The 57,671-nt window shown below is 50.9% G+C and carries 61 protein-coding genes (2 of these 61 running past the window's edge); 52 read left to right on the plus strand and 9 right to left on the minus strand.

Features of this window, described 5'->3' with window-relative positions; all coding sequences use genetic code 11:
- On the minus strand, positions 1-514 hold the 5' portion of the coding sequence (locus NSU14_RS10275; protein ID WP_042138394.1) for a TetR/AcrR family transcriptional regulator. Its footprint begins 71 nt before the window's first position; the window shows 514 of its 585 coding nt (coding positions 1-514); its start codon is at positions 512-514; the stop codon falls past the left edge of the window.
- A 160-nt stretch (positions 515-674) separates the two neighbouring features.
- Between NSU14_RS10275 and NSU14_RS10280 the strand changes: the two genes are divergently transcribed.
- Both NSU14_RS10280 and NSU14_RS10285 read left to right on the plus strand, forming a co-directional pair.
- Positions 675-1,415: an SDR family oxidoreductase gene (locus tag NSU14_RS10280; RefSeq protein WP_076243262.1), complete on the plus strand. Its 741-nt coding sequence runs from the start codon at positions 675-677 to the stop codon at positions 1,413-1,415.
- 164 nt (positions 1,416-1,579) lie between these two features.
- Positions 1,580-2,047 (plus strand): DUF1801 domain-containing protein, encoded by a 468-nt coding sequence (locus NSU14_RS10285; protein WP_340944587.1) that lies wholly within the window; start codon positions 1,580-1,582, stop codon positions 2,045-2,047.
- Positions 2,048-2,087: 40 nt separating this feature from the next.
- Here NSU14_RS10285 and NSU14_RS10290 read toward each other — a convergent pair whose 3' ends face one another.
- A complete protein-coding gene (locus tag NSU14_RS10290) occupies positions 2,088-2,606 on the minus strand; it encodes a hypothetical protein (RefSeq protein ID WP_340944588.1) in 519 nt (172 codons plus the stop codon).
- A 185-nt stretch (positions 2,607-2,791) separates the two neighbouring features.
- Here NSU14_RS10290 and NSU14_RS10295 point away from each other — a divergent pair, with 185 nt between their 5' ends.
- Positions 2,792-3,751, plus strand: coding sequence for a LacI family DNA-binding transcriptional regulator (locus NSU14_RS10295; RefSeq protein WP_076243261.1), 960 nt, complete (start codon positions 2,792-2,794; stop codon positions 3,749-3,751).
- A 17-nt stretch (positions 3,752-3,768) separates the two neighbouring features.
- On the opposite strand, the gene NSU14_RS10300 is transcribed toward NSU14_RS10295, so the two are convergent.
- Positions 3,769-4,200: a flavodoxin domain-containing protein gene (locus NSU14_RS10300; RefSeq protein ID WP_042138384.1), complete on the minus strand. Its 432-nt coding sequence runs from the start codon at positions 4,198-4,200 to the stop codon at positions 3,769-3,771.
- A 156-nt stretch (positions 4,201-4,356) separates the two neighbouring features.
- Between NSU14_RS10300 and NSU14_RS10305 the strand changes: the two genes are divergently transcribed.
- The 17 genes from NSU14_RS10305 to NSU14_RS10385 all read left to right on the plus strand — a co-directional run bounded on the left by NSU14_RS10305 (position 4,357) and on the right by NSU14_RS10385 (position 25,877).
- Entirely contained in the window at positions 4,357-5,046 is a 690-nt protein-coding gene (locus NSU14_RS10305; RefSeq protein WP_340944589.1) for a hypothetical protein, read from the plus strand.
- A 28-nt stretch (positions 5,047-5,074) separates the two neighbouring features.
- Positions 5,075-5,764 carry a response regulator transcription factor gene (locus NSU14_RS10310; RefSeq protein WP_076243259.1) on the plus strand — a complete coding sequence of 230 codons (690 nt, stop codon included), beginning with the start codon at positions 5,075-5,077 and terminating at the stop codon, positions 5,762-5,764.
- Positions 5,761-6,765 (plus strand): sensor histidine kinase, encoded by a 1,005-nt coding sequence (locus tag NSU14_RS10315; RefSeq protein ID WP_340944591.1) that lies wholly within the window; start codon positions 5,761-5,763, stop codon positions 6,763-6,765. The genes NSU14_RS10310 and NSU14_RS10315 overlap by 4 nt, the downstream gene beginning before the upstream one ends.
- A 98-nt stretch (positions 6,766-6,863) precedes the next feature.
- Entirely contained in the window at positions 6,864-7,619 is a 756-nt protein-coding gene (locus NSU14_RS10320) for an ABC transporter ATP-binding protein (protein WP_042138379.1), read from the plus strand.
- Positions 7,616-9,553, plus strand: coding sequence for an ABC transporter permease (locus tag NSU14_RS10325; RefSeq protein ID WP_340944593.1), 1,938 nt, complete (start codon positions 7,616-7,618; stop codon positions 9,551-9,553). Before NSU14_RS10320 ends, NSU14_RS10325 begins: the two co-directional genes overlap by 4 nt.
- A 133-nt stretch (positions 9,554-9,686) precedes the next feature.
- Complete coding sequence (locus tag NSU14_RS10330) at positions 9,687-10,322, plus strand: hypothetical protein (protein ID WP_340944594.1); 636 nt, start codon at positions 9,687-9,689, stop codon at positions 10,320-10,322.
- A complete protein-coding gene (locus NSU14_RS10335) occupies positions 10,304-11,083 on the plus strand; it encodes an MOSC domain-containing protein (protein ID WP_340944595.1) in 780 nt (259 codons plus the stop codon). Before NSU14_RS10330 ends, NSU14_RS10335 begins: the two co-directional genes overlap by 19 nt.
- 178 nt (positions 11,084-11,261) lie before the next feature.
- A complete protein-coding gene (locus NSU14_RS10340; RefSeq protein ID WP_340942393.1) occupies positions 11,262-12,353 on the plus strand; it encodes an IS4 family transposase in 1,092 nt (363 codons plus the stop codon).
- A 246-nt stretch (positions 12,354-12,599) separates the two neighbouring features.
- Positions 12,600-13,517 (plus strand): ArsR/SmtB family transcription factor, encoded by a 918-nt coding sequence (locus tag NSU14_RS10345; RefSeq protein ID WP_331281674.1) that lies wholly within the window; start codon positions 12,600-12,602, stop codon positions 13,515-13,517.
- 212 nt (positions 13,518-13,729) lie between these two features.
- Positions 13,730-15,499, plus strand: a complete 1,770-nt coding sequence (locus NSU14_RS10350; protein WP_340944596.1) for a glycoside hydrolase family 2 protein — start codon at positions 13,730-13,732, stop codon at positions 15,497-15,499.
- Positions 15,500-15,637: 138 nt separating this feature from the next.
- The gene (locus NSU14_RS10355; RefSeq protein ID WP_340944599.1) at positions 15,638-17,281 is read left to right on the plus strand and encodes a family 16 glycoside hydrolase; all 1,644 of its coding nucleotides are present in this window, start codon (positions 15,638-15,640) and stop codon (positions 17,279-17,281) included.
- 588 nt (positions 17,282-17,869) lie between these two features.
- Positions 17,870-19,183 carry an ABC transporter substrate-binding protein gene (locus NSU14_RS10360; RefSeq protein ID WP_340944601.1) on the plus strand — a complete coding sequence of 438 codons (1,314 nt, stop codon included), beginning with the start codon at positions 17,870-17,872 and terminating at the stop codon, positions 19,181-19,183.
- 99 nt (positions 19,184-19,282) lie between these two features.
- Positions 19,283-20,206: a carbohydrate ABC transporter permease gene (locus NSU14_RS10365; RefSeq protein WP_340944604.1), complete on the plus strand. Its 924-nt coding sequence runs from the start codon at positions 19,283-19,285 to the stop codon at positions 20,204-20,206.
- Between the two features lie 13 nt (positions 20,207-20,219).
- Complete coding sequence (locus NSU14_RS10370; RefSeq protein ID WP_042138366.1) at positions 20,220-21,032, plus strand: carbohydrate ABC transporter permease; 813 nt, start codon at positions 20,220-20,222, stop codon at positions 21,030-21,032.
- A 92-nt stretch (positions 21,033-21,124) separates the two neighbouring features.
- Positions 21,125-22,924 carry a cache domain-containing sensor histidine kinase gene (locus tag NSU14_RS10375; protein WP_340944607.1) on the plus strand — a complete coding sequence of 600 codons (1,800 nt, stop codon included), beginning with the start codon at positions 21,125-21,127 and terminating at the stop codon, positions 22,922-22,924.
- Position 22,925: 1 nt separating this feature from the next.
- Positions 22,926-24,527, plus strand: a complete 1,602-nt coding sequence (locus tag NSU14_RS10380) for a response regulator (RefSeq protein ID WP_340944610.1) — start codon at positions 22,926-22,928, stop codon at positions 24,525-24,527.
- Positions 24,528-24,605: 78 nt separating this feature from the next.
- Entirely contained in the window at positions 24,606-25,877 is a 1,272-nt protein-coding gene (locus NSU14_RS10385; RefSeq protein WP_340944613.1) for an ABC transporter substrate-binding protein, read from the plus strand.
- A 29-nt stretch (positions 25,878-25,906) separates the two neighbouring features.
- Here NSU14_RS10385 and NSU14_RS10390 read toward each other — a convergent pair whose 3' ends face one another.
- Together NSU14_RS10390 and NSU14_RS10395 are read right to left on the minus strand one after the other, a co-directional pair.
- A complete protein-coding gene (locus NSU14_RS10390) occupies positions 25,907-26,704 on the minus strand; it encodes a lipase family protein (RefSeq protein ID WP_042138359.1) in 798 nt (265 codons plus the stop codon).
- A gap of 65 nt (positions 26,705-26,769) precedes the next feature.
- Positions 26,770-27,711, minus strand: a complete 942-nt coding sequence (locus NSU14_RS10395) for an SDR family oxidoreductase (protein ID WP_076243249.1) — start codon at positions 27,709-27,711, stop codon at positions 26,770-26,772.
- A 172-nt stretch (positions 27,712-27,883) separates the two neighbouring features.
- Here NSU14_RS10395 and NSU14_RS10400 point away from each other — a divergent pair, with 172 nt between their 5' ends.
- Together NSU14_RS10400 and NSU14_RS10405 are read left to right on the plus strand one after the other, a co-directional pair.
- The gene (locus tag NSU14_RS10400) at positions 27,884-28,258 is read left to right on the plus strand and encodes a MerR family transcriptional regulator (protein WP_042138356.1); all 375 of its coding nucleotides are present in this window, start codon (positions 27,884-27,886) and stop codon (positions 28,256-28,258) included.
- Between the two features lie 161 nt (positions 28,259-28,419).
- Complete coding sequence (locus NSU14_RS10405) at positions 28,420-29,253, plus strand: alpha/beta fold hydrolase (RefSeq protein WP_340944620.1); 834 nt, start codon at positions 28,420-28,422, stop codon at positions 29,251-29,253.
- Between the two features lie 75 nt (positions 29,254-29,328).
- Here NSU14_RS10405 and NSU14_RS10410 read toward each other — a convergent pair whose 3' ends face one another.
- On the minus strand, positions 29,329-31,200 hold the full coding sequence (locus tag NSU14_RS10410) for an LTA synthase family protein (RefSeq protein WP_042138355.1): 1,872 nt from the start codon (positions 31,198-31,200) through the stop codon (positions 29,329-29,331).
- Positions 31,201-31,381: 181 nt separating this feature from the next.
- On the opposite strand from NSU14_RS10410, the gene NSU14_RS10415 reads away from it, so the two are divergent.
- From NSU14_RS10415 to NSU14_RS10445, 7 genes are all read left to right on the plus strand, one after another.
- Positions 31,382-31,636 (plus strand): hypothetical protein, encoded by a 255-nt coding sequence (locus tag NSU14_RS10415; protein ID WP_076243247.1) that lies wholly within the window; start codon positions 31,382-31,384, stop codon positions 31,634-31,636.
- Complete coding sequence (locus NSU14_RS10420; protein ID WP_340944622.1) at positions 31,633-32,763, plus strand: SGNH/GDSL hydrolase family protein; 1,131 nt, start codon at positions 31,633-31,635, stop codon at positions 32,761-32,763. The genes NSU14_RS10415 and NSU14_RS10420 overlap by 4 nt, the downstream gene beginning before the upstream one ends.
- A gap of 786 nt (positions 32,764-33,549) precedes the next feature.
- Positions 33,550-34,083: a TetR/AcrR family transcriptional regulator gene (locus NSU14_RS10425; protein WP_042138350.1), complete on the plus strand. Its 534-nt coding sequence runs from the start codon at positions 33,550-33,552 to the stop codon at positions 34,081-34,083.
- A gap of 12 nt (positions 34,084-34,095) precedes the next feature.
- Positions 34,096-34,419, plus strand: coding sequence for a DMT family transporter (locus NSU14_RS10430; protein ID WP_042138348.1), 324 nt, complete (start codon positions 34,096-34,098; stop codon positions 34,417-34,419).
- 3 nt (positions 34,420-34,422) lie between these two features.
- Entirely contained in the window at positions 34,423-34,776 is a 354-nt protein-coding gene (locus NSU14_RS10435) for a DMT family transporter (protein WP_042138345.1), read from the plus strand.
- 178 nt (positions 34,777-34,954) lie between these two features.
- Positions 34,955-35,698 (plus strand): N-acetylmuramoyl-L-alanine amidase family protein, encoded by a 744-nt coding sequence (locus NSU14_RS10440; protein WP_042138343.1) that lies wholly within the window; start codon positions 34,955-34,957, stop codon positions 35,696-35,698.
- Between the two features lie 38 nt (positions 35,699-35,736).
- Entirely contained in the window at positions 35,737-36,261 is a 525-nt protein-coding gene (locus NSU14_RS10445; protein WP_042138342.1) for a DNA topology modulation protein, read from the plus strand.
- Between the two features lie 91 nt (positions 36,262-36,352).
- On the opposite strand, the gene NSU14_RS10450 is transcribed toward NSU14_RS10445, so the two are convergent.
- Complete coding sequence (locus tag NSU14_RS10450; protein WP_042138340.1) at positions 36,353-36,886, minus strand: CDP-alcohol phosphatidyltransferase family protein; 534 nt, start codon at positions 36,884-36,886, stop codon at positions 36,353-36,355.
- Between the two features lie 217 nt (positions 36,887-37,103).
- On the opposite strand from NSU14_RS10450, the gene NSU14_RS10455 reads away from it, so the two are divergent.
- From NSU14_RS10455 to NSU14_RS10490, 8 genes are all read left to right on the plus strand, one after another.
- Complete coding sequence (locus NSU14_RS10455; protein ID WP_042138339.1) at positions 37,104-37,985, plus strand: AraC family transcriptional regulator; 882 nt, start codon at positions 37,104-37,106, stop codon at positions 37,983-37,985.
- 109 nt (positions 37,986-38,094) lie between these two features.
- The gene (locus tag NSU14_RS10460) at positions 38,095-38,715 is read left to right on the plus strand and encodes an immunity protein Imm33 domain-containing protein (RefSeq protein WP_340944629.1); all 621 of its coding nucleotides are present in this window, start codon (positions 38,095-38,097) and stop codon (positions 38,713-38,715) included.
- A 167-nt stretch (positions 38,716-38,882) separates the two neighbouring features.
- Positions 38,883-39,755 carry a hypothetical protein gene (locus NSU14_RS10465; RefSeq protein ID WP_340944631.1) on the plus strand — a complete coding sequence of 291 codons (873 nt, stop codon included), beginning with the start codon at positions 38,883-38,885 and terminating at the stop codon, positions 39,753-39,755.
- Between the two features lie 42 nt (positions 39,756-39,797).
- Positions 39,798-40,325, plus strand: a complete 528-nt coding sequence (locus NSU14_RS10470; RefSeq protein WP_340944634.1) for a hypothetical protein — start codon at positions 39,798-39,800, stop codon at positions 40,323-40,325.
- A gap of 22 nt (positions 40,326-40,347) precedes the next feature.
- Positions 40,348-40,872, plus strand: a complete 525-nt coding sequence (locus NSU14_RS10475; RefSeq protein WP_256703793.1) for a hypothetical protein — start codon at positions 40,348-40,350, stop codon at positions 40,870-40,872.
- Between the two features lie 181 nt (positions 40,873-41,053).
- Positions 41,054-42,085 (plus strand): ATP-binding cassette domain-containing protein, encoded by a 1,032-nt coding sequence (locus NSU14_RS10480; RefSeq protein ID WP_336101839.1) that lies wholly within the window; start codon positions 41,054-41,056, stop codon positions 42,083-42,085.
- Positions 42,082-42,894, plus strand: a complete 813-nt coding sequence (locus NSU14_RS10485; RefSeq protein ID WP_042138329.1) for an ABC transporter permease — start codon at positions 42,082-42,084, stop codon at positions 42,892-42,894. Before NSU14_RS10480 ends, NSU14_RS10485 begins: the two co-directional genes overlap by 4 nt.
- Positions 42,895-43,628: 734 nt before the next feature.
- On the plus strand, positions 43,629-44,153 hold the full coding sequence (locus NSU14_RS10490; RefSeq protein ID WP_340944644.1) for a hypothetical protein: 525 nt from the start codon (positions 43,629-43,631) through the stop codon (positions 44,151-44,153).
- A gap of 12 nt (positions 44,154-44,165) precedes the next feature.
- On the opposite strand, the gene NSU14_RS10495 is transcribed toward NSU14_RS10490, so the two are convergent.
- Positions 44,166-45,143 (minus strand): biotin--[acetyl-CoA-carboxylase] ligase, encoded by a 978-nt coding sequence (locus NSU14_RS10495; protein WP_340944646.1) that lies wholly within the window; start codon positions 45,141-45,143, stop codon positions 44,166-44,168.
- Between the two features lie 221 nt (positions 45,144-45,364).
- Here NSU14_RS10495 and NSU14_RS10500 point away from each other — a divergent pair, with 221 nt between their 5' ends.
- The 15 genes from NSU14_RS10500 to NSU14_RS10565 all read left to right on the plus strand — a co-directional run bounded on the left by NSU14_RS10500 (position 45,365) and on the right by NSU14_RS10565 (position 57,550).
- Positions 45,365-45,916, plus strand: coding sequence for a biotin transporter BioY (locus NSU14_RS10500; RefSeq protein WP_076243234.1), 552 nt, complete (start codon positions 45,365-45,367; stop codon positions 45,914-45,916).
- Between the two features lie 8 nt (positions 45,917-45,924).
- Complete coding sequence (locus NSU14_RS10505) at positions 45,925-47,415, plus strand: class I adenylate-forming enzyme family protein (RefSeq protein WP_340944652.1); 1,491 nt, start codon at positions 45,925-45,927, stop codon at positions 47,413-47,415.
- A gap of 5 nt (positions 47,416-47,420) precedes the next feature.
- Positions 47,421-48,572, plus strand: a complete 1,152-nt coding sequence (locus NSU14_RS10510; RefSeq protein WP_340948918.1) for a thiolase family protein — start codon at positions 47,421-47,423, stop codon at positions 48,570-48,572.
- Positions 48,569-48,943: an FAS1-like dehydratase domain-containing protein gene (locus NSU14_RS10515; RefSeq protein WP_042138311.1), complete on the plus strand. Its 375-nt coding sequence runs from the start codon at positions 48,569-48,571 to the stop codon at positions 48,941-48,943. Before NSU14_RS10510 ends, NSU14_RS10515 begins: the two co-directional genes overlap by 4 nt.
- 1 nt (position 48,944) lies before the next feature.
- Positions 48,945-49,298, plus strand: coding sequence for a MaoC/PaaZ C-terminal domain-containing protein (locus NSU14_RS10520; protein WP_076243231.1), 354 nt, complete (start codon positions 48,945-48,947; stop codon positions 49,296-49,298).
- Positions 49,295-50,131 carry an SDR family NAD(P)-dependent oxidoreductase gene (locus NSU14_RS10525; protein ID WP_340944656.1) on the plus strand — a complete coding sequence of 279 codons (837 nt, stop codon included), beginning with the start codon at positions 49,295-49,297 and terminating at the stop codon, positions 50,129-50,131. Before NSU14_RS10520 ends, NSU14_RS10525 begins: the two co-directional genes overlap by 4 nt.
- Entirely contained in the window at positions 50,118-50,918 is an 801-nt protein-coding gene (locus tag NSU14_RS10530; protein WP_340944658.1) for an ATP-binding cassette domain-containing protein, read from the plus strand. The genes NSU14_RS10525 and NSU14_RS10530 overlap by 14 nt, the downstream gene beginning before the upstream one ends.
- Positions 50,903-51,763, plus strand: a complete 861-nt coding sequence (locus NSU14_RS10535) for an ATP-binding cassette domain-containing protein (RefSeq protein WP_340944660.1) — start codon at positions 50,903-50,905, stop codon at positions 51,761-51,763. Before NSU14_RS10530 ends, NSU14_RS10535 begins: the two co-directional genes overlap by 16 nt.
- The gene (locus NSU14_RS10540; RefSeq protein ID WP_076243227.1) at positions 51,753-52,541 is read left to right on the plus strand and encodes an energy-coupling factor transporter transmembrane component T family protein; all 789 of its coding nucleotides are present in this window, start codon (positions 51,753-51,755) and stop codon (positions 52,539-52,541) included. Before NSU14_RS10535 ends, NSU14_RS10540 begins: the two co-directional genes overlap by 11 nt.
- A 143-nt stretch (positions 52,542-52,684) precedes the next feature.
- Complete coding sequence (locus NSU14_RS10545) at positions 52,685-52,927, plus strand: hypothetical protein (protein ID WP_218639439.1); 243 nt, start codon at positions 52,685-52,687, stop codon at positions 52,925-52,927.
- Positions 52,890-53,081, plus strand: a complete 192-nt coding sequence (locus tag NSU14_RS35965) for a GNAT family N-acetyltransferase (RefSeq protein ID WP_218639438.1) — start codon at positions 52,890-52,892, stop codon at positions 53,079-53,081. The genes NSU14_RS10545 and NSU14_RS35965 overlap by 38 nt, the downstream gene beginning before the upstream one ends.
- A 39-nt stretch (positions 53,082-53,120) precedes the next feature.
- Complete coding sequence (locus tag NSU14_RS10550) at positions 53,121-53,999, plus strand: aminoglycoside phosphotransferase family protein (protein ID WP_340944666.1); 879 nt, start codon at positions 53,121-53,123, stop codon at positions 53,997-53,999.
- Positions 54,000-54,160: 161 nt separating this feature from the next.
- Positions 54,161-55,717, plus strand: coding sequence for an ABC-F family ATP-binding cassette domain-containing protein (locus NSU14_RS10555; protein ID WP_042138297.1), 1,557 nt, complete (start codon positions 54,161-54,163; stop codon positions 55,715-55,717).
- 115 nt (positions 55,718-55,832) lie between these two features.
- Positions 55,833-56,954, plus strand: coding sequence for a PTS transporter subunit EIIC (locus NSU14_RS10560; protein WP_042138295.1), 1,122 nt, complete (start codon positions 55,833-55,835; stop codon positions 56,952-56,954).
- Positions 56,955-57,052: 98 nt separating this feature from the next.
- The gene (locus tag NSU14_RS10565) at positions 57,053-57,550 is read left to right on the plus strand and encodes a YcxB family protein (protein ID WP_076243225.1); all 498 of its coding nucleotides are present in this window, start codon (positions 57,053-57,055) and stop codon (positions 57,548-57,550) included.
- 80 nt (positions 57,551-57,630) lie between these two features.
- Here NSU14_RS10565 and NSU14_RS10570 read toward each other — a convergent pair whose 3' ends face one another.
- Positions 57,631-57,671: the 3' end of an iron chaperone gene (locus NSU14_RS10570; RefSeq protein WP_336101833.1), read on the minus strand. Its footprint extends 331 nt past the window's final position; 41 of the gene's 372 nt are visible here — the last part of the coding sequence; its start codon lies off the right edge, out of view; it ends in the stop codon at positions 57,631-57,633.

Raw genomic sequence — 57,671 nt, forward strand, 5'->3', positions numbered from 1 at the left:
CATGCGGCATCCGGTTCTGAATCCACCACTCGACAGTGCCCACGAAGGCCGAGGCCATGAAATGGGCAATGAGCTGTTTATCCATTCCTTCAGGAACAGACTTCTCCATCTCCAGCTTATGAATTACATTCGCCGAGACAATCTCCAGCAGGCGTTCACGGAAGATTGTGGTTCTCTGGTTGGCAAGCATAGCCGAGAAGAACAGGAAGTTCTGTTCGAAATAGAGAAATACCGGCTTCATTTCGCTGATGAGACCAACATCTCCGTCCGGAGTGCGGGTCATATTGCAGGATAGGAACATTCTGCCCAGATGGTCCTCAATGCATCTGTTGAGCAGGTCATATTTGTCGGTGTAGTGCAGATAGACGGTTCCCCGGTTTACATTCGCCCGTTCCGCGATATCGTTGATCGTGATTTGTTCCAGCTCCTTCTCCCCAAAAAGCTCCAGAAAAGCTCTGTTAATCGCTTCTCTTGTTCTCAGAATCCGTCTGTCTGTCTTGATTCCGGTACCCATGATGATGAACCTCCTTCAGTTAATGAACACATAGCCTGCACTTGTTGTATATAGGACATTTCCGCTTACATTAGCGATTGAATTACCATCTCTTCTCTATATAATAATAATCAACACCAGTCAGATAATCAACACAAGTTGAATAAAGGAGAGGTCACAAGTGGAAAATAAACAATCCAAAGTCATTATCATTACGGGAGCTTCAAGCGGTATAGGCGAAGCTGCAGCCCGGCTGCTGGCTCAAACAGGCGCAAAGCTCGTCTTGGCAGCCAGAAGAACAGAGCACCTGCAGACCATTGTCAGTGAAATTGTGCAGGAAGGCGGTGATGCCGTGTATCTGCAGACCGATGTAACTTCTGCGGAGGAGATGGAGAAGCTGGCAAGATTCGCCCTGCAGCAATTCGGACGTATTGATGTACTGGTGAATAACGCCGGGGTAATGCCCGCATCCATGCTGCAGGAGCTGAAGGTACATGAATGGGATCAGATGATCGATGTCAATATCAAAGGCGTGCTGTATGGCATCGCTGCCGTTCTGCCAGTTATGAGGGAGCAGCAGTCGGGGCATATCATCAACCTGTCCTCGGTAGCAGGTTATAGCGTGAGTCCTTCATCTGCAGTCTACAGCGCGACCAAATATGCTGTCCGGGCCATCTCTGAAGGGCTGCGCCAGGAAGAATCAGCCGCCTCCCATATCCGTTCGACCATTATCTCGCCGGGGATGACGGACACAGAGCTGACCCACACGATCAGCAGTCCGGAGATCCGGGCGATGGCAGGCCAGATGAACAGCATGGCAATATCTCCTTACAGTATTGCCAGAGCGATCGTATATGCGATTAATGAACCTGAGGATACCAGTGTGAATGAGATTGTGATTAGACCGACGATCCTGCCATAAGGCTGTGCTGAACCATCAGTAGAAGCCGGCCAGCGAAGGAATGAGACAAGCAGCGCAGCTCCTGTTAGGGGGAGGCGCTGCTTTTTGCTATATTTGCAGGGTGAGTTCTATAAAGGAATTATAGGGTGTGAAGCGAATGGTTTCAGGATAACCATAATGAAAGGGTGAGCCTAACCATGGCCTCAAGCTCTAAAGAACCCGCAGCTGGTCGCAGCAAGACTGTGAAACTGACCGGACCGGAACAGGTAGCCCTATTTCTGAAGGAACTGGAGCATCCGCTTAAAGATGAGATTGAAGAAGTACGGAAGATAATCCTGAGTGCAGCTGATGACATCACGGAGCAGATAAAGTGGAATGCGCCGAGTTTTTGCTACAACCGACAAGACCGTGTAACCATGAACTTGCAGGGGAAAGGCTGCTTCCGGCTGATCTTCCATACCGGTGTGAAAGTGAAGGAAGCAGCTGCCACGGAACCCTTGTTCACGGATACTTCCGGACTGCTGGAGTGGATCACGGGGGATAGGGCCGTTGTGAAGATTACGGATAATACGGATAATACGGATTTGGAGCTCAAGCGGGCGAAATTGGCCGCTCTGGTCGCCAGATGGATGAAAGAGACTGTTCAAAGCTGACTACCCTTCTTGTACGGACATACGAAGGGGAATGTGAACATCAACAATCTATTTTTTCATCTTCTTTATTCCGGCAGGTTTCCAGCATAAGGGATGTCAGCTCACAAGATTTCGCCAGCAGATCTCCAGCTTCAAGCGGGCTGGAGCAGCCGGAAAGAGGGTGTTCAATGATTCGTAGCCACTCCTGCATATGGGTTTCGTCTGCCATCAGCGGAATGTCGAAATCAAACGGCCGGGAAGCTGCGGAGTTGTCATCCAAATAGCGCATGGCCCTTTCTTCAGGCAGGAGCAGAATGAATTTCAAAGTAATCGTGTATTCAAGCATCAGGCGCAGTATACAATAAGCCTCATGGCAGAAGCCTGAATTCAGCAGCAGGCGTTCTGCCAGCAATGACGTATGGAATTTGGTCATCAGCTCAAACGAAACAAGAGACCCCATAGTCTGCGGAAAAGGGTGCTCGATCAGCTGCGCACCCATGAATCCGGCCAGAGCCTCATACGTATCCCATAATTCCCGGTGGTGATTCTTTGGATCAGCCCCGGCATCCTCGTTGTACATCTTCTACTCACCTCTTTTACAATACTTAGCCCTGATTCCGCCCTATTACAGAACCACTGTAATCTATGAAACGCCTTCCATGTCAAATGCTTTATTTGTGGTCTGAATGTAACGCATTCCAGCGGTTTGAGGTAAGATTAAGAGGAGTACAGGCTATATGCAGCAAGCATGGGAAGGTGGAATTTATGGCGAATATCAAAGATATTGCGAAGCTAGCCGGAGTCTCGGTCACAACCGTATCCCGAGTTCTTAACGGTCATCCTTATGTAAGCCAGGCAAAGAGGGAAGCCGTTCTGCAGGCTATGGAGACGGCCGATTATGAACGTAATATAAATGCAGTACATCTAAGCAGGGGAAGGACGAATCTGATTGGGGTGGTCGTTCCCTATATCACGCGGCCGTATTTCGGGATGGTCGTTGAAGGAATAGCGGATGAGGCTATCAAGGATAATTATAAGCTGGTGCTGATTCAGTCCAACTATGAAGTGGAGCGGGAGCTGGATGCACTGATGATGCTGAAGCTGAAGCAGATTGATGCGCTGATTATCTGTTCGCGGACCTGCAGCTGGGAGATTGTTGACGAGTATACGCAGTACGGGCCTATTATTGTGCTGGAGGATGGCAGGGGACATCATGTGTCATCCATATTTATGGATCACTATCAGAGCTTTACCCGTGCGCTTACCTATCTGAGGAGCAAAGGCCATTACAAGATCGGCTATTGCCTGGCTAGACAGTCCAGTCCTAACAGCAATTTAAGGGAGGCAGCCTACCGGGACTTCTATATGAACCGGCATGAAGCCTATAACCATGACTATATGTTCTACGATTGTGTGCAGCTGGAAGACGGGGAATGGATTATGCAGCGGATTCTGAAGATGGACGACCCTCCAACTGCACTGCTGGTTACCAGTGATCAGGTGGCGGCGGGAATTCTGTCCTTTTGCCGGGAGAATGGGATAGAGGTGCCGGGTCAGCTTGCCATTGTAGGGTTCGACAATCAGCCGATCGCCAGAATGATGCACATCACAACCTTCGAGATACCGCTGGTGGAGATCGGCCGGAGGGCTTTTCTGCAAGCGGTGGACGGGGGCCGGGCCCATGAAGAGATTCATTTGAACATGATTGAGCGGCAGACAGTATAAGTGAGGGACATAGCGGGTTATTTGAAATGTTCTGAAAAAGTGCGGATTCTCTCCACGAAAATTCCTTTGAGCTGATCCGCATCCTTTGCGGGAGCGGCATAGGCTTTATATCCGCCAAAAGACTCAATACAGAGAGAGGCCTGCCTTAGATCCTCAGGAATATTATCCGTGATAATCTCTTCGGTTTTCTTGGGCTTCTCATTGCAGATATAGTAGCCCATCTGCTTGTCCAGCAGGGCGGGTTTGTTTTTTTTGATGAAATCGCGGACTGGCTTGTAGAGCTTGCCGTCGCGTACACCAGCCCCCAGAATGATGTGGTCATAGTTCTCAATGTCCGGCTTCTCTGACTCCAGATTGCATAACGTGCTACCGGGAATATATTCTGCCAGAAGGAACGCACATTGCTCTGAAGCTCCAGATTTGGTAGCGTATAAGATTAGTAATGCCATTCATGAGCCCTCCCGGTCCGAAAAATATCTTCGAATTCAATTATCTTGATCATCAAGATATATTTAGTATTCTAAAACTTGCCCAAGCCTTTGTCAATTCATCAATGTGAAGTATAATTATCCAATAATTACAATTTCCAGCGGGGAGTAATGGGGATGAAGAGGCTTAAGATGATGACAGGTGTGCTGGCGGTTATATGTACTGCGGGTTTGCTGGCAGGCTGCAAGAATGAGGGGAATACCGTTAATAATGCTGCTGGTGTGACTGCTGATATTACTGCGGTTACTGCAGCGGGGAATACAACGGGTAAAGCAATAGATGATTTTACAAATAATACCGCGGGAGAAGCTGCCGGTCATACAGTTGCCCTGACGCTGGACATGAGAGGTTTCTATACAGGGTTCACCGGACTGCCCGGGGATTATACAATGGAAGAGGCAGCTGCGGCTGGATATGTAGTACTGCATAACAGTGAGCTGGCTGAAGGCCAGGAAATATGGGATAAGTTTATGAATTCGGCAGTTCAAGGCAGTAACAACGGGATTCGCATTGCCAATTTTTTTGATGATGAAACGGAGAGCCCTTTTTATTGTGATCTGTTCGTTCAGGATAAGAAGTATTATTTGTTTGATAATACCGCAGAGTCTCAGAAGCAAGAGCCCTTCGCTCATTTGTTGAGCCTTACCGGTCAGGTGGGAAACCCGCTGAAGGACAGCAGGTTTATTGTGCTGACGGATGACAGCAATCTGACGTTTGAGGATATTTGGAAGTCAATGATTTCGAGCGATACCGCAGTAATTAACAGTATTGCTCCACACCGGGTTGTCAGAATGATCTTTGAATAACGAAATTTCTGCAGAAGGAGAGTCCATTTTGTTCAAAATCATGCTTATTGAAGACGACATCACCCTGTTCGGGGAGATCAAGGAAAGACTGTCCCAGTGGTCGTATGAGGTATACGGGATCACGAATTTCGGCAAGGTCCTGCAGGAATTTACGGAGGTGAAGCCGGATCTGGTGGTGATTGATATTCAGCTGCCGCAATTCGACGGATTCCACTGGTGCCGGATTCTGCGGGCTCACTCCAACGTGCCGATTATCTTCCTCTCCTCCCGCGATCACCCGAGTGATATGGTGATGTCCATGCAGCTGGGAGCGGATGACTTCATCCAGAAGCCGTTTCACTTCGAAGTGCTGATTGCCAAAATTCAGGCCACGCTCCGCCGGGTCTACAATTATAGCACCGAACGCACAGAGCTGAAGACCTGGCGCGGGGCAGCGATTGAATTCGTGAAGAATACGGTGACTAACAATCAGGGAGCAGCTCTGCTGACGAAGAATGAGATGCTGATCCTCAAAATATTAGTGGAGCGCAAGGATAGCATCGTTGACCGTGAAGAGATGATTAAGAGCTTATGGGACAATGAGCATTTCGTGAGTGACAATACCCTGACCGTAAATGTAAACCGGCTGCGCAAAAAGCTTGAACCGCTGGGACTGGATTCTTTCATTGAGACCAAGGTCGGGCAGGGGTATATGGCGACCGAAGAGGCGGCAGAATGATAAGGAAATACATAACCGAGAAGCGGAGCTGGCTGCTGCTGCTTGCCGTCCTGCAGCTCATTATTATATTCGTGGCCTATGTTGATGCTGCTATCCCGTTGCTGCCGGTACTGTACATTGTGTTGCTGAATGTGCTGTTATGTCTCGCGTTCGTATTCCTGAGATATGCCAAAGAAACCAGATTCTACAGGAGCCTGGAAGCCTGGGATCAGATCTATGACCTTCATGCTGTAATTGAGCCCGGCAGTCCGCTGGAGCGGATCGTCCATGAGGCGGTTACCGCCCAGACTGACAGGTATAAACGCGAATCCTCCATGAACTACCAGCTGCTGGAGTCTGAGAAGGATGACCTGCTGTCCTGGATTCATGAGGTTAAGACGCCGCTCACTGCGATGCAGCTAATGATAGAGCGGCTGCCGGATGAAACCCTGCAAAGACAGCTCATGTACGAATGGCTGCGGATTCATCATCTGCTTGACCAGCAGCTTCATCAGAAACGGATTCCTTTTATGCGCAATGATCTGTTCATAGAGAATATCAGTCTGGAGCCGGTTCTTAATAAGGAAATCCGGGCGCTGAAGTCATGGTGTATCTCCAAGGGAATCGGTTTTGATGTGGAGCTTGAGGTGGAAGAGGTGCTGACTGACGGCAAATGGCTGGCCTTCATGCTCAGACAGCTGCTCACGAATGCGGTGAAGTACAGCGAAGCCTCGGATATCCTCATCAGGAGTGGTGAAAAGGACGGCCATACCGTGCTTACTATAGAAGACAGCGGGCAGGGGATTGACCCTAGGGATCTGCCGCGGATCTATGACAAAGGCTTCACGTCATCGCGCGGGCGCCAGGATGGTGCAGCCACCGGAATGGGACTCTATCTGACCCGGCAGGTGGCAGAGCCGCTGCTGATCAGCATTCATGCGGCATCTGTACCCGGAGAAGGGAGTATATTTACGCTTACTTTTCCCCGGGAGAACGACTTTCAGAGAATTACAGGCGTGTGACAATAATGTCACATGCTTCTTCACTTTGTTCGGCGAAGCGCAGGATAATGTATATCAGCCCGCTTATGATAGATCTATAGAAAAGGAGTGGGTGAATAATGGTTATTATGCAGGCTAACAAAATCTATAAAACCTATGGCAATAAATTTAACAAGCAGGAGGTCTTGAAGGGGATCGATCTTCAGGTGAATAAAGGGGAGTTCGTAGGAATCATGGGTCCTTCCGGTTCCGGCAAAACGACTCTGCTGAATGTCCTGTCCTCCATCGACCGGGTGAGCCAGGGGACCATTGAAATAGAGGGCAAGGAATTCACAGGGATGAAGGAGAAGCAGCTGGCGGAGTTCCGCAAGCAACATCTCGGATTTATTTTTCAGGATTATAATCTGCTGGATACGCTGACTGTTAAAGAAAATGTGCTGCTGCCGCTCTCAATCACCGGGATCCCGAAGAAGGAGGCTCACCAGAAGTTCGAGCAGGTGGCGGGCGAACTGGGAATATATGAGCTGAAGGACAAATATCCGGCCGAAATCTCGGGCGGGCAGAAGCAGCGTACCTCGGCGGCGCGGGCGTTTGTGCATGATCCGAGTATTATTTTTGCCGATGAGCCTACAGGGGCTCTGGATTCCAAGTCGGCTTCCGATCTGCTGAACAAGCTCGCCGATATGAACCTGAAACGCCAGGCTACTATTGTCATGGTCACCCATGATGCCGTTGCCGCGAGCTATTGCAGCCGGGTAGTATTCATCCGCGACGGGCAAATCTACACGCAGCTGAACAAAGGCGATGAATCGCGGCAGTCCTTCTTCAACGATATTATCAATACCCAGGGCGTGCTTGGCGGTGCTGCGCAATGAGTCTGAACTATATTATCTTCCGTAATTTGAAGAAGAATATCAAAAACTATTATCTGTATGTCTTCGCACTTGTGTTCAGTGTTGCCCTGTATTTCTCGTTCGTGACGCTGCAATTCGATCCGGCTATGGATGCCGTCAGCGGTTCAATCAAAGGCGGTGCAGCCATTGGCGCTTCCTCCATACTGCTAATTGCCATTGTCGCGATCTTCCTGCTGTATGCCAATACGATCTTCATCAAGCGGCGCAGCAAGGAGATCGGGCTGTTCCAGCTGATCGGGCTGACGAAGGGGAAGATCTTCCGGCTGCTGAGTGCGGAGAACCTGATTCTGTATTTCGGGTCTATGATTCTAGGCATGGGTGCGGGCTTTGTGATGTCACGGCTGATTCTGATGATCCTGTACAAAATTCTTGCCGTAGAAGCCCAGGCGAAGCTCCGCTTCTCTCCGGAGGCGCTTGTGCGGACGATTCTGGTCTTTGCTGCCGTGTACGTGCTGATTATGATCATGAACTACACCTTCATTAAAGCGCAAAGCATCCTGTCCCTCTTCAAGGCGACATCCACCACCCAGCAGCGTATCCGTAAAATGCCGGTGTGGGAGATTATTCTCGGACTGCTCGGCATCGGATTCATTACTGGCGGTTATTATGTATCCACACAGCTGTTCAGCGGCAAATTTGTCACTATGACTGGTCTGATGGCCGCTATGATTGTCATCCTCGCTCTGGTGATTGCCGGCACTTATCTGTTCTATAAGGGCTCAGTCAGCTTCATATTTAATACGATCCGCAATAGCAAAAAAGGCTACTTATCCATCAACGAGGTCTTGTCGCTCTCGTCCATTATGTTCCGGATGAAGTCGAATTCGCTGCTGCTGACAATCATCACAACGGTCTCTGCGCTTGCCATCGGTTTGCTGTCCCTCAGCTATATTTCGTACTATTCGGCGGAGGCCACAGCCAAGCAGAGCTCCCCGGATGATTTTGGCTTCGCCAGAGCGGCCGTGAAGGAGCGGTTTGTCCAGGCCCTGGATGAGCAGCACATTAAGTACACAGAGGTTGAAATGCATCCGCTTCAGATCGAAGTGGACGCACAGCATATCATGAGCAAAAATAATTTCGACAATCCCGATGACCGCATCCTCAGCACCTCTGTTGTCAGCGACAGCAGTGTGGAAGGTATCGACGTATTACCCGGGGAAGTCCGGATTATGGGTTATGACAGCACGCTGGACAAATTCATGGGCCTTGATCCCGGAGAAGTCGGGCTAATAACTGCTAATGGCAGCATTAAGCAGCAGTTAATCAGCTTATCTGCGGATGCGATCCTTCCCTTTTATTATAGCGGCGGCGCCGGTGTGTTTGTAGTCGATGAGTCCGTGTATCAGGAATTGGCTAAGTCGCTGGACCCGAAGCTGCAGATGAAGAAAGAAGCGGACAACTATTACGGCATTGAACTGCTTGACCGCTCGCAGAAAGAGAAAGCATATCAAATCTATGTGGACCAGCAGCCGGAAGCACCAAGCTTCGCCCAATATGAATATGAATTGAACCAGCGTACGAATATGGGCCTCATTATGTTCATCGTCGGTTTCCTGGGTTTGACCTTCCTCATCACCTCCGGCTGCATTCTCTACTTCAAGCAGATGGATGAAGGCGAGGAGGAGAAGGACGGATACACGATTCTGCGCAAGCTGGGCTTCACTCAGGGAGACCTGCTGCGCGGTATCCAGTTCAAGCAGCTGTTCAATTTCGGCATTCCGCTGGTCATCGGCCTGTGCCACAGCTACTTCGCGGTGAAGTCCGGCTGGTTCTTCTTCGGCACCGAAATGCTTACTCCGATGTTCGTGGTAATGGCGGTTTACACTGTGCTGTATTCGATCTTCGGCCTGCTGTCCGTACTGTATTACAAGCGTGTGATCCGGGAATCACTATAAGTCATCACCCGAAGCCAAGGCCCCACTTTGTGGGGCTATTTTGCGAAACTTTTTGTAGTGGAAGGAACTGGACAGGTGTTTGCCGAAACGGTAAAGTGTATGGTCTATACTGTTTATATTGCAGGAGGCATCTATGAGTTATAGTGAAGCATTAACAGCAGTATGTGAGCGTTACGCCAAATCAGGCGCAGACTGTAAATGGATCATCGTAGGCTCAGTCGCTTCGGTACTGCAAGGAGCGGAGATGACCCCGGGGGATCTCGATTTGTATGCACAGAACGCAGGGGATGCGGCGGTTATCGCTTCTGTCCTTGAACCCTTTAGCTTAAAGGTTAAACCTCTCTTGTCCTGGGAACAACCGGGCTGGTTATCGTCAATCGAGGAACCGTTGTTCACGCAGTCGTTTGCTTCAGGGTTCACCTGGACCAAAGGAAAATGGATCATTGAGGATTTTGATGTGGAAGTGGTACATATTTCTGATTCAGCGGGCATTCCTGATTCCGAAGACGGTGAGGGAATCTGGGAAGGCGGGCAGGCGATCTGGAGCTATGCTAAGCTGCTGTCTTTTGCCGGATATACCGTTCCTGTAGTCCCGCTGGAGATTCAGCTGGAGTCGAATATCCGGAGAAACAGGATGGACCGGGCAGAAGCCATACTCCGTGTGTTCAAGGGTCAGGGCTACAATGAAACCTTACTGCAGAAGGCATTATCGGATAAGAGCAGAAGGATAATTGAAGATTCGGAGAATGGATGGAACATTACATTATAGACAGAAGAGGTGCGGAATTAGTGTCCATTACAGTTGGTGAAATTACGGCGATTAACCGCTATCCGGTGAAATCCTTTGCGGGAGAAGAGCTGGAAGCGTGTAAGATAGAATCTTACGGGGTGCAGGGGGACCGGTACTGCTCTTTCTATGACATGACAAAGAAGGATTGGTGGCAGTATGTTACGGCCAGAAAGATCCCCAATATGCTTAGTTATCAAGCAGAATATATCGAGGGGGATATCCGGGTAACGGCGGCAGACGGCAGAGTCTTCGGCTGGGATGCGGAGCTGCTTAATGAAATCCAGAGTCTGACCTCTACGCAAATTACGATGTCCGAGTTCAAAGCGCCTCACCCGGAAGCGAAACACCCGCAGCTGTTATCTGTGGACGGGGCCAGTATCCTGCTTGTGACCGATAAGAGCCTGAAGAAGCTGGAGGCTTTATGGGGCAAGCCTGTTGATCAGCGCCGCTTCCGGGGGAACTTTGTCGTGGAAGTGAGTGAGGATTCCCTTGGGGAAGAGGAATGGCTCGGCCGGCGTTTATCGATAGGCGGTGCAGAGCTGCAGGTGGACAGCTATTGTGACCGCTGCGTTATGATTACGATGAACCCGGATACCCTGGAGCGGGACAGCTCGCTGCTCAAACAAGTGAATAAGGAGTTCAATCTGAACTTTGGCGTATATGCTTCTGTGATCCGGACCGGGGAGGTCCGGCTGGGGGATCAGGTGGTTCTGCTGCCGGAAGGGTCCGCAGCCGAGTGAGTTTCTTAAGTTGGCGCTGACTAGGCATGAATGTTGTAGATAATATAGGCGTGTTGATTTCCCAAAAAAAGGGACAAAAAAGGCCGCCATTTCGGGTAATGGTAAGTACGACCAAACCAAACCGAAATGAGGCGACCTCATGAATAAATATACCCCATTCTTAGCTGTTTTCAAACAAGTGTTAACATCGGATGAAGTCGAAATGGTGACCGGACAAACCAAGGACTACGTGGATAGAGGAACCAAAATGACCGTCGGGTTGCTACTCGATTACTTTGTCCAAGCCTGCTACCACAAATGGGACGGCTTCCGGCAAAGTGCCCGCTTAGGCCCAAACTTTGACTTGCCTGAGATTCATTACTCCACCCTTTCCGGCAAGGCCGGTGAAGTCCCTTACGAAATCTTCAAACGTATCTTTCAAATGCTCGTCACGAAATGTAACCGTCAAACCCGGCGGCATCTGAATCTGCCTAAAGATCTTCTGCTGATTGACTCGACTACGGTCACGGCGGCGAACTCCCGAATGCCTTGGGCCTCGTACAAAAAATTCAGAGGGGGCATTAAGCTGCATGTTGCTCTTTCGCAGGGTCAGCGTTCACCCGTGAACGTGGAGGAATCGATCGCGAAGCGCAATGACGCTCCGTTTGGAGAAGTCTTGGCAGATACGGACTACATTTTGGTACAGGATCGGGCGTACGGAAAAATCAGCAGATTGGATCAATATGTGCTTCAGGGCCAGTCGTTTGTGATTCGACTCAAAGACAATCTCCATTTGGTGAAGCCGAGAAACCTCCAGCGACCCGCAGAGGGAGAAACGAACATTGTTCGTGATATTACTTGTTATATCGGTCAAGGGAAGTGCCAATCCGCTAAGCGCCACCGGGTCGTAGAATTTGAGAATGACCGGGGGGAAGTCGTACGGGTCGTGACCGATTTGAGAAAAGAGTCTGCTTATGTGATCGCTGAAATCTATAAGGCACGCTGGGAAATTGAAGTCTTTTTCCGCTGGATTAAACAGCATCTGAACGTGCCATGTCTATTTGGAACCACTGAAAATGCAGTATACAGCCAATTGTTTGTGGCCCTTGCGGTCTATGTACTTCTGAGACGTGTTTATGATGAAATCCACCCCAACGTGCCTGCCTTTGCTCAACTGACCCTTTGGGAATTTATGCAGCATTGGCGTATATTTAGTCTTCCGCTGGAGTGGCAGGTTCAACTTAGTCTGCTCAGGAACAAGGTTGTTTTGGGAATTATATCCATACCATAATATGGGGAATCAACAGGCTTGTAGATAATACAACACTGACTGTTGAATACCCGGGCATTCGGGAGGATTGTTGTACGATATACAGGAATTTTCCCGATAAGCCGCTTGAAGGCGGGGGAATGCTGCCTTTTATACAACAATTTTCAATTTGGGCTGATTTAATGAGGAGAATGTTGTATTTTGTGCAGGAATAGGAATAGATCTTAAATAGACAGTAAAGCGGTGATCGATATTCTGGAATTATCCATGGAACATCCTGAGGAACTGGTGAAAGTGACGCATGCGCTGTCTACGGAGCTTAGACTAAGAATGCTGGAGCTGCTCAACAGCCGGAGAATGAATGTAGTGGAGCTGGCGGAGGCGCTGGAGATACCGGTATCCACCTCCGCCTCGAATGTGAAGGTACTGGAGCAGGCGGGGCTGATTGAGACCGAGCTGCTGCCGGCTTCGCGCGGCTCCATGAAGGTCTGCAGCCGCATCTATGATGATATCAAGATCATCATTAATGTGCCGGAACGCCGCGCGAAGGCGGAGCAAGGGGACTATTGCTACGAGATTGCAATGCCGATCGGCAATTTCACGGCCTGTGAAGTGGCGCCCACCTGCGGCATGGTCAGTGAGGCTGGGCCGATTATTGTGGAGGACTCACCGGCGGGCTTTTTCCATCCGGACCGTGTTCATGCCCAGCTGCTCTGGCTGCGAAAGGGGTATCTTGAATACCGCTATCCGCTGGAAATCCCGCAGGGGGCAGCGGTCCGCCTGATCCAGTTCTCGATGGAGATCTGCTCCGAGGCGCCGAATTATGAGAACGACTGGCCTTCGGATATTACGTTGTGGATCAACAATGTGGAGGTTGGCACCTGGACCTCGCCCGGCGACTTCGGCGGCAGACGCGGGAAGCTGAATCCTTCCTGGTGGATCGATACGGGTACCCAGTTCGGCTCGCTCAAGACCTGGAGCGTAGACAATACCCGCAGCACGATCGACCACAAAGAGATATCCGCCGTCAATCTGAGCCAGCTGAAGCTTACAGAGCAGAACCATGTGGATCTGCGGCTGGGTGTGAAGGAGAATGCGGTCTTCAAGGGCGGAATGAATCTGTTCGGGCGGAAGTTCGGCGATTATGAGCAGGATCTGGTGATGAAGATCTTCTATACAGTATAAGAAACCTGAGTCACGGAATTTCAACGACAAGCGATAGACGGAGTAGCATTTGCGATGAACCTACGATATTTATGCAGAGAACCTGACGCCTTATGCGCAGGTTCTTCATGCTGTACAATCGGTGATTGACATTTCAGCAGATTCTGCAATAATTAATACATATTTATTGTAATAAAACAAAAATATTGTCCTTAAGGAGCGTGTGCAATACTATGGCAACCGAGCATTATATTAAGGATTATCCGCGTCCGCAGTTCGTCCGTAAGGAATGGCAGAGCTTAAACGGGGAATGGAGTTTCCGGTTTGACGATGGCAACGTTGGTGAACGGGAGCGGTGGAATGAGCAGTTGCACGGGGATCTGAAGATACAGGTTCCCTTTACTTATGAGACGGAGGCCAGCGGGATCGGTGAGACGACCTTCCATCCTTATGTATGGTATGAGCGGGAATTGCAGCTACCTGCGGACTTGAACGGTAAGCGGGTGATGCTGAATTTCCAGGCGGTGGATTATACCGCGAAGGTATGGGTAAACGGGTACTATGCCGGAGGTCATCAAGGCGGTTATGCGGCCTTTTCGCTGGATATTACGGATTATGTAAACACGGATACGGCAGCGTCCAACCGTCTGGTGGTTAAGGTGGAAGACAGCCAGAGCTGTACTCAGCCGCGGGGCAAGCAGCGCTGGGTGGATGAGAATTTCGAATGCTTCTATGTGCAGACAACGGGAATCTGGCAAAGTGTGTGGGTAGAGTATGTGTCGCCCTCCTATCTCAAAGCTGTCAAAATCACTCCGGATCTCGATAACCGCTCTGTCCGTTTCGAATATCAGACACAGGCAGCGGACGACAATCTAAGCCTGGAGACTAAGATCAGCACGGGGCAGAAGACGTTCAAGCAGGTCTCGCTCCATGTAGACCGGGCCTGGCTGCAGCTGGATGTGGAGCTGACTCACGAAGCGAATGGACCGTGGAAGCTGCAGTCCTGGTCACCTGCTGCGCCGACCCTGTACGAAGTAGAGTTTGTTCTCTATAAAGATAATCAGGTCATTGACCGGGTATATTCCTATTTCGGACTGCGCAAAATTTCGGTCGAACAAGGCAAAGTGCTGCTTAACAATACACCGGTGTATCAGCGCCTCATTCTGGATCAGGGCTACTGGCCGGAGAGCCATCTGACCCCGCCGTCCGAAGAAGCACTGATTGCCGATATCGACGCAATTCTGGCGATGGGCTACAACGGCGTGCGCAAGCATATGAAGATTGAGGATGCCAGGTTCCTGTACTGGTGCGATGTAAAGGGCCTGCTGGTCTGGTCGGAGATGGCGGCGACCTTTGAGTTCAATGATGAGGCTGTGGAGAACTTCACGAACGAATGGACGGAGATTGTCCGGCAGCAGTATAATCATCCTTCGATTATCACCTGGGTGCCTTTTAACGAATCGTGGGGGATTCCGCAGGTCTACACGAGCAAGCTGCAGCAGAAATTCACCGAGGGGATCTATCATCTGACCAAATCCATCGATCCGCACCGTCCGGTCATTGTGAATGACGGCTGGGAGCATACCATCAGCGATATCATCACCCTGCATGATTATGAAGAGAGCGGAGATGTCTTGCTTGAACGTTATGCAGACTCCGGCAGCATACTTGGCAGGGCATCCTCATTCAACAACTGGAAATATGCCATGGCTCAGGGCTATGAATACCGCGGCCAGCCGGTGATCGTCAGTGAGTTCGGCGGCATTGCCTTTGATTCCGGTGACGGCTGGGGGTATGGAGAGCAGGTAAGCAGCACCGATGCCTTCATTGAACGGTTCCGCAAGATTACGCAGGCTATCAAGGACACCTCTTATATTTGCGGCTACTGCTATACGCAGATTACGGATGTCCAGCAGGAAGTGAACGGGCTGCTCACTGCGGACCGGACACCGAAGATTCCGCTGGAAGTGATCCGGAAGGCCAATTTGCAGCTGACGGAATAATCGTAACTTTGGTACCCAAAAAGCGGTGAATTATCGGTTCAATGACAAGAAGAAGCCCTTTAGAATCTTCAGTGAAAGCACTTACATGTAGGTGCGGTCAACAGGTTTCATAATTGAAGATGAAGAGGAGGGGCTTATTTGTTAAAAAAACTATTCACCTCGCTGTCGGCTTCCCTGTGTCTGCTTCTGGTCCTGACCGCCATTCCGGCATTTGCCGCGAATGGCCCGGTGGTGTGGGGTACCTCATCCACGATTACCGATATTAACACCTTCACAGATGCGGGGACTGATGCCCGCGGGCTCAGACCCGGAACGTTCGGGGCGGAATATGCCCGGATGATCAAGCTGGCGAACGGGGACTGGCTGGCCGTCACTGCTATTTACGACAACAACGGCTATACCAAGGTCTCCTGGGGCGGCACCCGGCTGCAGGTCTTCCGCAGCACCGACAACTGCCGCACCTGGACGCTGGTGTCCACCCTGTGGGAAGACGGGCGTGACCTGGACAACGGGCAGTTCGTGCAGCTGGCCAATGGCGATATTCTGCTGGCCATGCGTTCGGTCCGCTGGCAGGAGTCGTACCAGCTCAGAGTGTATAAGAGTGTGAATGACGGCGTGAATTGGAGCTTCCTGAGCACAATTGATGAGAACAACGGCACCGCCGGTTCCCTGGGGAACCCGGATAAAGGGGTATATGAGCCGCATATGCAGCTGCTGAATGACGGCTCGGTAGCTGTCATGTATGCGAGTGAGAAGCATGTGACCGAGAACCCTTCCTACAGCCAGATCATCTCCGAGAAAATTTCTACCAACGGCGGAGCCAGCTGGGGAAATGAGATTTATGTGGCCTGGGACCCGTCTAACGCCGGGGCTCGTCCAGGCATGCCGGTCTGGAGCAAGATGGCGAACGGACAGTATATTGTCGCCTTTGAGGTGTGCGGAACGCAGAACTGCCGGATTTTCACCAAAAAAAGTACGGATGGCAAGACCTGGTCCAGCGGCATCGGCACCCAGGTATCGACCAATCAGCAGGGCGGGCCATATCTCCTCTCCTTAACCGACGGGCGTCTGCTGCTCAGCTCCAACTCCAATGTGCTCTCGTTAAGTAATGATTACGGGACCACATGGGTGGATAATGATGTTCCGGCGTTCGGGAATTCGTGGTGGACAGCGATGTACCAGACCGGGGCGAATGAGATTGCTTTTGTGGATTCGGTCGAGCGGAGTGTTGGCGGGCATAATGTCCAGGTCCGGTTCGGCACGCTCAGCGGCTCGTATAGCAACGATTTTGCGGCGAATGACAACGGATGGGCCCGTTATGGGGGAACCTGGGCCGTGAGCGGCGGAACCTATAACCTCAGTTCGGTCAATGCGGACAAATCCGTGCTTACCCCGTACCCATCTAAAATGAACTATACGCTCGAAGGAGACATCAGGCTGAATAATGCCGGCCAGGGCAGTCTGGTCTTCAATCTGACGGGTCCGGGTACCGGTGCCGATTCTCAGAAGGGCTACGCCGCAGGCATTGACTCTGCCGGTGAGGTATGGCTGGGACGTTTCAACAATAACTGGACCCCGCTCCAGACCGTGGCCACACCCATTGCGGTAAATACCTGGTATCATATGAAGATTGTCGTGAACAGCGGTAACATCAAGGTATATGCTGGTGATATGGCTGTGCCTAAGATTAACCTGAATGACGCGGTGTTTACCTCGGGCACCATCGGAGTACGCGGCGGCTTCAATAACAGCGTAGCCTTCGATAATATAACAGTGAACTAATCTGCAATTCCTTTCTGGAGCCCTTCGGGGCTTCTTTTTTATTGGTACAAGTACCAATCTATATAGCAGTTGGATTTTCTCCACTTGCTTATGAACGGAGGCGCCCTTGCCGGGCAACAGTTGGAAAAACAGCACTTAATATGGCGGTATTAGTCCACAGTAGGGGGAATGCATGAAATTAAATGACGGTTATCCATCTAATCACCTCAAAACCTCCAATACCTCCAAATTAAGATACATTTATCCAACTAATATATGCTGAGCTAGAACCAGAACCAGAACCAGAACCAGAGCCAGAGCCAGAGAGATGCGGCAGATGCGAGAATGACCGCCATTCGAGCAGTAGCTAATTTCAATGGGGAACTGGAAGCCCCGTTTCCGCACCTTTCGATTCTCCACCCTCCTTAAGATCGTCTACCCTCACGGCGGCTCCGCGCCATTAACACCTGTCATTTGTTCACCAAGGAGCGGCGGTTTGTCGGTTCAACAGTTGCCGCATCCCCTGTAGAGTAAGTGATAAGAAAGCCCTTACATGAATGGTTGAGAGGGCTCTCGCACACAAACTTTTTTGACGAGAGGGTTGTTCAAATGAGGATGAATAAGAAGTACACAGGTTTGGTATCGGCCGGGCTGGCGTTAGCCCTGATTCTGCCGGGATGCTCATCCGGAAACCAAGAGAACGGAGAAGCCGTCAAGGCATCGGATGAACCGGCAAAGACAGAGAGTGCAGGCGGCAGTCCGGTAGAGATCTCGTTCTGGAACATGTTCGGCGGCGGGGAAGGGGAATTCGTAGACCAGATTATCAAGGACTTCAATGACTCGCAGAAAGAGGTAACTGTGAAGCAGCTCCGCCTCGAATCCAATGAATATTACGCGAAGCTCAGTACGGCGCTGTCTTCCTCCAAAGGACCGGATATTGCCATTGCCCATGTGGACCGGATCTCCCCGTTCGTGAAGGCGCAGCAGATTGTACCTGTAGACGAGCTGGCCTCCAAGGTCGGATTTGACCTTAAGGAAATCTCTGATTCCAACATGCAGAGCGTGTCCTACGAGGGTAAGCCTTACGCTGTTCCGCTGGATACCCACTTCCATATGTTCTACTACAACAAGGACATCCTACAGAAGGCTGGTCTGCTGAATGAAGACGGCACCCCTAAGCTTGGAGACCTGACACCGGCGGGCTTCGAGCAGACACTGGCGGATATTCAGGCCAAAGTGCCGGATGTGCAGGCGATGGCTGTGAACACCCCCTACTTCCAGGAGCCGTTCCTTAATCTCTATTATGAAGCCGGCGGGGATATCCTGAATTCCGATATGACCAAAGCCAGTATCAACAATCCGCAGGCGCTGGATGTCCTGAAATTCTATCTGGACGTCTTCAACAATAAGTATGCCGATCTCAATGATAAAACACCTTGGGATACCTTCCATAACGGCAAAGCTGCTTTCTGGTTCGGCGGTGTATGGGAAGCGGGGCTGCTCCTCGGAGATGAATCCCTGCATATCGGCGCGATGCCGCTTCCTCCGATCTTTGGCAGCCAGACGCACTGGGCCAGCTCCCATACGCTTGTAATTCCGTCCTACGTCACTCCTGAGAAGCAGGAGGCGGCAGCCAAGTTCATGAAGTATTTCTCTGAAATAGGCGGAGAAACCTGGGGACAGGCGGGTCATGTGCCTGCGAACAGCAAAGTAACCACCAGCGATGCCTACAAGAGTCTGCCTTATCGCAGCGAATTCATCGAGGCCCAGAAGACCGTGAAATTTGCTCCGCCGACAGATAAGTATACAACCATCATTACAACGATCTCCGAAGAGCTGCAGAACATTATCTTCGGCAGTGAGAGTCCGGAAGACGGGCTGGCGAAGCTGGAGAAACAGATTAACGAAGTGCTGGAGAACTAGCTCCCTCTGCAGGAAAGGTACGGCCCCCCGCCTCCGCTAAGGGCGGGTGGCCTGTCCTTCCAGCCCATGTGCAAACTTAATTGAAGGAGAGAATGACCGATGGAGCGGAGTGTAATAGAGAATAAAGCGGCAACGCCTCTTCGCAAGAGAGAGCCCATACACCTACTGAAGGAACTGAAAGCTATTTTTTATCTGGTCCCCTTCCTGGTACCGTTTACAGTGTTCTACCTGTGGCCAGTAATCAACGGAGCTTGGATGAGCCTGCATGTCTGGGGCATTCAGGGGATGCAGAAGTATGTTGCATTGGCCAACTATAAGAAAATCTTAGAGAATCCAGATTTCTATTCGTATTTGTGGAACTCATTCTATTTTGTGCTGCTGTGCGCGCCAACCGTACTGGTGCTTGGACTTGTACTCGCGCTGATCATCAATCAGAGAATTTGGGTACGGACCCTGATCCGCTCCGTGTTCTTCCTGCCGTATGTCCTGTCCGTCTCAGTGGTCAGCTTCATCTGGCTGAAGCTGTTCGACGCAAAGAACGGTCCGGTGAACGCTGTACTGCATGCGCTTGGCATGAATGCGGATATCAACTGGCTCACGGATCACAGGTTCGTGTGGTGGGCGATTACGATAGCGACAGACTGGTGGAGCGTAGGGTTTGTGATGGTGCTGTTTCTGGCCGGACTGCAGGAAATCCCTACAGATCATTATGAAGCCGCGAAGATCGACGGCGCGAATGCCTGGCAGCGATTCTGGAGCATCACCCTGCCGGGGCTGTCCAGTGTGATGAAGATCCAGATCTTTTATCAGATTATCAATTGCCTCAAGCTGTTCGGACAGGTGCAGATTATGACCGGCGGCGGGCCGGGAGATTCCACCAATACCATGATCCGCTATATCTATGTCACGGGGTTCAAGAAGGATATGTTCGGCCTGGCCGCAGCGCAATCAATGATCTTCTGCTTCATCATGCTGCTGATCGCCGTGGTTCAATTCAAAATCACAGACCGCAAAGACGGATAGGAGGGAGACGTTCATGAAGAAGCTTGCTTTAAATATTGCTGCTGTTCTGCTTGCGCTGCTGTTTGTTTTTCCGCTGATCTGGATGTTCCTCACCTCCCTGAAGCCTGACGGTGTGAACGTATATACGCTGGCTGATTGGGTGAATTGGTCAGATCTGAATACCGACAACTATGTCAAAGTCATCCGGGATTCGCAAATTCTGCACTGGACCTGGAACAGTCTGGTCATTGGTGTCCTCACCACCGTCATATCCATTCTGCTCAGCTCGCTGGCGGCATTCTCCTTCTCCAAGCTGCCTTTCCGGACGCGGGGGATATTCTATGTGCTGATCGTTTCAGGTCTGCTGATTCCGACAGAAGCTATACTGATTCCGCTCTATGAAACTGCGCTGCATCTGCAGCTGATTGATAACATCTGGGCGATTATCCTGCCCGGGCTGACCAACCCGATCGGCATTCTGCTGCTGAAGCAATTCATGGACGGGGTACCCAGGGATTATATTGAAGCCGCGCAGATTGACGGCAGCCGCAGCTTCCGGTTATGGTGGAGCATCTGTCTGCCGCTTACGCGCTCAGCCATGGTCTCTGTAGGGATCTTCTTCTTTATCCTCTCCTGGAATAACTTCCTGTGGCCTTATCTGGCGATTACCTCAGAAGAGAATATGATTCTTTCGGCAGGGCTGCCCACCTTTTTGTCGAATAATAACATGTCGCTCAATCTGATTATGACGGCAAGTGCCATTGCGGCGATACCGACGATTCTGGTGTTCATTCTTCTTCAGCGGCATATTGTCCAGGGTGTGGCGATGTCCGGTGTCAAAGGTTAATTCTTATACGCGAAAGGATAGTGGGCATGCTTACATCTCCTGAGAGTTCTGCCAGGCCCATGCGGCTCCGCCTGATATCCTGGATCAAAATTATGAAGAGCAGCATGCGCTATAAGTGGATGCTGCTTCTTGTTCTCTTCTCCTTGACACCGCTGGTGGTCATGGGGATTATTTCATTTTCGATCTCCAAATCAACGATTAACCACAAAGTAACCGAATATTCCGAGCATCTGCTGTACCAGACCGCTGATAATCTGGATACGCGGCTGGGTGTGTACAAGGACATGATGATGCAGGTGCTGAACAATAACGAGATCGTGGGCATGCTGCGGACCCTTGATCGGACAGACACGGCCAGCTATGATGTGGATAGTCTGTCGCTAACGACGAAGCTGTCCACGATTGTGGCGATCAATCAGGATGTGCAGTCGATTTCTTTTGTATCGGATAGGCATTATATCAAAGGAATCTACCGCTGGAACAAGCGCACGCCAGCCGAGGTAGAGCCATTCCTGCAGACGCTTGAGGGCGGCAGCAACTTCCGCTGGTATCCGACCCGCTACGGGACCTATGTAGACAGTCTGAATTCGCAGAGCACCCACGTCTTCTCGGTAGCCAAGCAATTGTACAAAATATCCGATGACAGTCCGCTGGGGATTGTGGCAGTTCTGGATATCCGGGAGGATGTCATTAAGGAGCTGGTCTCGAAGGCGGTGAGCAACAACCGGGATCTGCAAAGCTTCGTGATGGACGGACGTGGCATGCTGGTCTCCTACCCGGACAGTGGTCTGATTGGCAGAAGTGTGACTGAGGTGCTGGGTGAGGCGGGTTACGAGAAGCTCATAGGCTCCGGCCCGGAGGAGACGAGATTTCCGCTCACGTACAAGGGCGACAGCCTGATTGTGAATGCCAAGAAGCTGCACACCAATGACTGGGTGGTGGTGAATGTCATTTCCAAGGCGGCGCTGTACCAGGATTCGAACCGTCTGCTGCAGATTTTCATCTTCGTCGGGCTGCTCTGCATTGTCTTCTCGGTCATTGCTGCACTGGTGCTGGCGAATTCTATTACGAATCCGATTCTGAAGATGATCCGTCTGATGCGGCAGGTGATGTCCGGCGAGCTCAGCGTCCGCTACAAAGCCAAAAGCCGGCATGACGAAATCGATATTCTCGGCGATAATTTCAACTACATGGTTGTGCAGATCGACGAGCTTTTGAAAGCGGTATATCTGGAGCAGGATCAGAAACGGATGGCGGAGCTCAAGGCGCTGCAGGCGCAGATCAACCCGCATTTTCTCTACAACACCCTGGATATTATTAAATGGACGGCCTTGATTCAGAAAGCCAACAACGCGGCAGAGATGGTCAGCTTATTGTCGCGGCTGCTGCGGATCAGTCTGGGCAAAGGGGAAGAGACCGTTACGGTGGAGGAGGAAATCGAGCATATGCAGTGTTATCTGGGCATTCAGAAGTTCCGTTTCAACTTCAATATTGAGACCGTTGTTGAGATGGACGATGAAGTCCGTCACCTGCGGACGCCCAAGCTGATTCTGCAGCCGATTGTGGAGAACGCGGTTATCCATGCTTTTGGAGATATGGAGTCCGGCGGCTGCATCCGCATATCGTGCAGCAAAGCGCCGGGCAATCTGGTATGGTTCGAAGTGGCGGACAACGGGAAGGGGATAGACCCGGCGCTTGCGCGCAGTCTGCTGGCCGGGCAAGCGGCGGAAGAGGAGAAGCCGGGAGGCATTGGACTGGCCAATGTGGATGAACGGATTAAGCTGATTTGCGGGAAAATGTACGGCATCGAGATTCACAGTGAGCCGGGTACAGGAACGTCCATACGAATCAAGCTGCCACTCATGACAGAGGATATAAGGGGGAACCGCTGAGATGCACCGGGTCATTATCGTAGAAGATGAATTTATCGTAAGATATGGAATCCGGTCGATGATTAATTGGGAGTCCATCGGGATGGAGGTCATAGGCGAAGCGTCGAACGGCAGGGAGGCATTGGAGGTGATGGAATCCGGGCTGCCTGATATCCTGATTACCGATATCAAAATGCCCGTGATGGACGGCATCGAGCTCATTGCCGAGGTACGGAAGCTCTCACCGGATATCAGGATTATTATCCTCAGCAACCTCGAAGATTTCCAGTATGCCAAGGAGGCGATCAGACATAGTGTATCCGAGTATATGATCAAATCGGATATGATGCCGCGTGACTTTGAGCTGGTGCTGCTTAAATTGAAGGAAAGCCTGGAGGCGGTGCAGAAGAATATGCCCGTCTCTTCCCAGGCTGCTCCCCCGGAGCCGGTGCATAAGGAGAATTTCCTGCTGGAGCTCATGGAGCGGGGGGCGGCTCAGGGGCAGATAGACAGAAGTAGACTCGCACAGGCGGGACTTGCGGATTCACGGCCGCTGTATTTGCTGCATATTAGCCTGGGCAGCAGTGCTGAGCCGGGGTATGGGCAAGGACAGAGCGTGATCCGCAGGCTGCTGGAGCAGATTTGGATTGAACGTGCCCTCGGGTATGAAATGTTCCCGGACAGACAGGGGGAGCTTAATATTATAGTAACCACAGAGCTTAACACAGAGCCTGCAGGATTTGCCTGGTTAGACTTCGTGCGCAGCTGTAGTGAAGAGCTTATCTGCCGCTTATCTACCCAATATGGCTGGACTGCAACGATTGGTCTTAGCGGAGTGAACGGGCAGTGGACAGAGCTGAAGAATGCTTATGTCCAGGCCGTGGAAGCTGCCAGGCAGAAGCTGTTTATGGGGAGCGGTCGTGTTCTGGTTCACGGCAGCGAAGAATTGAAGGCGCAAGTACCTCCGCTTGAGGCACTTCAGATCAGCAGCCGCCAGATCCAGTCTATGGTGTACGCCTTCCAGTCCAGAGAGCTGGAGGAGTATCTGAATCAGCTGTTCGGGCAGCTGGCTGTACGCCGGGATGCGGATCTCGTGCAGATTATCTCACTTGAGCTGCTGATGATCCTAACAACCTTGTGGCCCGATGTATCCAGGGATGCTGAACAGGTTCTGGAGCTCAAGAAGCAGTACTTCGACGAGCTGTCGATGCTGGAAACGCTTGAACAGAGCCGGCTATGGTTCATGCAGGCCTTCGAAGCGCTGGTAGAGCATATGATAGAGATGTATAACAGCGACCGGAACAGCATTATCAAGGCAACCCAGTATATTCAGCAGTACTATGATCAGGAAATCACACTGCAGTCGATTAGCCGGCTTGTACATTTAAGCAAGAATTATTTCGCCAACCTGTTCAGGAAGGAAGTAGGCGAGAGCTTCCTGGAGTATCTGACCCGGATCAGAATTGAGAAGGCCAAGACCCTGCTAACCGGAGAACTGAAGGCTGGAGATGTCGGTACCCTGGTCGGGATTCAGGACCCGAAATATTTCTCCAAGGTGTTCAAGAAAATCACTGGCGTGTCTCCTTCGGAATATCGCGGGCTGGTTCGTAAGAGCGGCCAATGAGGGCTGTGAGGGTGGGATTTTGTGCAAACGCTTACAGAATATGACTGGAGTGAACCTGTTCCGGAAAGGGGGAGTGAGATGAAAACCATGGGCCGTATGCTGCCCGTTCTGCTGCTGTATCTGTTCCTGCTGCAGGGCTGTGCAGAGCTCTCTTCCGGGAATCAGAGTCCCCAGGAGAGTACAGTGTCTGTCGAGGTATCCTTCTGGAATCCGTTCGGAGGCGGCGAAGGCGAATTCGTAGAGAGAATTATCAAAGATTATAATGCTTCCCAGAGTGAAGTGTTTGTGAAGCAGCTCAGACTTGAATCTAACGAATATTACGCCAGGCTGAGCACTGCTCTGTCCTTCGGCAAAGGGCCTGATGTAGCCGTTGTCCATGCGGACCGGTTGTCGCCGTTCATTAAAGCGGGGCAAATTGTTCCGCTGAATGCTCTGGCTGAGCAGGACGGATTCCAGTGGAGTCAAATCGGTGAACAGAACCTGCAGAGCGTCAGCTACAGCGGACAATATTATGCAGTCCCGCTCGATACCCATTTTCACATGCTCTATTACAACAAGGAAATATTGGCCAAGGCCGGATTGCTTACTCCAGATGGAACACCGAAGCTCGAAGAGAATACTCCCGCAGGGTTCATCCGTATGCTGCGCCAAATCGCTGAGCAGGTTCCGGGGGTACAGCCGATGGCGGTCAACACCCCTTATTTTCAGGAATCGTTCCTGGATCTGTATTATGAGGCAGGCGGAGAGCTGTTCAGTCCCGATATGAAGCATGCAGCGGTCGATAATGAGAAGTCGGTGAAGGTCCTGACCTTCTACCAGCAGCTGTTCGAAGAGGGATTAAGTGATCTGAATGATAATACACCTTGGGACTCCTTCTATAACGGCCAGGCTGGACTGTGGTTCGGCGGAGTATGGGAAGCGGGGCATCATCTGGGCAATGAGGATACCGAAATCGGTATTATGCCTCTCCCGCCGATCTTCGGCAGCGCCGCCCACTGGGGAAGCTCACATACGCTGGTTATTCCGGCTTACGTAAGCTTGGAGGAGCAGGAGGGAGCGATGGACTTCATGAAGTATTTCTCAGAGGTGGGCGGACATATCTGGGGGGAGGCGGGTCATGTCCCGGCCAATCTTGATATCGCAGAGAGCCGGGCTTACCGGGAGCTGCCTTACCGCGAGCTGTTTATCCAGTCGAGGGATCAGGTGAAGTTCGCCCCGCAAACCGATAAATATGCGGCACTATTCACTGCAATGTCGGAGGAGCTGCAGAATATTATCCGTAACCGGATTCAGCCGGAAGCAGGATTGAAAGTGCTGGAGAAGAGCCTGAATCAAATTTTGGCGAATTAATTAACAATATGCAGGGGCTCCCCCGGTGATCAGGTAATCAATTCAAGCACCGGACAGAAGCCGGGATTCGTGGAACATAACATTGCTGTGAATTCTGGCCGTTGCTTCGACAGTACTGCGAAGTAGCTTCTAAGCACATGATTGAGCTCAACCGTCCCGTTCTGGAAGGATAATGAGTACAGCGTCTGCACATGGGTGTAATAATATTTTTTCTCATGCCGGGGCAGCTTGTAGATGGTAGGCGGAACGTAGGTGGCGACATCAAAGAGATTGGCATAACGGAAGCTGCTGCGGACATAGCTGCTGAATGCTTTGGCAAATGCAGGATCACCCGCACGCGGAGATCCGTACGTATACAGGCGGGGAGACCTGTAGGCTGAATTAGCGGCAAGATCTATAGCACATAAGGTTGCTAGTGCCCCGCCGAGGCTGTGGCCTGTAACGTATAGCGTTTTCTCCGGTGACAAGGTGCTGAGTATGGAGAGGATTTCCTCTCTTGCTGACGAATAAATGTCTGTGAAGCCTCTGTGCGTCAGGCAATCTTCCTTGATATATTTGAACTTTTTTTGCGCAGCATTCATGTTGGAGAGCCAATTGGTGGTTGAGCTGCTTCCGCGCCAGGCAATAATGATCTCCTGTGGTGATTCCAGAATGAAACCAAACGGCTCGGAGATACCGCCCATGGATTTCGCCCGGAAATTATGCACGACCGAGAAGTCCGCCGGAACCACGAACGAACCGTCCGCATGTTCAAATTGTACATAGGTCTGCCCGCAGACGGCAGCCAGAAAGATGGCCCAGTCCTGTTCATTCCGCATGTTACCCATCCCGCATCCCGCCCTTCTTTCTATCTGTGTATGATCAGCAGGCAGGATTGGTGCCTATGGAACCTTTATGAATTTGCGATTGCGTCGAAATCCACTTGTGCCAATTGTTTGGATACTTCCCACAGTCTGGCTGCCACAGCGGCATCCAGCCCCTGCGGAGCGATCTTGCCGGGCTTTGGCAAGCCTCTCGTTTCTGAGAGTCTGCCGGGTCCGTAATAAGTTCCGGACTTCGCGTCCGGCGATGTCGCGGCGAACAGAGTCGGAAGCGCGCCTTGCGCGGCCGGCTGGAACAAGATCGGCCCCAGGAACCTGCGTAGAATCCCCGCTGTGCTGTTCGGCCCGGCCCCATTAAGAAGCAGGTCCGTGCGTGAAACGCCCGGATGAACCGGAAGGCTCAATAGGCCCCAGCCCGATGCGTCACTGCGCCGCTGCAGCTCCAGTGCGAACATGATCATGGCAATTTTCGATTGCGCATAAGATTCCATGGCATGATAACGGCGTTCAAATTGCAGGTCGTCAAAATGTATTGAGCCGCTCCGGTGGGCAACACTGCCCAGGCTTATCACACGCGGTTTATTTTCTTTGCGCAGTAAAGGCATCAGATGTGCAGTCAACGCGAAATGTCCAAGGTAATTCGTACCGAATTGAAGCTCAAAGCCATCTTTCGTGAGTTTGCGGGTAGGCGGTGTCATTACCCCTGCATTATTGATTAGCAGATCAAGACTGTGTCGCTCCTTATTCATCCTTGCGCCGAACGCCTGTACCGACTCTAGGCTGGCAAGATCCAGCTCTTCAAAACGGATATTGGCTGAGGTAACACTGCTGCGGATTTTTTTCACCGACTCTGCTCCCTTTGCGGCATTGCGGCCAGCGAGTATGACTTCTGCTCCATGTTTCGCCAGCTCCAGCGCCGTTTCGTAGCCGATGCCTCCTGTACCGGTAACGATGGCTGAGCGGCCCCGCTGTGAAGGAATATTTGAAGCTGTCCATTTAGGGAAATTGTCCATCTTTTCTTTCTCTCCTTTGCCCTGTTTGACTGTATCTATGGCCCATACCGAAATACTTAACCTCCGGCGCCTGAATTGTAAGTTGACCAGCCGTTCGATATACTTAATGCTAATACTTAGAGGCTTATCGAAGTCAAGCAGTCTTTAAAATACCATTTCGAGGTGAAAGAGGATGTACAGTATCAATGAAGTAGCTGCGATTTGCGAGGTGACGGCGCATACACTCCGCTTTTACGATAAGGAGGGATTATTGCCCTTTGTGGGACGCAATGGAGCGGGAAACCGCATTTTCTCTGATGGTGATTTATCACTAGTCAAAGTGATTTGCTGCCTGAAAAACACCGGAATGCCGATTAAAGATATCAAAAAATATATCGAATTGATTATGGAAGGTGATTCGACCAAGGAAACACGGCGCAGCATTATGATCGAGCACCGTAAGGAAGTGGTGCGGCAGATGGATGAATTGAAGAAAAATCTGAACATTATTGATTTGAAGGTTGCCTTATACGAAACCAATAATATGGACCTGCTTCGTGAGCTTTAACCCCTTACTAGTTAGAGTCATCTCTAAGTGGTTATAACCAAAAAAATACATAAATAAGATGAACATAAGAAGATTCAGCCGCTAACAGTTCGATCATACATAACATGGAGGTTTGAATTTTGATCGAGGAACGTATTTCATTGGGGCAGTTAGCGATAAACGTGAGGCATTCATTAAACGTCAAGCCTGCTATTCTGTTTCTTCATTTCAGCGGCGGGAACCTCAACATGTGGGAGGGGGTTCTCCCGCAGTTTGCACAGGACTACAGCATCATTGCTCCCGATATCCGGGGACATGGTCAATCGGACAAACCGGAAACCGGCTATCATATCGATGAGATGGCAGAGGATATGTATCGGCTGCTGCAGCATTTGCAGGTAGACAAGTGCCATATCGTCGGCAGCTCGATGGGAGCAGAGGTTGGCCTGAGTCTGGCGGCGGCGCATCCGGAGAAAGTGTTATCCCTGGTCTGCGAAGGCGCACTTAATAATGAATTCGGCAAATACGGAATATTCCAAGGTACAGCAGAAGAAATTGTGCAGAGAAAAGAACAGCTGCGTGCAGAATTGGGTGAACGGGAAGAACGAATCTTTAGCAGTATAGAGGAGTATGTTGCCGAACAACGGGCGGAGCTGACAGCGGAGGGGCTGTGGAATGAATATTTCTCGGCCTTCTATGAGCATAGTCTGCAGCAGCTGCCGGACGGCAAGTACACCTACTGTTATCTGAACCGTGTAAGGACCGAATATATCGTGAAGTTCTGGGATCTGTCATTTGAGCAGTATTATCAGAAAATAGAGTGTCCGGTACTATTCCTCCCCAGCGAAGAAGAGTGGGCTGACGAGTCCATCCGCCGCAGTCTGGAGGCCTTCGCAGGGCTGCTGGACAGCCATGAAATTACGCGGATTCCTGACTCTCTCCATGCTTATGTCTGGATGCAGCTGCCGCTTCCGGCAGGCCAGGCTGTGAAGGACTTCCTGAACAAGCAGCTGTGATCACAGATAAAGAGCCCGGTCCTGGAGGATTCTCCTGGGCCGGGCTCTAATATTCTTGCCTATTCTGGTTCTGACCTATTCTTCCTCAACTACTATCCTGTCCGGCAGCTGTGTAACATAACTGTCCGACATCCGCAGAAGCTCAAGTGCGCGGGTGAACTCATCCTCTGTCGATTGCAGGAGCTCCGCCCCGTCACCGGATAACGTATAATGCTGTCCGTCTTCGAACCCGCTGCCGGATAAGAAGAGCTCTTCGTTATTAACGAAGGAGCCCGTAGGCAGATAATAGCGCTGCGGCAGCAGGTTATAATGGGTCTGATTCAATAAATCCTGTCCAAAATGAATATGATAGTCCAGCGGCACACCGAGCAGATTCGCTACGGTAGGAAGAATGTCAACCTGTCCGCCTAGCTGCTCCTTCACGCTTGGAGACGTAATGCCGGTAGCTGATATGATGAGCGGGATATTAATCAGATCGCGTTCATTATATTCATGCCCCAGAATTTCCTCCATTAAGACCTTATCATCATCCTTGAGCGAGAAAATAGGAAGTCCCCGGTGATCGCCATAAAGCACAACCACACTGTTATCCCATACCCCGCTGCTTTTGAGTTCATCCATAAATTGACCCAGTGCATAATCCGCATAGTTCTCGGCCCGGATATAGTTTCCAACGAGTGTACCTTCATAACGTTCCGGCAAGGTCATCTTGTATTTGCTCTCTGGAATGGTGAACGGGTTATGCGATGACATCGAGATCACATGTGAATAGAAGGGCTGTTCGTTCTGGTCCATCCGGGCCAGCTCTGCCGATGTTTTGTTGTACAGGACCTCATCCGATGAACCATAGAAGACAGTATCCTCTTCACCGAAGTAGGCTTTGTCATAATAACGGTTAAAGCCAAGCGCATCGTACAGCTCGCCGCGGTTCCAGAAATCGACTTCATTCGTATGGAAGGTTGCGGTATCGTAACCTTGGGCCTGCAGCAGCTTCGGCAAGCTGGGCAGATCTTTCGGTGCATACATTTCTGTAGCCGGACCATCCGGCGGAACATAGAAGGAAGTATTTACGATAAACTCGGCATCCGATGTGTTACCTTGACCCACCTGCTGAAAGAACCGGGGGAAGTAATAACTCTCGGCGGCAAGCTTATTCAGGTTAGGTGTAATTTCTGTTCCGTCAACCGACAGATTGATCAGGAAGTTCTGGAAAGACTCCATTTGCAGGATGATCAGATTCTTACCCTTGGCGGCCCCGTACATGACCGGATTGGCTAGGGTCTGAATGCCTTTGGTCTTATCAATGCCTGCCTGTGAGATTTCCGCTTGATTAATCGGCTCTTCCTCCGGCTCACCCAGCAGGGCATAAGCTTCATAATTGAGGATCCCCATTTGTTCGGCTTTGACATTCTCGTTCATACTGGCCTTATTCGGAAAAATATTCATCATACACATGACGAGTGAGACACAGAACAGGGCAGCGACCGCCTTGCGGTTACTGGGGCGGGACATCGAGTGCTTCCAAGCCAGCGCCTTCTTGCGTCTGAGCATAACCAGGCTGATAATAATAATGTCTACGAATATAAGCATATATTGAGGGTGAACGACGGCGAATATACTTTTCTTGACGGCTCCCACCTGCTTGACCTGGCCGAAGACCTGAGAAGTAGCAATAATGCCAAAATGATTATGATAGACAATCAGAGAGAAGAATAAAACGGTAATAAGCAGATTGACGAGCATATAGATGGCAATTTTCCGCTTCGTGGCGAACCATTCGATGAGGCAGAACAGCAGCAGCACAAAAGGAATCTCTTTCAGCCATGTGGTCCAGGTTGGACCGTCCTCGAACAGGTAATACCAGGCGAAATAGCTTTTAACTAGCATAATTAGGGAGAAGAATAGAATCGATCTTTTACTGAGCGAGCGTGATTCCTTAAACGGCATTGCGTATGCGCATCCTTTTCTATTTAATCTTTTCATTTTATTACATGGGAGAGTTCAAAATCAACTAGATTTAAGGCAGCGGGATTTAAAATAAAGATGTAAATCCGCAGCTTTTACGTTATCCTCATATAAGCGATCCGAAAAAACACTAAAGAACTTAATTAGCGCAGGAGGAACATAGATGTCAAAAGAATTCTCACGGCAATATACCGAAAGTGTGAAGCTGGAATTATTGAACAGACTCGGACTGAAGCAGGTGTACTTCAAAGGGCAGCAAGGCGACGATCTGCTGTATGAAGCAACGGGCTTTGACCGCGGGACGGCGCATAAATTCTGTGTCCGGACGAAGAAGGGAACGATCGACGAGTGGGTCGGCGGTAAATGGATGAAGGTCCGCAGCTTCACGATTGCCACAGGGCGGGAGGGAACAGAATGAGCGGGAATGCCCATTTACAGGTACAGCGGCTGGCTGAAATCGAGCATTTGAAGATTCATGGCAGAACGACCGGCGGCTTGGACCCGGTTACGTTATTCTGGACGGGCAGTGCCATCGAGCTGAATGTTCAGGCTTCCGGGCTATGGATTGAGGTGGAATCCGGTTATGACCAATACGAATCCTGGATCAGTATCTTGATTAACTCCGTTCCGGTCAGCAGACAGATGCTGAATGCCGGAAGGTACTGGATTTGTGTATTCCGCGGAATGAACCCTGACACCGTGAAGAATATCCGGATTGTAAAAGAGGTCCAGGCCATGAGCGGCGACCCGGGCTGCCATCTGCAGTTCCATGCGGTCCGGACAGACGGAGCGTTCCTGCCGGTTGAAGCGAAGCCCTACCGGCTTGAGTTCATCGGCGACAGCATCACTTCAGGTGAAGGCGTTATCGGAGCCCGGGAGGAGCTGGACTGGATACCGGCCTGGTTTAGCGGTGTACATAATTACACGGCCCTGACCGCAGAAGCCGTAAATGCAGACTACCGGGTGATTTCGCAGAGCGGCTGGGGCGTGCTCACCAGCTGGGATAACAATCCAAATGGTAATATTCCAGATATCTATGAGCAAGTCTGCGGCCTGCTCACCGGAGAGCTTAATGAAGCGCTCGGAGCGCATAAGGTGAACGACTTCGAATCCTGGCAGCCGGATGTCGTGGTCGTTAATCTTGGCACCAATGATAACGGTGCATTTCATTCCCCGGAATGGGTGGATGAAGGTACCGGGCAGAGATATAAGCAGCGGCTGAAGGAAGACGGCAGTTATCATGAAGACGATCTGTCAGCGTTTGAGACGGCAGTGGTGAAATTCCTGGGCAAGCTGAGACGGTATAACAACACTGCCCATATTCTCTGGGCGTATGGCATGCTGGGCATTCCGCTGATGCCGGCGATTTATCGTGCTGTGGATGCTTATATCCAGTCCACTGGCGACAAGAAAGTGTCAGTGTTTCAATTGCCGGATATGACGGACGAAACGGCGGGAGCAAGAACCCATCCGGGCTTACCGGCCCACCAGCAGACTGCTCAAGAGTTAAGCGGCTATATTAAGGGATTGTTATCAGGATTATAGGAACGTCGATAGACTAATTCCATGTTCAAAAGGGTTGCGTGACGCTCATCAGCGGATGGGCGTTTTTTGCTGTGTAGGGCGTACCTGTAATTATTATATTCGTCTGTTGGGGATAAGTTTCAGTGGAATTTGGAGCAGATCCTTCTCCGTCTGAAGGATGAATTTGATTTTGTGTTAGGTCAAATGATCCCATGTTTAGAAGCGTATCTGAGCCGCCGGCCCTGGATGCAATCTGTTGATTCGTATGTCTTGATTAAGGACTTTAGAGAACGAGAGGTACTGATCGAATGTATGCGAAAAACCGAATACAATGTGCCAATGATAAGGTAAATGAGCCGAATGTATGCGGAAAACCGAATACAATGTGCCCATGATAGGGTAGATGAGGCGAATGTATGCGAAAAACCGAGTACAATGTGCCAACGATAAGGTAAATGAGCCGATTGTATGCGAAAAACCGAATACAATATGCCAGCGATAGGGGAAATGAGCTGAATGCGAATGAGGGGAAAAAGTGCCCCTGAATGCGCTGAAAGTGGGCGGGAGGCATAGATTAGGATCAGTATTGCGCTTGATTTCCCCGGGAAACTGTACAGAGGGAGCTGCCCCAGAAGAAGTCTGAGGGGAGCAATGTGGTGGGCTACAATATCCAAAGTTGCTAAAGGCCGGATAAGCCGCATAATTCATAAACTCCTGTTGGATTTTTCTGCAGGGCGACTTTTGTTTCTGTTCTTCATTTGACATACAAACCGTCCAGACGGTATAGTAAATACAGAGGTGATTCACATGAACAGCAATTCCAAACGCAATTTGATTTTGGCAGCCGCTTCAAACGTCGTGAAGCATCAAGGAATTGAGAAGCTTACGCTTGAAGCGGTGGCCGCCGAAGCAGGGGTGAGCAAAGGCGGTCTGCTGCATCATTTTCCGAATAAGGACGCCTTAATTCAAAGCATGGTGTCAGGAATAACCAATGAATTCATAACAGATGTTCAGAATAGGGCGGCCCGGGATACACGGGATCAAGGGAAATGGAGCCGGGCCTATTTGCAGTCCACCGTCGAAGCAGATAAGGAAGCGCAGGGCATGAACGTAGCGCTTAACGCAGCGCTTTTTAGCAACGGGGATCTGCTGGAGGACCTTCGGAAACAGTACTCCGTCTGGCAGGAGAACATTGAGAACGATGGACTTGATCCGGTGATCTCCTCAATTGTCCGGCTGGCTGTAGACGGCCTGTGGTTATCGGAGGTATTTGGAATCGGTGAAATCAGCGGTGAAATGCGGGACAAGGTCGTCAGCAAATTGCTGGAGATGATTAATTAGGAGGCAACCCAAGTGAATTCTTATGTATTATTGTCGTTAGCTATTGTGAGTGAGGTCTTCGGCAGCTCCATGCTTAAGGCATCGAACGGTTTCAAAAGACTGCTTCCATCCATTGCGGTGGTCGCCGGCATGGGACTGGCATTCTTCAATCTGTCACTCGCGCTGAAAGAGATCCCCCTCGGGACGGCTTATGCCATCTGGTCAGGTGTGGGAACGGCGTTAACCGCATTGGTTGGCGTACTGGTCTATAAAGAAAGTCTGAATGTCAAAAAAGTAGCAGGACTGCTCCTCATCATTGGCGGTGTGGTGCTCCTGAAGCTTTCAACGGAGGGTTGAACTGTGAAAAGTTATCTTGCACTAAGTATTGCCATCATCTCGGAAATCTTCGGCACAACGATGCTCAAGCTCTCCGACGGATTCAGCAGTGTGCTGCCGTCTATCGGGGTAGTGATTGGAATGGGTGTGGCTTTTTACAGCTTGTCCATTAGTCTCAGAACCATACCGTTAAGCCTGGCTTATGCCATCTGGTCCGGGGCAGGGACGGCGCTGACTGCACTCATCGGCATCCTGATCTGGAATGATCCCTTCAACCTGCTTACCGGTATCAGTCTGCTTATCATTATCGGGGGGCTTGTCTTGCTGAATTCCTCTAGTCATGCCGGGCAGGCAGCAGAGCATACACCCGCCAAATAGCATGGAAATAATAAAAGACTGATTGGAGCCATGACAAAGGCCTCCATCAGTTTTTTTGCAAGGATAAGAATCTATAGGTGTCCGTGTATCGTTACAGAATTAGGTCTTGCCTATCCAGCCTCCAGTATGCTGAAATGTAAGGGGATACGAAATGAAGTAGCGATAAGGAGAGACCGGAATGAGGAAGATGTACATTATAGCTGCCGCATGGCTCAGTCTGCTACTGCTTGCGGCATGCAGTGATGGCGTCAGTAACGGTTCAGGCGGGAACAGCGCAGATTCAAGTCTGGCTGCGGCTCCGGCGGCGGGTAATCGGGCAATTCATGAACCAGATCGTACAAGCGGGCCTGGAAGCAGTGATCCGGTGTATTCCGGACCTGTATACAAGGTCGTAATCGATCCGGGGCATGGCGGTGAAGACCCGGGCGCGACTTCTGTGAGCGGACGGTTTGAGAAGGAGTTCAACCTCAGCGTGTCACAGGCGGTAGCTGCGGAGCTGGCGGATGATCCGCAGCTTCAGATTGAGCTTACCCGGACCGGGGATGCTTTCATTTCCACGCATGAGCTGTACCGGCCGGAGTTCGCGAATAACCTCCCGGCAGATTTATTTATCTCCATCCATGGTAATACCTATGAGGATTCGTCTGCATCGGGCACGGAGTCCTTTTATTATCATGACGAATCACTGGCTTTTGCCGAGACTATACATAAGCATGTCATTCAAGCTACCGGGCTTAAAGACCGCGGAGTTAAGGTTGCGAACTTCTTTGTGCTGCGGGAGACGGAGATGCCGTCCGTGCTGCTGGAACTGGGGTATTTGACCAACCCGGGCGATGAGGCGAAGATGTGGACCAATGAGTTTCAGGAAGCAGTTGCCTCATCCATAGCGGATGGAATCAAGGAATACTTGCAGCTGGATTGAAGGGAAAGTAGTTACGTCATATTGGACAGGGAGAACTTATGAACCGGATTCTAATTCTCGGATCGGGAGGCTCAGGCAAATCCACCTTGGCACGGCAGCTCGGCGGTCTGCTCCATCTTCCGGTTGTGCATCTGGATTCCCATTTCTGGAGCCCGGGCTGGATTCCCAAGCCGGATGAGGAATGGGACGGGCTGGTCCGGCAATATACGGATCAAGAGCAGTGGATTATGGATGGCAACTACTCAAGGACGATGGATATCAGGATCAAGCGGGCGGATGTCATCATTTTTCTGGATCTGCCGAGGCTCTTATGTATGTACCGGATTGTGAAGCGGCGTCTAATGTACCATAACCAAACCAGACCCGATATGAACGAAGGCTGTCCGGAGAAGCTCGACTGGGCGTTCGTGAATTGGGTCTGGAGCTACAAGACACGGAGCCGCGACAACACCATTGCAAGACTCCGGCAGGCCGGCGCTCATCAGCAAGTCATCACCGTTACCTCCAGACGACAGGTCAAGGCGTTAATCAGGAGCTTTGCGGATGCCGGACCTGTTGGCTAAGTATTCGTGGTGTGCGGGACTATAGAAGAATAGGAGGTTACCGGAGAACCCGTTGTGTGTTATGGGTTCTTTGGGGTATGTGAACAGAAGATTAGCGCCGCCGATGCAGCCCCTTCCGGTCCAGCTGCAGCTGGCTTGAGCTCAGAAGGATGATGAATTCCTCCACAGCGGATATAGTAGCTACGGTGCATACAACAGCAGTCCAGACACCTTGATGAATATAAGGAAGGAGCAGAGGTGTGATAAATAACAGGAGTCCGGCGAGCTTGTTGCCATAGGTATGAATGCTGCCGTAGGTCCGGAATCTGCGCAGTGCGGTCAGCATGGAGGCACCCCGGATTAAGGCGATCAGCATGATCCAGAGGAGAACCCCGGGTGTAAGTCCAAGGAACGGATACAATGTATATAATGCGGCGCCTACCAGCGTCATGTCGGCCAGGGAGTCAAGCTTGGCGCCGAGACTGCTGATTGTTCCGGTTTTTCTGGCAATCGGCCCGTCCAGCATATCTGTGATTCCGCAGAGGATATAGACAGCGGTGAAGCCCGCGCCCAGCGGCTCAAGCCCTAACAGCAGGAGTGCCAGCAAGGTCCGGCTGAGCGTTATGCAGTTGGGTATAAGCTTCATTTCAAGCCTCCGTCTTCCCGCCGGGGGAAATTGCTTTTTATATAGTATCTATGCTTCATTATCATTAAAATAGAGCCGATTGTCTTCATATATATCAACTATATTATGGCAGAATTATTGCTGCGTCAGGGGCAGTACCCGTCAATCTGGTGCAGGAACTGTCGGACCCGGTCTTGGGATAGCTGTTAATCTGATGGTGAGGAAAGGGTGATAAACGATGAACCTGCTCGAAAATATGAACGCGGCACTCTCCTATATTGAAGAGCAGCTGGAGGGTGAGGTGGATGTCAGGGAGGCAGCGAGGCGGGCGTTATGCTCGGAGTATCATTTCACGCGGATGTTCTCCTTTCTGGCAGGTATTCCGCTGTCGGAATATATCCGCCGCAGACGTCTCACATTGGCCGCATTCAAGCTGCAGGGCAGCCAGCAGCGGATTATTGATCTGGCCCTGGAATTTGGTTATAGTTCACCGGATGCCTTCACCAAGGCCTTCCAGCTGGTTCACGGCGTGACGCCGTCGGAAGCAAGAAGTGCAGGGACACCGCTGAAGGCCTTTCCCCGGATGACTTTTCAATTAACGATCAGAGGAGGCAGTGAAATGAATTACCGTATGGAAGAGAAAGCGGCTTTTAGCATCGTCGGACTGAAGAAAAGGGTGCCTATCCAGTTCAACGGAGTGAATCCGGAAATCGCAGCGATGTGGCAGAGTCTCAATATGGAGATCATTACTGAACTGAAGCAGCTGTCCAACATCGTTCCTGCAGGGATGATCAGCGCATCGGTGAATTTCTCCGAAGGGCGGATGGAGGAACGGGGGGAGCTCGATCATTATATTGGTGTAGCTACCACACTGGACTGTCCTCCCTCCTATGCCAAGCTTGAAGTCCCTGCGTCTACATGGGCTGTATTTGAAGCGGTGGGGCCGTTTCCGGATACGCTCCAGAATATCTGGGGCCGGATTTATTCCGAATGGTTCCCCTCCTCCAATTACGAGCAGGTCGAAGGGCCGGAGATCCTCTGGAATGAGAGCAAGGATACAACTTCGCCAGCGTACAGAAGTGAAATATGGATACCTGTACAGGAATCGAAACTCCTTTAATTGTCCCTGTGCCTGAGCTTAAGATGGGTGGATTTTCCCGTCCAAATGAATCGTGTCTCCCGCAATGGGGTAATGGTAGTCTAGCACTACAGACTAGGAGGCACACGTTATGGAATGGACTTTGGAAGATGTGGAAGAAGTGAGCCGGCAGCATCCTAATTCTTTCTTTATTCCCTCCCGGCAAGAACGGATGACCCAGAATCCAGGAAGAATGGTTAGGCTGCATTTCATCCTGACGAACCCGAAAGAAGGAGAACCCCGCGCTGAACGGATGTGGGTGGAGATTACCGGGCAAGATCCGGTTACCGGACGTTATACGGGGCTGCTGACCAATGTGCCCGGAGTGATACAGACACTGCAACCTGGAGATACCGTGGAATTCGAGCCCAGACATATTGCCCGGACAATTCTGCGAGAAGGAGACCCGGCGTGGGTCGAGGCAGGCGAGAAGGCGGCGCTGGTAACCATGAAATGCATGCTGCCCGGCAGCGGGGTTCGCTGGATGTACCGTGAAGCAGCCACACGGGAGCAGGACAGCGGATGGAGGCTATTCACCGGGGATGAGGATGGAGCATACCTGAGTGATCCCAAGAATACCGCGATCATGAATGTGTACGATCTGATTGACCGCGACCCGGGCTTACTGGAGCCTTTTAGAGGAGCTGTAGGTACGGCATTTGAACGGAGCGGCCCGGATGCAGCATGGGTAGAAGTGAAGAATTGGCGGTAAGCAAAATATGCGGGGCTGGCGGTTCATAGAAATCTGTAACCGGCAGATGCTGGAATCAGGTATAGGCAGTGCATAAGCATGGGCAAAGGTGCGGAGGGGACAACAGTTCTCTACCGCGCCTTTGTTGCTGTTTAGTTAAATAATGTAAAATGAGGGAGTGCAATATTTTGTTGAGATTCCAAACCATGATAGTATCCTTTCTCCGCTCCAGACACGGCTGGTTAAAAGCCGGGATCGCAGCAGCAGTGCTGGTGATCCTTATTGGCGGTGCACTCTTTCTGCGCCCTGTTAAAGATCAGGAACCCGTAGCCCCAAAGGGAGGAATAATATCGCCAGTCTTTAACTTGCCGTCACAGACGGAGGGGATTCTCAATGCAACGATGTTAGGAATGATATATTATAACGGCAAAGTGTACACTCAAACGTATACGGAAATCCCGCCCGAACAAGCAATAAATTTGAGAGGGAAGAAGCTCGGAACGGCTAAAGGCAATCTTAACGGTTGGAAGCAGCAGGGGAAGAAGGACACTAATCTAGCTTCAACAGTTGACAAGGCAGATGTCTATGCTGTGAAAGGCTATAATAAGAATTTCCGAATAATGACATATTCTGAAGAGCATTCGTATGTTCAAACTGCATTTTATGAGTGTACGGGCGGGTTGCCGTTAAGTGAGGGCAGAGATTTTTTCAAACCCTTTAAAATGGCCGGAAATGTGGTTAGTGCCCAATATCAAAGCTACTCAGAGTGGAGAACAGGTATAGATCAGTTACACCCGGTTCCTGATTTGGAACTGATCAATACCCTGGTTGATCAGCTGTATGATGCCAGATTATCTGTACATGAGGGCATGGATGGACAATTGGGCGACTATGACAATGATGAACGGTACAGACGAATTACAATTCATTTAAAAGATGGCACTGAGGTTACTTTGATAATAATCAAAGGCGGCTACATTGATTACGGATTTGCCAGAATGTATTTCCAAATCGATAACGAATTCGCTACGCAGCTCTGGGATGCTTTGAGTCCGATATAATTCTGTACCGGAAGTTTAGGGAAGCGGAAAGGGGACATACATATGGGCAACCGGATATCTATGCCAGAGCACTTTGGCGAAAGCATTGAGTCGTTAAAAATGTCGAATAGTCTGACCTCCTTTTTTATTGAGGTGCTGGCGCTCAGCGGGTCTATGTTTGCAGAAAACAACCGCGAGAAAGAAATGGTGATCTGGTTAGCTCAGCAGGACCAGTCAGTGGTAGGTATAGGAACTGTCGGTTTTGATATCGATGATATGCCGTGGACTATAGAATCGTTTGAACGGGAAAGGAATTTTATCTTACACACGATTTCAGGAGCAATGGAACGTCATGGTTGGGAGCGGCTGAAGTATGAACCCCGGGAAGATTGGATCATAGAATGCTTATTAAAGTTTCAGCGGATGATTTTTGTTTTTGATAAAGACAGCATTAAGATGGAAAGTTATTTAGAATGGTCAAAAATTGAAGAAGATGATAATAATCCTACGATCCCTATCGGGTACCCGAAATGCGGTATTCATGATATTTACTTGTCTTGCCACGGCTGTATATTGTGTAATAATACCTAAGAACATGCTGGAGGCGGATACAGTGAATAAATTATGCTTATTGCTGCTCGCAGTACTGCTCCTAAATGGCTGTAGTACGGATAAGGAGGCAGAGCGCGCTGCTGGGCAGAACGTTATGCCGCAAGAAATGCCCGGAGATTTCGACTTTCTGGTCCGGTACGGCTATGGAGAAGCTACCAAGAATGAGATCAATACGTATCAGGATATAGTGGTAAAGGATCTGATCATGAATGGGACAGCGACGGCAAATGTTACTCTGACCGGGGATGAAATGCGCAGCATCTATGACCAGATGAAGGAAATCAACATTATAGGGACGATGGAGCTTGTGCCCGCCAGGCAGAGTTGTGCCGTCACCCCCTATCAGGAAGACAGCTGGCAGATTACTGTAGACGGAGTTACCCGTAATTTGAGCTGGTCCGGTGAGACTTGTGAGCTTACAGAAGATGCCGGGCAGCTGCTGGAGCTGCGGACCTTCATCGCGGACATCGTAGCCGGTAAGGATGCGTACCAGGCATTGCCGGAAGCCGAGGGCGGTTATGATTAAGAGTATTGTATTTAAGGTGTACGTCTGCAAGCGTACTTCTTCAGTCCGATCCCAAGGGATCGGATTTTTGTTTTAATAAGACGTGGGAAAAGCAACCTGGCGGATGAGAGGCAAGTTTATATTCAGTTTAAAAAAGTCGGGTACCATCCTAATACATTCAGTCGTCTAGGAGGAATAAGGGATGAAACAAGTACAACAATCAGGAAGAGCGCAGGAGACTGGCAGCTATGCCATCGAAGCGCAGGGGCTTGTCAAAACGTACGGCAGCAACCGCGCGGTCGATGGTGTGGACCTCAAAGTGGGCACGGGCATGATCTACGGTGTGCTGGGTCCGAACGGGGCCGGCAAGACAACCGTAATCCGCATGCTGGCCACATTACTGCGGCCTGACGCAGGTTCGGCGCGTATCTTCGGACATGATGTGGTTAAAGAACCGCAGATCGTGCGTCAGTTAATCGGAGTAACGGGTCAATATGCATCAGTGGATGAGTCACTCAGTGCAACAGAGAATCTGATTATCTTCTCCAGACTGCTCGGACTGGGACGCGCCGAATCGAGAAATAAGGCTGAAGAGCTGCTGGAAGAGTTCGGCCTGACGGAAGCGGCCAAGCGTCCGCTGAAGAATTTCTCCGGCGGGATGCGCCGGCGGCTGGATCTGGCTGCCAGTCTGATTGCGCAGCCGCCGCTCATTTTCCTGGATGAACCAACGACCGGACTTGATCCGCGGACGCGCAATCAAATGTGGGACACCATCCGGCGGCTTGTATCGACCGGGTCAACCGTATTGTTAACCACGCAGTATCTGGAAGAAGCGGATCAGCTGGCTGACCGGATTGCCGTGATCGACACCGGAAAGGTGGTTGCAGAGGGCACCGTAGATGAATTGAAGGCTTCCGTCGGCAACTCCTCGCTGCATCTGAAGGTCTTGAACCCGCAGGATATGGGGAATGCCCGTCTAATCGTCGAGCGGGTGCTTCAGGTGCGGTCCAATGTATCGTCAGAATCCGCAAAAATCATGGCGCCGATGGGCGATGTTGACCGGGTAACCGACCTGCTGATCGCGCTTCGCGGGGCGGGAATTCCGCTGCTGGAGATGAGTGTGCAGAAGCCGACACTGGATGAAGTGTTCCTGACCTTAACCGGTGATGGCGTGAAGGAAGAGGCCGGATATGCATCCGGATCAGCCAAGAATAAAGAGGGGGTATTGGCATGAGTACTGTAATCAAGCCGGGTACAGAACGCCGTCTGAAGAATCATACCAGCTTCGGCCAGGCGGTGCGCAATTCATTAACGATGGCCTATAGAGGGCTGCTCAAGATCCGGCGGACACCGGAGCAATTGTTTGACGTCACGTTCCAGCCGATCATTTTCACGCTGATGTTCACCTATATCTTTGGAGGGGCAATTGCCGGTGATGTAGCAAGCTATTTGCCGGTGATTATCCCCGGTATCTTAGTGCAGACCGTAATTACGACGTCTGTCGTCACGGGAGTCCAACTGCGGGAGGATATGGAGAAGGGCGTGTTTGACCGCTTCAAGTCCCTGCCGATTGCGCGGATTGCCCCTCTGGCGGGCGCGCTGCTCGCAGATACTATCCGTTATACCATTGCTACTGTGCTCACCTTTGTTATGGGTTACATCATGGGCTTGCGTCCAGAAGGCGGCATCGGAAATGTTGCGCTTGCAGCGGTACTTGTAATCGGATGCTCATGGGCGATCAGCTGGATCTTCGCCTTCTTCGGGGTTATCGCCCGGACGGCTTCCAGTGTACAGGGGATTTCCATGATCGTGCTGTTCCCGCTAACCTTCCTCTCGAATGCGTTCGTGCCGGTTGATACAATGCCGAAATGGCTGCAGTGGTTTGTAAATATCAATCCGATCTCACATCTGGTCACCGCCGTCCGCAATCTGGTCAACAACGGAACGGTAGGCAGCGATCTGGTCTACTCCCTCGTCGGAGCGGCAGTCATTGTCGCCATCTTCGCTCCGATCACGGTGCGTGCGTATATGCGCCGTACGTAATCCGCTTTACTGAAAGACGTTAACGGATGTAGTAATACATCCGTTAACGTCTTTTGTGTTTTTGGCAGGAAATCCTAGATCAAATGTTGAAGTTTATTCTATATTTAACTATTTAACTATTTAGCTTGAACTGGAGAACTTTCTGATTCGCAGCACGTCTTGCCCGAATTGCAAGTTACGGGTGGTCTGCTATGAGACTACCGCTCATGTTATAACTGTAATTTGTACAACTATAATGCTACATTTCAGCGCAGGAACAGTTTTAATTGCACTTTGTACACTTATAAATGGCTTCTTTGCTGTAAAAGAACAATTCCCCTATTTTTAATTGTACAGAATGCAGTTATTCCTATACATGCGGTTTTTCGCCGCCTTTTAATTGCACTAAATACAACTATTTCCGCTATTCACTCCACGCTGCTCCTAAAGATTAATCTGCGCAAGCATCTGGTCTGCTGCACAGGGCACGTACATTTTTAATACAAATACTATTTAAGGGGAAAGAACTCAAATGATATATCTGCTTGATCATAGCGGTAAGGAAAGATGGTATTTCGAAGTGGATGAGGAAGGCTGGGCGTTCAGACAGACTATAAGAACCGGAACATACATAAAGGTCTAAATGTAACAGCTAATATTATAGGGTATGACGAAGTGAATTATTGGTTTATTTTAGGGAATTCGAGAATTATAGATATGCAGTAAAAGTTACGATCGCAAGAAAGGGCGTAATCATGAACAAATTTGCGGGAATAGGAAGCAGCACAATCAAATACGCAATCCTGAATTTCATTCTGGTCATTACTAATCTGCTCTTATACGCTTCAGGTCCGGATGGCGGCGGAACCGGGGACCGGGAAGAAGGGTTATATTTCTATCGACTGTACTTGGTCTGTCTTGCCGTAGTCTTCGTTGTATATGGTGTATGGTCAGTGACTTCGGGAAGACACAAGAAGAGCATCAGAGGCTTGACTGCTATCCCCGTGTTGTTGTCTTCGGTTTGTATCAGTGGTCTCTTGATCTATACAATCAGCAAGAACAAGAGCCTGTACGACGAAATCTGGCTAAATAATTCAGGTTCGGAAGTCTTGGCGCTTAACGCAGACTTTTTAATCTATCTGGTATACTTCTTCCTGTTTTTCGCCATTTGCATTAGTGTGCTGGGGATTTTCTCTAGAAACAAATTGTCTATACTTGGACTGCTGCTGAATCTGTCTTTGTTCTATCTGCACTTTTACGCTTTTGCGGTATGGATTTGATACAGCCAGCGGCTAGATGGTAATGCTGACTTCTCCGCTTGAAAGATACTCCTCGTCACCATTCTCATATCTGACCTTCAGACGGCAGTCGTTATCAATGTCAATGGCTGTCGCCCCGCGTTGTTTGTTATCCTTCATCACCGTTACAGGCTTACCAAGGGAAAGGATTCGTTGTCTATATTCGGAGAGAAACGGTCTGTCCGTTAAATGCGCATAGTATTCCATGAAATGATTCAGCACTTCTGCCGCGAGCCGGCAGCGGAGATCATCATAATGATTGCTTTCGGAAAATACAGACGTTGCAATCCCGCCAAGCCCGTCAGGAAAGCCGGCCGCCGGTAAGGTTACATTGATGCCAATGCCGAGAACGGCATAATCCAGCAAGCCATTCTCCAATGATAAGGAAGCTTCGGTGAGAATTCCGCACACCTTTTTGCCGTCCATGAATACGTCATTGACCCACTTAATCTGCGTGTCTTTACCGGATACGCTCTCGATGGCCAGGGCAACGGCGGCTGCAGCGGAGGTCGTCAGAAGAATGGATTCTGCCGCAGATAGCTTGGGGCGCAGCAGGATGCTCATGTAGATGCCTGTTCCCCGCGGGGAAAAGAAGGGCCGGCCATTTCTTCCGCGGCCGGCAGTCTGCTCTTCCGAGAGGATCACTTTCCCTTCAGCCTCTCCATTTGCGGCCAGGATTTTTACTGCTTCGTTCGTTGAAGGTATAGTCTTGTAAACCTCAAGGCGCAGCTTTTGACCCTGGAGATTCAGGTGTTTCGAAATGGCACCGGCAGATAAAATATCCGTTAGTGGGGATAAGGAATACCCTTTATTGGTTACAGCCTGTATGGAGTAACCGTCTGTCTGCAGCGACTTGATGGCTTTCCAGACTGCGCTGCGTGTTACGGATAACTGCCCTGCGATCTCCTCGCCGGATATATACCCGCCTTTGTTGCTACCCAGCAAGGATAGAATTTGTTCTTTAACTGTCATGGAAATAACCCTCCAGAAATATTACGTTCCGATCAATCCTCTCCGATTATATTAACATGCTTAGATAACAATAGGAAAATGAAGGTGTTATTTTCGATCTATTGTGAACCAAATAAATTAAATAGGTTTACAATAGAGGGGGTCTCCATTATAATTCAGCGTACTGGCTGTATTCTTTAACCAGAGCACAACCTTTATTTTATCCAATGGAGGTCAATATCTTGAAGACAAAAGAACTTGTGTATGCCGCATTATTCGCTGCACTCATCGCGGTGCTCGGCATGATTCCGCCATTTCCCCTTGGCTTCATTCCTGTTCCGGTCACTGCCCAGACGCTTGGGGTCATGCTGGCCGGCTGTTTTCTGGGCAGACGGATGGGGATCCTCAGTCTGGTTGTTTTTATCATTCTCATAGCCCTCGGATTGCCGGTACTGACCGGCGGGCGCGGCGGACTGGCGTTGCTCGTTGGACCGTCTGCCGGATACATATTCAGCTGGCTGGTCGCGGCAGGCTTCATCGGCTGGTGTTCCGAGAAGATCTGGCGCAGGGTCCGCATCTGGAAACTGATAGCCGTCAACCTGATCTTTGGCGTATTGCTGGTGAATCTGATTGGCGCACCTGTCATGGCCTTAATTACAGATACGCCGGTCTGGACCGGACTGATTGGGGCTTTGGCCTTTCTTCCCGGAGACATGATCAAAGCGGTTATTGCGGCTGTCATAACGATGCAGCTGAAAGAAATCAGCCCCATTGAAGATCAAGCGGGGGTGTGAGCATACCCATGAACCTTGTACAGCGCATTTTAGAACGTGGCCAGGCTGCCCCTTCCCGCATTGCGATCTCAGACGGCCGGGAAGAACGCTCCTACGCCCAGCTGATGAGGCTGGTACAACAGGTTGCAAACGGTTTGCGGCATGGCGGACACATAAAGCGGAATATTGCTGTTGTATCCGGTAACCGTATGGAGTTCGCCGAGTTTGTTCTCGGCGCCATCTATGCGGGATGCGTCCCCGTGCTGCTGGACCCCAAATGGCATCCGGAGGAGATGGATAAGGTTATCCGGCAGTGTGAGCCCGGACTGATAGTTGGTGAAGCGCGTTTTGCGGCTGATTTCACAGAACGTTATAAAGAAATTCCGCAGCTATACTTTGGCGGGGAGCAGAGCACCGGCAGCTATAGCTCCTGGCTGTCTGCCTTCGGGCCTGATGCTGTTGCAGAGGAGAACCCCGGGCTGCTGTTCATCGGGTATACATCAGGCACAACCGGTCTCCCCAAAGGGTACATGCGGACTCACGGGTCCTGGTTAACAAGCTTTGAGGCGACGGAGAAAGCATTCAGGCTGAATAGTATGAAGCACGTACTTGCACCCGGGCCGTTCGTGCATTCCCTGTCGCTGTTTGCCATGATGCAAGCCCTGTATAGTCTGGCGACTTTTCATCTGCTGCCCGCATTCGATGCTGTGAGCGTATTGAATCTCTGCTCCCATGAACCTGATATGGTCCTGTTCGTTGTGCCTGCGATGATTGACGCATTGGTCCGGCAGGCCGCTGCAACTACGGCCCCGGTATCGATACAGGCCATAATCAGCTCTGGGGGCAAGTGGCCAGTGACGTTGAAACAAAGATGTCGTGAGCTGTTCAAGGAGACGAAGCTCTTTGAGTATTACGGCTCCTCGGAGGCCAGTTACATCAGCTATCTTGAAATAACCGGCGAGGAGGAGGCAGATTCCTTAGGTAAACCGTTCGACGGCGTGCAGATTTCCATCCGCGATGCACAATTTCGTGAGCTGCCTCCGGGTGCGGTTGGTGAGCTGTATATCCAGAGTGAAATGATGTTCACCGGGTATCACCTGCTGCCGGAAGAGACGGCAGGCGTGTTTCGCGGGGGCTGGCTGCGCACGGGGGACTACGTGCTCCTGGATCATGAAGGGGATCTGCACCTGGCCGGCCGTGCCGGCAGCATGATCAAGAGCGGGGGGCTCAAGGTGTTTCCCGAAGAAGTGGAGACTGTGCTGCGACGTATTCCGGCGGTCCGCGAGGTTATGGTATTCGGCAAGCCGGATGAGCGGTGGGGAGAGCAGGTAACGGCATTGATTGAGTGGAACGGAGAACAGCAGCTTAGTCTGGAGCAGATCAGGGATTGTTGCCATCCATATCTTGCAGGCCATAAGTTGCCCAGGCAGCTCGTTACTGTGGAACAGTTCATCTATACCAGCAGCGGAAAAATCGCACGCCAGCGGATGATGGACAATGTGAGAGAAGGGTTGAGATGAGAGAAATCAAAGAGGCCGTGCTGGTTATGGCCAGGCGTACACCTGTCGGCAAAATCGGTGGACAGCTAAGCACGCTTGAACCGGAGCAACTGCTTGCCCCGCTGATTCGCCTCCTCGTTACTGAAGCACAGCTGCCGCCGGAATGGATTGATGATGTTATCATCGGCAATGTAGTGGGACCTGGCGGGAATATTGCCCGTAAGTCTGTGCTTGAAGCAGGATTGCCTGTTACGGTACCGGGAGTCACAGTCGACCGTCAATGCGGTTCAGGGCTTGAAGCCATCATCATGGGGGCCCGCCTCGTTCAGAGCGGTGCCGGAGAGATATTCCTGGCAGGCGGAGCCGAGAGTGTAAGCCGGGCGCCTTGGCGAATGTTCAGACCCGGCACGCTGGCGGGGACGCCAACCCTATATACACGCGCACCGTTCACACCCATTGCTTACGGAGATCCTGACATGGGGCTTGCTGCAGAGAATGTGGCGTCCAAATACGGGATTACCCGTGAAGCGCAGGATCTGTATGCGCTGGAGAGCCACCTTAAAGCCGTCCGGGCTCAAAGTACAGGCAGATATGTACCGGAGCTTGTACCGCTGCTATTCAACGGTTTACGGATTGCAGAGGATGAATGTCCGAGACCGGATACAAGCCTGGGGAAGCTGAGCAGCCTGCCGCCTGTATTTGCGGAGAATGGCACTGTGACTGCCGGGAATGCCTGTCCTATTAATGACGGTGCCGCTCTGGTGCTCATCATGTCGCGTGACAAGTGTGAACAGCTTAACCTGACGCCCATCCTCCGTTTTGTTGACTCTCAGGCTGCCGGAGTGGACCCCCGTTATCCGGGGATCGGACCGGTTCCGGCGGTCCGGAAACTGTTATGCCGCCAGGGTCTGACCATCGGAGATGTGGATATCGTTGAATTTAATGAAGCTTTTGCCGCTCAGGTATTAGCATCACTGCAGGAGCTTCAGCTTCCAGCGGATAAGGTTAATCCCGGTGGAGGCGCGTTAGCTCTGGGTCATCCTTACGGCGCATCCGGTGCGATCCTTATGACGCGTCTATATTCGGAGATGCTGCAGACCACCTACAAACGGGGGATAGCTACACTTGGCATTGGCGGCGGGATGGGGCTGGCCGTTCTGATGGAGGCGGTTATATGAACAAGATCCGCTTTCAGGTTCAGCTCACGACGGGAAATATCGTGCAGTATGCACACAGCATAGCTTCGCCCCTACAGAGAATAGGAGGAGCAGCCGTTGCTCCTTCGACTATGCCGGTCACATTCTGGAAGACAGCAGATGTCCCCTGGCTTCCCCTGAAAGCGGCAATGATTCACGGAACGCAGCAGTTTACTTATCATGCTCCGCTGATGGCGGGTATGAATTTGGAGTGCGAACTAACCTTACTTGCTGTAGAGCACAAAAACGGCCGGAGCGGCGTGCTGACTTTCTATACCCATTCTCTATTCTGCTGTCACCGGGGCAGCCCCATCGCTGTAGCAGAAACCGTCTTGATCGGGAGAGGTGAATGATATGAGAATCAGGATTTCTGAGGCGGATATCCGGCAATATGCTGCTGTCACCAAGGATGAGGCAGCGATTCATCTGAATGCCGCAGCCGCAAGAGAAGCGGGTTACGAAGCTCCCATTGCCCATGGAATGTACATCATGGGGCTGGCGCAGTCTTTATATATGAAAGAACACCTCTCCCATTGGATTCAGTCCATTACTATGCGGTTTGAGAAGCCGTGTGTTCAAGGCTCAGCCGTATGCTTCCGGTATAACGATTTGAAGCATGATCAGATCCAGGTAACGGTAGTGACAGATCACGGGGAAATCATCGCTAAAGGCTCTTTTGGCGTTGTAAAGGGGATCATGGATATATGAAGACGGCATTAATAACCGGGGCAACCCGGGGGATTGGGCGCAGTACAGCTATAGAACTGGGGCGCTGCGGATATCAGATCGCCGTTAATGGTTTAAATGGCAAGAGTGTTAAGCAAGTAGTCGAGGACATCCGGGGGACAGGCGGCTTCGCGGAGGGATTCTGTGCCAATGTTGCCGATCCCGCTGCCGTTACGGCAATGATGGACGAAGTGGCCGGGAAGATGGGTTCCCTGGATATTTTAATTCATAACGCCGGCATTCTTCATGACCGCAGATGTGAGTTCATGACGGATCTGGAGTGGCAGGCTGTCCTCGGCGTTCATTTGAATGGGGCATTCTACTGCATCCGGCGTGCAATTGCCCATCTGAGCCGGCACGGAGGCGATATTCTGCTGATGACCTCAACCGCGGGACTCACCGGTTCGGCGGGGCAGGTCAATTACAGTGCGGCCAAGGCCGGACTTCTCGGGATGCTGTGGACGCTTGCCGATGAACTGAAGACCAAGCGGATCAGGGTTAACGGCATTGCTCCTGCTGCCTTAACCGATATGACCCTGCCGGTTGTTCAACATTTGACAGAAAAATATGCACAGCTTAATGAGCCGCTTCCTGAGGCATGGAGCTTGGGTGAAGCGGACGATGTGGCCCGGTTCGTGCGTGCGCTTCTGGATCACAAGGACCCGGAGCTGACGGGGCAAGTGTTCGGCATTAACGGACAGCAGATTACACCTTGGGAGAAGCCACGGCCGCTTGCTACAGTCACTTCTGCGCCGGAAGATTTTTTTGAATTAAGGAAACAGCGGAGGGAGCGTGGGGCAGATGCTTACTTTTGATCAGGTCGATTATTATTACCGGAGCGGGAATCCGGTTCTTCGCCAGCTAAGCTTTGGAATCCGCCAAGGTGAATTTCTCTCCATCATTGGAGGGAACGGAAGCGGAAAGTCCACGCTCGCCAAGTTAATGGACGGGCTACTGCAGCCAAGAGAAGGACAAGTAATGCTGGACCGTTTGAATACACGGAATCCTGATGACCTTGGGAAGATTCGGGAGCAGGCCGGACTGGTATTTCAAAATCCCGACGATCAGTTCATCACAACCTCCGTTCTGGATGAAGTGATATTCGGACTGGAGAATCTGCGCGTGCCGAGAGCTGATATGGCCGGGCGGGCGAATATGGCTCTGCAAGCAGTTCACATGGAAGATTATGCGGAAGCCATGCCGCATCAACTGTCAGGCGGCCAGAAACAGCGGGTTGCGGTTGCTGCTGTTGTGGCAATGGAACCTTCGATAATCATCTTTGATGAAGCGACCTCCATGCTCGATCCGCAGGGAAGAAGAGACATCCTCGAGCTGATGAACTCCCTTCACCGGCAGGGTAAGACCATTATTCAGATCACGCATCATATGGATGAGATTCTTTCCTCTGACCGTGTTCTGCTTCTGAGCAGAGGAGAAATTGCTTTTGACGGATCACCCTCCGCCTTGTTTAGCAGCGTATCCATTACAGAGCATCAGATCTCTCCCCCTTTTGCGGTAAGACTGCATCAAGCGCTCGGATTAAATGCCCCCCTGCGTGCGGACTGGAAGGAGACAGTGTCTGCCTTATGGCCTTCGAGTTAAATGACGTAAGTGTAAAGTTGAACGGGGTAGAGATTCTTCAATCCGTAAGCTGCACGCTTCAGGAGGGGAAATGGATTTCGGTGACTGGCCATACCGGAGCAGGGAAATCCACCTTTGCCAAAGTAATAAAGGGGCTGGTTCCTTTCTACAGAGGCGAATATACGCATGACCGCCAACCTCTGCCCAGGGACAGTAAAGGGAATACGAAGGCCGTCCCACAGATCGGTTATGTATTTCAATATCCGGAGCAGCAGCTTTTCGCAACGACGGTTTATAGGGAGCTGGCCTTTGCTCTTACTGTGAAGGGGGAATCACCAGGGAAAGTGGAAGCAGCAGTCAAGACGGTTATGGAGCAGCTGGGACTCCCGGCGGATCTTCTCCAGGAGAAGCCGTTCCAGCTTAGCGGGGGGCTTAAGCGGCTTGTCGCTGTCGCTTCCGTGCTGATTACGGAGCCGGAGCTCCTTATTCTGGATGAGCCCACCGCCGGACTTGATTCCGTGCACAGGACAGCGCTGCTGAGACAGCTCAAGGCATGGCAGAGGGAGAAGAACCGGACAGTACTGCTCATCTCTCATCAGCTTGAGGAGGTTGCCGACTATTCGGACGAGGTGATGGTCTTCCAGAAGGGACGTTTATTAGCCCATTTGGAGGCGGATGAGTTATTTCTGAAGCGTGCAGCTTTGTTGGAGCATGCCGGGTTGCCTCTGCCGGAGCCTATACAGCTCTTAAGATTCATTGAGGGGATTTCCGGACGGACTCTTAAACCGGAGAGTTGCAGGGAAGAAGATATTATGCAGCTGGTGAGGAACGTCTGGAAGTCAAGAGGTCTTCATCATGAAGGATAACATCCTGCTGGGCCAGTATATCCCTTCAGATTCAGTACTCCACCGGCTAGACCCCCGTACCAAGCTGTTAAGCATGCTAACCTTTACAATTTGCTCTCTTTTACTCAATAATTATGGCGGATTTGCTATAGCAACTGTCTTTGCGGGAAGCCAGATGCTGTTGTCCCGGGTTCCGGTACGGATGTTTCTTAGAGGATTAAAGCCGGTTGCGCTCCTCTTGTCCTTTACTTTTGCCTACCATCTCTTCAATACCAGCGGGGTACCGCTCTGGCCGGGTTCGGCCGTTCAAGTGACAGAAGAAGGAATAGAGAAGGGCCTCTTTGTTGTCTGGCGTATTCTCTTGCTCGTGTCGCTTGCTTCGCTGCTGACCTTGACGACCAAGCCGCTGGATCTGGCAAAAGGCCTGGAGCAACTGTGCAAGCCGCTATCCCGCCGGGGCGTTCCGGTTGAGGCTACTGCATTGATGCTCGTGATTGCAGTCCGCTTTATCCCGACAATTATTCAAGAGCTGGACCGCATTATGCTGGCGCAAAGAGCCAGAGGGTATGACATTATAGCGTTCAAAGGCCATAAGCGGGTGTTTGCATATTTGTCATTGGTGGTTCCCCTGCTAATAACAACGGTTCAACGGGCAGAGCAGCTGGCAATGACGATCGATGCAAGAGCCTATGGGAACGGGAAGGGCCGTACTTCTTATAGAGAGCTAAGATTATCGCGAATCGATTATACCGCCGGGGGAGTCACGCTTGCTTACGTGCTGCTGCTTCTGTGCCTGTAGCATGACCATAGAGCTTGATTAGAGCTTAATTAACTTCAATTCCGTATAGTTTATGTATAACGAAACCCTCCCTTAATCTGGAAATGGTTGCATGATATAATGAGCTTGCGATTATTCAGACCGAAGGAACAGAGGGGGAAGAAATGTCTCTGCACAAAGGGAACCTGGTCATCCGGGATGCAACTATAGGCGATGCAAAGCTGTTATGCAGCTGGTGGAACGACGGGGAGATTATGGCGCATGCCGGTTTTCCCCATGGAATAGGCACTACTGAACAAGAGGTGCGAAGCAAACTGCAGAGCGGGGCGGACCCGGAACGGCAAGGCCGATTGATCCTGGAGATCAGCGGTGTTATATCACACAATCATCCTCGATACCAATCTTAAGAACACCAGAGCACAGCATGTATATGAGAAACTCGGCTTCCGGAAAATTGCGGTGCGAACGGATGCGTGGACAGATCAGCTTGGAGAATGGCAGAGTTTTATCGATTATGAGTTGACCCAAGCGGAATGGAGAGCAGACTGGCTACATGACTGAAAGGAGCCGTTGCGGCATGATTGTAATACCTGAACCTGAATGCACGAACTCTATGGTAAGCAGGGCGTAGCATGGGCGGAGGCGCTGCCTGATCTGATTACCGACTGTGCAGACCGCTTCGGCTTTAGTCCGGAAGCTCCCTTTTCCAATTTATCCTATAACTTTGTACTCCGGGCAAAGCTCAGTAACGGGAAGCCGGCAGTCCTAAAATTATCCTTCATGAAGGAGGAGCTTTCTAAGGAAGTTAGTGTGCTTCGAGCCTATGAGGGCAGGGGGGCGATTCATGTACTGGATGCAGATGAGGACTGGGGTGTGGCCCTGCTGGAAGGAGCCGACCCCGGCACACCGTTGTCGGCCATTGAGGATGATGCGAAGGCGACGAATATCTTTTGTGAGGTATTTCAGCGCCTTCAGCTTCCTGCACCAGCCGGCAGCCGGTACCCGTCTATGAAGCAGCACTTCGCGGCCATAGAGCGATACCGTGAGCGGTTCGGCGATGGAGAAACTGCAGCGCCGCTGCCTGAGAGCTGGGTGGAGAATGCCGAAGAATGTCTGGTGTATCTCATTAACACCACGGAAGAGAATTTTCTGCTGCACGGTGATCTGCATCATGACAACATCCTCCGCCAAGGAGAAGAGCAATGGGTTGTTATTGATCCTAAGGGCATCATCGGTGACATTCATTTTGATACTGTCCAGTATCTGCTTAACTATATGGATCGGGGTGGTGATTGCGAGCAGGTACTACGGGGCCGGATTGCCATTATGGCCGAACGCCTTGGCCTGGACCCCCGCCGAATCGCGATGTGGGGCGTGGTACGAGGCGTGCTTGAGGCATGCTGGACGATTGAAGGCGGAGGGACAGATTGGCACAGAGGTATCCAGTTAACAGAGCTTTTCGCCAAATGCCTGGATTGAGCCAAGAACTATACTTATGTTCCAAGTGAAGTCAAAGCGTAAGCAGACACTAACCTCATGTTAGTGTTTTTTCGCCTTTTTTTGCAAACCGTCTGGAGTTGTGGCGCTTTAGCCTTTATAATATGACGAGAATATAGAATAAAGGAAAAGGTGTTAATTTCATGAGCATATTAAATGTAGAAAAGCTGAGTCACGGGTTCGGAGACCGGGCCATATTCACCGATGTATCCTTCCGCCTGCTGAAGGGCGAGCATATCGGTCTGATTGGTGCCAATGGTGAAGGTAAATCGACCTTCATGAATATCATTACCGGCAAGCTGCAGCCGGACGAAGGCAAGGTGGAATGGGCGAAACGCATGCGCGCCGGTTATCTGGATCAGCATGCTGTACTTCAGCAGGGACAATCCATCCGTGATGTTCTGCGCGGAGCCTTCCAATATCTGTTCGATATGGAACAAGAGATGAACGATATGTACGGCAAGATGGGCGAGGTTACTCCGGAGGAGCTGGAGCAGCTGCTGGAGGATGTCGGAACGATTCAGGACATGCTGACCAGCCAGGATTTCTATATGATCGATGCCAAAATCGATGAAACGGCCCGCGGGTTGGGTCTTACCGACATCGGTCTGGATAAAGACGTTAACGATCTCAGCGGCGGTCAACGGACCAAGGTTCTGCTGGCTAAGCTGCTGCTGGAGAAGCCGGACATCCTGCTGCTCGATGAGCCTACGAACTATCTGGATGAACAGCATATCAACTGGCTGAAGCGTTATTTGCTGGATTACGAGAATGCCTTCATTCTGATATCGCATGACATTCCGTTCCTGAACAGCGTAATTAACCTGATCTATCATATGGAGAATCAGTCGCTGTCGCGTTATGTGGGCGATTATGAGTATTTCCAGCAGGTGTATGAAGCGAAGAAATCGCAGCTGGAATCGGCCTTCAAACGCCAGCAGCAGGAAATCGCCGATCTGAAGGACTTCGTTGCGCGCAATAAGGCCAGCGTAGCTACCCGGAATATGGCAATGTCCCGGCAGAAGAAGCTGGATAAGATGGATGTCATCGAGATTGCCAAGGAGAAGCCGAAGCCGCAATTTAACTTCAAGCAGGGCCGGACCTCCGGCAAGGTGATTTTTGAAGCGAAGGATCTGGTGATCGGCTACGATTCCCCATTGTCCAGACCTCTTGATCTGAGCATGGAGCGGGGACAGAAGATTGCCCTTGTAGGTGCGAACGGGATCGGTAAAACGACGCTGCTGCGCAGCATTCTCGGCCAGATTCAAGCCATTTCAGGCTCGGTGAGACTCGGGGATCTGCTGGAGATCGGTTATTTCGAACAGGAAATGAAGGAATCGAATTACAACACCTGTATTGAAGAGATCTGGAACGAGTTCCCGTCCTACTCCCAATTTGAAATCCGGGCGGCACTGGCCAAATGCGGCCTGACGACCAAGCATATCGAGAGCAAGATTGCGGTCTTAAGCGGCGGCGAGAAAGCCAAAGTACGTTTGTGCAAGCTGATCAACCGTGATAGCAACCTGCTTGTACTGGACGAGCCGACCAATCATCTCGATGTAGATGCCAAGGAAGAGCTGCAGCGTGCGCTCAAAGCTTATAAAGGCAGCATCCTGCTGATTTCCCATGAACCTGAATTTTACCGCGATATCGTAACGGATATCTGGAACTGCGAATCGTGGACGACAAAAGTATTCTAAAAAGCCGGCAATAATTCCGGTTTAACGGTGACCCGTAAGAGGACAGCTTTGAACAAAGTGCCCCTTCTTACGGGTCATTTATGTCAAGATGTTAGTATAGGTTCAGGAGGAACATATGGAAGAGAAACATGAGGAAATACCTGTGAAGCAAGTCAGGGGAAGTATAGTCAATATCATCATTGACGGCATTTCCGGAATCTTTCTTCCAATCGTTAATATTCTGAGTGCGGCAGGCATTATGAAGGGTTTACTCGCCGGCGCCGCTGCACTGGAGATCATCAGCAAGACAGAAGGCACGTATACGGTGCTCAATGCGATGGCGGACAGTCTGTTCTACTACCTTCCGCTGCTGCTTGCCTTTACAGCCGCCCGCAAATTCGGGGCTAACCCCTTTACTGCCGTTGTGATTGCCGGGGTGCTGTTGTACCCGAGCCTGACCACGCTGTTTGACAACCAGGAAATCATACATTTTCTCGGGATGAGTATTACTCCCGTTAACTATCCTTCGAGCGCCATTCCGATCATCCTTGCGGTAGGCCTCTTAGTGTATGTAGAACGATTTTGCGTTAAAATATTGCCTGAGGTCATCCGGGAGTTTTTCACACCGTTGATCTCGATTGTGACGGTGTCCGCCGTGACACTGCTGGTGTTCGGTCCAATTGGCTCACTTGCCGGAGACATGCTTGCTGAAGGATACCGCTCTGTATACAACCTCAGTTCGGTAGGGGCGGGAATGGTGCTTGGCGCGATTATTCAACCGATGGTTATCTTCGGATTGCACTGGAGTCTGGTACCGCTGGCAATCAACAATATCAGCGTACATGGCTCGGATACCATCCTCGCGCTGATGGGACCAGCCGCCTTCGCGCAGGCAGGAGCGGCGCTCGCCGTGTTCATCAAAGCCAAGGACAAGAAGTTCAAAACCTTATGCTTGTCCGCGTCCATTTCGGCCTTGTTCGGAGTGACCGAGCCCGCGATGTTCGGTGTGAACCTGCCCTTGCGCAAGCCGATGGTCATTGTCTGCTGCGCGGGAGCGATCGGGGGCGGAATGGTCGGCCTATCCGGCTCGTCGGCGATTTCTTTCGCTTTTCCGGGCTTGGCGACTTTACCCGCTTATCTGGGGGACGGATTCGTCGGCTTCCTGCTCGCCTGCATGACTGGATTTCTGATCGCGCTGGCTGCTACGCTGTTCGTGAAGCTGGGACCGGTGCCGGCGGTGGAGCCTAGCTCCAAGTAGATTGCAGAAGGCACCAAGCTATCTTATCCGCTATGGGTTTCGTGTAATGAATGCTATACTACTAGAGGTTATTAAGTGAACAGATAAAGGGTGACAAGATGGAGAAAATCAGCTTTCATTACGGAAAACATATTCAAAAGGTTGCGCGGGCACTATATTTCCATTCGTGGAAATCTATTCTCTCCATTGGGGTTCAAGCGGTGTTTGTAGCCGTTTGTATGATTCTATATGTTAAGAACGAATCGATCATACTCCTCGGGATATCGATAACACTTGTGCTTACGATCGCTATGTCGATGGTTATGCGTACCTTGCTGCTGCCAAAGATCCTGTCGGCAGATACAAGGTACAACAAGGAATTCGAATATTTGTTCGATGCAGAAGGGATCAACTTCAGCCCGGAAGTAGATCAGTCCATCATGAAATGGGGCTCCTTCACCCGGGTGTGGGAGAATAAAGGCTATTACTTATTGTTCCATGGTCAGCAGGAATACTGGTTCATTGCTAAGCAATCGTTCGAGGATACAGCACAAGAGAATAAATTCAGAGCTTATGTATCGGATCACCGCAAGATTGTCACTGGGGTTATCCTGTAAAAAATGATATGTCATACGATGGACGTGCTATCCTGCACGTCCTTTTTTCTTGGCTGATCCCGGTGTTTCATCCCTGGCTTCTATGCCCGCCAAAAAGTTGTACAGTCAGCCTTATCCGCAA

The organism is Paenibacillus sp. FSL R10-2771 (assembly GCF_038000205.1).
Taxonomy (GTDB): Bacteria; Bacillota; Bacilli; order Paenibacillales; family Paenibacillaceae; genus Paenibacillus_AQ; species Paenibacillus_AQ phytohabitans.

Coding starts and splice junctions, on each gene's coding strand:
- NSU14_RS10290 (WP_340944588.1), bottom strand. CDS start 2,606: ATGTACAACGAGGATGCCGGGGCTGATCCAAAGAATCACCACCGGGAA.
- NSU14_RS10295 (WP_076243261.1), top strand. CDS start 2,792: ATGGCGAATATCAAAGATATTGCGAAGCTAGCCGGAGTCTCGGTCACA.
- NSU14_RS10300 (WP_042138384.1), bottom strand. CDS start 4,200: ATGGCATTACTAATCTTATACGCTACCAAATCTGGAGCTTCAGAGCAA.
- NSU14_RS10305 (WP_340944589.1), top strand. CDS start 4,357: ATGAAGAGGCTTAAGATGATGACAGGTGTGCTGGCGGTTATATGTACT.
- NSU14_RS10315 (WP_340944591.1), top strand. CDS start 5,761: ATGATAAGGAAATACATAACCGAGAAGCGGAGCTGGCTGCTGCTGCTT.
- NSU14_RS10320 (WP_042138379.1), top strand. CDS start 6,864: ATGGTTATTATGCAGGCTAACAAAATCTATAAAACCTATGGCAATAAA.
- NSU14_RS10325 (WP_340944593.1), top strand. CDS start 7,616: ATGAGTCTGAACTATATTATCTTCCGTAATTTGAAGAAGAATATCAAA.
- NSU14_RS10330 (WP_340944594.1), top strand. CDS start 9,687: ATGAGTTATAGTGAAGCATTAACAGCAGTATGTGAGCGTTACGCCAAA.
- NSU14_RS10335 (WP_340944595.1), top strand. CDS start 10,304: ATGGAACATTACATTATAGACAGAAGAGGTGCGGAATTAGTGTCCATT.
- NSU14_RS10345 (WP_331281674.1), top strand. CDS start 12,600: ATGGAACATCCTGAGGAACTGGTGAAAGTGACGCATGCGCTGTCTACG.
- NSU14_RS10350 (WP_340944596.1), top strand. CDS start 13,730: ATGGCAACCGAGCATTATATTAAGGATTATCCGCGTCCGCAGTTCGTC.
- NSU14_RS10360 (WP_340944601.1), top strand. CDS start 17,870: ATGAGGATGAATAAGAAGTACACAGGTTTGGTATCGGCCGGGCTGGCG.
- NSU14_RS10365 (WP_340944604.1), top strand. CDS start 19,283: ATGGAGCGGAGTGTAATAGAGAATAAAGCGGCAACGCCTCTTCGCAAG.
- NSU14_RS10370 (WP_042138366.1), top strand. CDS start 20,220: ATGAAGAAGCTTGCTTTAAATATTGCTGCTGTTCTGCTTGCGCTGCTG.
- NSU14_RS10375 (WP_340944607.1), top strand. CDS start 21,125: ATGAAGAGCAGCATGCGCTATAAGTGGATGCTGCTTCTTGTTCTCTTC.
- NSU14_RS10380 (WP_340944610.1), top strand. CDS start 22,926: ATGCACCGGGTCATTATCGTAGAAGATGAATTTATCGTAAGATATGGA.
- NSU14_RS10385 (WP_340944613.1), top strand. CDS start 24,606: ATGAAAACCATGGGCCGTATGCTGCCCGTTCTGCTGCTGTATCTGTTC.
- NSU14_RS10390 (WP_042138359.1), bottom strand. CDS start 26,704: ATGGGTAACATGCGGAATGAACAGGACTGGGCCATCTTTCTGGCTGCC.
- NSU14_RS10395 (WP_076243249.1), bottom strand. CDS start 27,711: ATGGACAATTTCCCTAAATGGACAGCTTCAAATATTCCTTCACAGCGG.
- NSU14_RS10400 (WP_042138356.1), top strand. CDS start 27,884: ATGTACAGTATCAATGAAGTAGCTGCGATTTGCGAGGTGACGGCGCAT.
- NSU14_RS10410 (WP_042138355.1), bottom strand. CDS start 31,200: ATGCCGTTTAAGGAATCACGCTCGCTCAGTAAAAGATCGATTCTATTC.
- NSU14_RS10415 (WP_076243247.1), top strand. CDS start 31,382: ATGTCAAAAGAATTCTCACGGCAATATACCGAAAGTGTGAAGCTGGAA.
- NSU14_RS10420 (WP_340944622.1), top strand. CDS start 31,633: ATGAGCGGGAATGCCCATTTACAGGTACAGCGGCTGGCTGAAATCGAG.
- NSU14_RS10425 (WP_042138350.1), top strand. CDS start 33,550: ATGAACAGCAATTCCAAACGCAATTTGATTTTGGCAGCCGCTTCAAAC.
- NSU14_RS10440 (WP_042138343.1), top strand. CDS start 34,955: ATGAGGAAGATGTACATTATAGCTGCCGCATGGCTCAGTCTGCTACTG.
- NSU14_RS10445 (WP_042138342.1), top strand. CDS start 35,737: ATGAACCGGATTCTAATTCTCGGATCGGGAGGCTCAGGCAAATCCACC.
- NSU14_RS10450 (WP_042138340.1), bottom strand. CDS start 36,886: ATGAAGCTTATACCCAACTGCATAACGCTCAGCCGGACCTTGCTGGCA.
- NSU14_RS10455 (WP_042138339.1), top strand. CDS start 37,104: ATGAACCTGCTCGAAAATATGAACGCGGCACTCTCCTATATTGAAGAG.
- NSU14_RS10460 (WP_340944629.1), top strand. CDS start 38,095: ATGGAATGGACTTTGGAAGATGTGGAAGAAGTGAGCCGGCAGCATCCT.
- NSU14_RS10470 (WP_340944634.1), top strand. CDS start 39,798: ATGGGCAACCGGATATCTATGCCAGAGCACTTTGGCGAAAGCATTGAG.
- NSU14_RS10480 (WP_336101839.1), top strand. CDS start 41,054: ATGAAACAAGTACAACAATCAGGAAGAGCGCAGGAGACTGGCAGCTAT.
- NSU14_RS10485 (WP_042138329.1), top strand. CDS start 42,082: ATGAGTACTGTAATCAAGCCGGGTACAGAACGCCGTCTGAAGAATCAT.
- NSU14_RS10490 (WP_340944644.1), top strand. CDS start 43,629: ATGAACAAATTTGCGGGAATAGGAAGCAGCACAATCAAATACGCAATC.
- NSU14_RS10495 (WP_340944646.1), bottom strand. CDS start 45,143: ATGACAGTTAAAGAACAAATTCTATCCTTGCTGGGTAGCAACAAAGGC.
- NSU14_RS10505 (WP_340944652.1), top strand. CDS start 45,925: ATGAACCTTGTACAGCGCATTTTAGAACGTGGCCAGGCTGCCCCTTCC.
- NSU14_RS10515 (WP_042138311.1), top strand. CDS start 48,569: ATGAACAAGATCCGCTTTCAGGTTCAGCTCACGACGGGAAATATCGTG.
- NSU14_RS10520 (WP_076243231.1), top strand. CDS start 48,945: ATGAGAATCAGGATTTCTGAGGCGGATATCCGGCAATATGCTGCTGTC.
- NSU14_RS10525 (WP_340944656.1), top strand. CDS start 49,295: ATGAAGACGGCATTAATAACCGGGGCAACCCGGGGGATTGGGCGCAGT.
- NSU14_RS10530 (WP_340944658.1), top strand. CDS start 50,118: ATGCTTACTTTTGATCAGGTCGATTATTATTACCGGAGCGGGAATCCG.
- NSU14_RS10535 (WP_340944660.1), top strand. CDS start 50,903: ATGGCCTTCGAGTTAAATGACGTAAGTGTAAAGTTGAACGGGGTAGAG.
- NSU14_RS10540 (WP_076243227.1), top strand. CDS start 51,753: ATGAAGGATAACATCCTGCTGGGCCAGTATATCCCTTCAGATTCAGTA.
- NSU14_RS10545 (WP_218639439.1), top strand. CDS start 52,685: ATGTCTCTGCACAAAGGGAACCTGGTCATCCGGGATGCAACTATAGGC.
- NSU14_RS10550 (WP_340944666.1), top strand. CDS start 53,121: ATGCACGAACTCTATGGTAAGCAGGGCGTAGCATGGGCGGAGGCGCTG.
- NSU14_RS10555 (WP_042138297.1), top strand. CDS start 54,161: ATGAGCATATTAAATGTAGAAAAGCTGAGTCACGGGTTCGGAGACCGG.
- NSU14_RS10560 (WP_042138295.1), top strand. CDS start 55,833: ATGGAAGAGAAACATGAGGAAATACCTGTGAAGCAAGTCAGGGGAAGT.
- NSU14_RS10565 (WP_076243225.1), top strand. CDS start 57,053: ATGGAGAAAATCAGCTTTCATTACGGAAAACATATTCAAAAGGTTGCG.